The 57671-nt window shown below is 63.6% G+C and carries 50 protein-coding genes (2 of these 50 cut by a window edge); 24 read left to right on the plus strand and 26 right to left on the minus strand.

The window, feature by feature from the left end; all coding sequences use genetic code 11:
- Together Pla111_RS10750 and Pla111_RS10755 are read left to right on the plus strand one after the other, a co-directional pair.
- Positions 1 to 373 carry the end of a formylglycine-generating enzyme family protein gene (locus Pla111_RS10750; RefSeq protein WP_197524949.1) on the plus strand. 443 nt of this gene lie to the left of the window's left edge, so the window shows 373 of its 816 coding nt (coding positions 444-816); its start codon lies off the left edge, out of view; the stop codon is at positions 371 to 373.
- Positions 370 to 1182 (plus strand): formylglycine-generating enzyme family protein, encoded by an 813-nt coding sequence (locus Pla111_RS10755; protein WP_146574220.1) that lies wholly within the window; start codon positions 370 to 372, stop codon positions 1180 to 1182. Before Pla111_RS10750 ends, Pla111_RS10755 begins: the two co-directional genes overlap by 4 nt.
- Before the next feature lie 29 nt (positions 1183 to 1211).
- Here Pla111_RS10755 and Pla111_RS10760 read toward each other — a convergent pair whose 3' ends face one another.
- Positions 1212 to 2240: an ABC transporter ATP-binding protein gene (locus Pla111_RS10760; protein WP_146574222.1), complete on the minus strand. Its 1029-nt coding sequence runs from the start codon at positions 2238 to 2240 to the stop codon at positions 1212 to 1214.
- A gap of 154 nt (positions 2241 to 2394) precedes the next feature.
- Between Pla111_RS10760 and Pla111_RS10765 the strand changes: the two genes are divergently transcribed.
- Positions 2395 to 2574: a hypothetical protein gene (locus tag Pla111_RS10765; protein WP_146574224.1), complete on the plus strand. Its 180-nt coding sequence runs from the start codon at positions 2395 to 2397 to the stop codon at positions 2572 to 2574.
- Between the two features lie 54 nt (positions 2575 to 2628).
- Positions 2629 to 3429 carry a hypothetical protein gene (locus Pla111_RS10770; protein WP_146574226.1) on the plus strand — a complete coding sequence of 267 codons (801 nt, stop codon included), beginning with the start codon at positions 2629 to 2631 and terminating at the stop codon, positions 3427 to 3429.
- A 17-nt stretch (positions 3430 to 3446) separates the two neighbouring features.
- Here Pla111_RS10770 and Pla111_RS10775 read toward each other — a convergent pair whose 3' ends face one another.
- Genes Pla111_RS10775 through secA form a run of 3 tightly spaced genes read right to left on the minus strand, consistent with a single transcriptional unit; the run spans position 3447 to position 8809 of the window.
- Positions 3447 to 4796 (minus strand): 3-deoxy-D-manno-octulosonic acid transferase, encoded by a 1350-nt coding sequence (locus Pla111_RS10775; protein ID WP_146574228.1) that lies wholly within the window; start codon positions 4794 to 4796, stop codon positions 3447 to 3449.
- A gap of 41 nt (positions 4797 to 4837) precedes the next feature.
- Entirely contained in the window at positions 4838 to 5083 is a 246-nt protein-coding gene (locus Pla111_RS10780) for a hypothetical protein (protein WP_146574230.1), read from the minus strand.
- Between the two features lie 39 nt (positions 5084 to 5122).
- Positions 5123 to 8809 carry a preprotein translocase subunit SecA gene (gene secA / locus Pla111_RS10785; protein WP_146574232.1) on the minus strand — a complete coding sequence of 1229 codons (3687 nt, stop codon included), beginning with the start codon at positions 8807 to 8809 and terminating at the stop codon, positions 5123 to 5125.
- Positions 8810 to 9501: 692 nt separating this feature from the next.
- Here secA and Pla111_RS10790 point away from each other — a divergent pair.
- A complete protein-coding gene (locus tag Pla111_RS10790) occupies positions 9502 to 10863 on the plus strand; it encodes a tetratricopeptide repeat protein (protein WP_146574234.1) in 1362 nt (453 codons plus the stop codon).
- A 287-nt stretch (positions 10864 to 11150) separates the two neighbouring features.
- Here the strand turns inward: Pla111_RS10790 and Pla111_RS10795 are convergent, their stop codons facing one another.
- From Pla111_RS10795 to Pla111_RS17245, 3 genes are all read right to left on the minus strand, one after another.
- Complete coding sequence (locus Pla111_RS10795) at positions 11151 to 11678, minus strand: hypothetical protein (RefSeq protein WP_146574236.1); 528 nt, start codon at positions 11676 to 11678, stop codon at positions 11151 to 11153.
- Between the two features lie 203 nt (positions 11679 to 11881).
- Entirely contained in the window at positions 11882 to 13702 is a 1821-nt protein-coding gene (locus Pla111_RS10800) for a DEAD/DEAH box helicase (protein ID WP_197524950.1), read from the minus strand.
- A complete protein-coding gene (locus tag Pla111_RS17245; protein WP_197524951.1) occupies positions 13689 to 14150 on the minus strand; it encodes a hypothetical protein in 462 nt (153 codons plus the stop codon). The genes Pla111_RS10800 and Pla111_RS17245 overlap by 14 nt, the downstream gene beginning before the upstream one ends.
- A gap of 558 nt (positions 14151 to 14708) precedes the next feature.
- Between Pla111_RS17245 and Pla111_RS10810 the strand changes: the two genes are divergently transcribed.
- From Pla111_RS10810 to Pla111_RS10840, 7 genes are all read left to right on the plus strand, one after another.
- On the plus strand, positions 14709 to 15179 hold the full coding sequence (locus Pla111_RS10810; RefSeq protein ID WP_231930952.1) for a hypothetical protein: 471 nt from the start codon (positions 14709 to 14711) through the stop codon (positions 15177 to 15179).
- Positions 15180 to 15380: 201 nt separating this feature from the next.
- Positions 15381 to 16511 (plus strand): hypothetical protein, encoded by a 1131-nt coding sequence (locus Pla111_RS10815; protein WP_146574240.1) that lies wholly within the window; start codon positions 15381 to 15383, stop codon positions 16509 to 16511.
- 141 nt (positions 16512 to 16652) lie between these two features.
- Positions 16653 to 18074, plus strand: coding sequence for an aldehyde dehydrogenase family protein (locus tag Pla111_RS10820; RefSeq protein WP_146574242.1), 1422 nt, complete (start codon positions 16653 to 16655; stop codon positions 18072 to 18074).
- A 49-nt stretch (positions 18075 to 18123) separates the two neighbouring features.
- The gene (locus tag Pla111_RS10825; RefSeq protein ID WP_146574244.1) at positions 18124 to 19296 is read left to right on the plus strand and encodes an iron-containing alcohol dehydrogenase family protein; all 1173 of its coding nucleotides are present in this window, start codon (positions 18124 to 18126) and stop codon (positions 19294 to 19296) included.
- Positions 19297 to 19321: 25 nt separating this feature from the next.
- Positions 19322 to 20497 carry an outer membrane protein assembly factor BamB family protein gene (locus Pla111_RS10830; RefSeq protein WP_197524952.1) on the plus strand — a complete coding sequence of 392 codons (1176 nt, stop codon included), beginning with the start codon at positions 19322 to 19324 and terminating at the stop codon, positions 20495 to 20497.
- Positions 20498 to 20594: 97 nt separating this feature from the next.
- A complete protein-coding gene (locus tag Pla111_RS10835; RefSeq protein ID WP_146574248.1) occupies positions 20595 to 21890 on the plus strand; it encodes a coproporphyrinogen-III oxidase family protein in 1296 nt (431 codons plus the stop codon).
- A 55-nt stretch (positions 21891 to 21945) separates the two neighbouring features.
- On the plus strand, positions 21946 to 22812 hold the full coding sequence (locus Pla111_RS10840) for a hypothetical protein (RefSeq protein ID WP_146574250.1): 867 nt from the start codon (positions 21946 to 21948) through the stop codon (positions 22810 to 22812).
- Between the two features lie 13 nt (positions 22813 to 22825).
- Here the strand turns inward: Pla111_RS10840 and Pla111_RS10845 are convergent, their stop codons facing one another.
- Together Pla111_RS10845 and Pla111_RS10850 are read right to left on the minus strand one after the other, a co-directional pair.
- Entirely contained in the window at positions 22826 to 24472 is a 1647-nt protein-coding gene (locus Pla111_RS10845; RefSeq protein WP_146574252.1) for a sulfatase family protein, read from the minus strand.
- Between the two features lie 137 nt (positions 24473 to 24609).
- Positions 24610 to 26190, minus strand: a complete 1581-nt coding sequence (locus tag Pla111_RS10850) for an amidophosphoribosyltransferase (protein ID WP_146574254.1) — start codon at positions 26188 to 26190, stop codon at positions 24610 to 24612.
- A 336-nt stretch (positions 26191 to 26526) separates the two neighbouring features.
- Between Pla111_RS10850 and Pla111_RS10855 the strand changes: the two genes are divergently transcribed.
- Entirely contained in the window at positions 26527 to 27537 is a 1011-nt protein-coding gene (locus Pla111_RS10855; protein WP_197524953.1) for a DUF1559 domain-containing protein, read from the plus strand.
- Between the two features lie 22 nt (positions 27538 to 27559).
- Here Pla111_RS10855 and Pla111_RS10860 read toward each other — a convergent pair whose 3' ends face one another.
- From Pla111_RS10860 to Pla111_RS10885, 6 genes are all read right to left on the minus strand, one after another.
- Positions 27560 to 28048, minus strand: coding sequence for a hypothetical protein (locus Pla111_RS10860; RefSeq protein WP_146574256.1), 489 nt, complete (start codon positions 28046 to 28048; stop codon positions 27560 to 27562).
- A gap of 196 nt (positions 28049 to 28244) precedes the next feature.
- Positions 28245 to 29627, minus strand: coding sequence for a cytochrome P450 (locus Pla111_RS10865; protein ID WP_197524954.1), 1383 nt, complete (start codon positions 29625 to 29627; stop codon positions 28245 to 28247).
- Positions 29628 to 30054: 427 nt separating this feature from the next.
- On the minus strand, positions 30055 to 31236 hold the full coding sequence (gene proB / locus Pla111_RS10870; protein WP_146574261.1) for a glutamate 5-kinase: 1182 nt from the start codon (positions 31234 to 31236) through the stop codon (positions 30055 to 30057).
- 80 nt (positions 31237 to 31316) lie between these two features.
- Positions 31317 to 31625, minus strand: a complete 309-nt coding sequence (locus Pla111_RS10875) for a putative quinol monooxygenase (RefSeq protein ID WP_146574263.1) — start codon at positions 31623 to 31625, stop codon at positions 31317 to 31319.
- 142 nt (positions 31626 to 31767) lie between these two features.
- Positions 31768 to 33105: a S1C family serine protease gene (locus Pla111_RS10880; protein ID WP_146574265.1), complete on the minus strand. Its 1338-nt coding sequence runs from the start codon at positions 33103 to 33105 to the stop codon at positions 31768 to 31770.
- A complete protein-coding gene (locus Pla111_RS10885; RefSeq protein WP_197524955.1) occupies positions 33102 to 34394 on the minus strand; it encodes a S1C family serine protease in 1293 nt (430 codons plus the stop codon). Before Pla111_RS10885 ends, Pla111_RS10880 begins: the two co-directional genes overlap by 4 nt.
- 204 nt (positions 34395 to 34598) lie before the next feature.
- Between Pla111_RS10885 and lexA the strand changes: the two genes are divergently transcribed.
- Positions 34599 to 35213: a transcriptional repressor LexA gene (lexA, locus tag Pla111_RS10890; RefSeq protein ID WP_146574269.1), complete on the plus strand. Its 615-nt coding sequence runs from the start codon at positions 34599 to 34601 to the stop codon at positions 35211 to 35213.
- Between the two features lie 52 nt (positions 35214 to 35265).
- Here the strand turns inward: lexA and Pla111_RS10895 are convergent, their stop codons facing one another.
- Together Pla111_RS10895 and Pla111_RS10900 are read right to left on the minus strand one after the other, a co-directional pair.
- Positions 35266 to 35739 carry a VOC family protein gene (locus Pla111_RS10895; RefSeq protein WP_146574271.1) on the minus strand — a complete coding sequence of 158 codons (474 nt, stop codon included), beginning with the start codon at positions 35737 to 35739 and terminating at the stop codon, positions 35266 to 35268.
- A 228-nt stretch (positions 35740 to 35967) separates the two neighbouring features.
- Entirely contained in the window at positions 35968 to 36300 is a 333-nt protein-coding gene (locus Pla111_RS10900) for a hypothetical protein (protein WP_146574273.1), read from the minus strand.
- Positions 36301 to 36538: 238 nt separating this feature from the next.
- Here Pla111_RS10900 and Pla111_RS10905 point away from each other — a divergent pair, with 238 nt between their 5' ends.
- The 3 genes from Pla111_RS10905 (at position 36539) to Pla111_RS10915 (ending at position 38490) form a co-directional block, all read left to right on the plus strand.
- Positions 36539 to 36994, plus strand: coding sequence for a Dabb family protein (locus Pla111_RS10905; protein ID WP_146574275.1), 456 nt, complete (start codon positions 36539 to 36541; stop codon positions 36992 to 36994).
- Positions 36995 to 37105: 111 nt separating this feature from the next.
- Positions 37106 to 38083 (plus strand): ferredoxin--NADP reductase, encoded by a 978-nt coding sequence (locus Pla111_RS10910; RefSeq protein ID WP_146574277.1) that lies wholly within the window; start codon positions 37106 to 37108, stop codon positions 38081 to 38083.
- A 209-nt stretch (positions 38084 to 38292) separates the two neighbouring features.
- Positions 38293 to 38490 carry a cold-shock protein gene (locus Pla111_RS10915; protein WP_146574279.1) on the plus strand — a complete coding sequence of 66 codons (198 nt, stop codon included), beginning with the start codon at positions 38293 to 38295 and terminating at the stop codon, positions 38488 to 38490.
- A gap of 282 nt (positions 38491 to 38772) precedes the next feature.
- Here the strand turns inward: Pla111_RS10915 and eno are convergent, their stop codons facing one another.
- Positions 38773 to 40056 (minus strand): phosphopyruvate hydratase, encoded by a 1284-nt coding sequence (gene eno, locus Pla111_RS10920; protein WP_146574281.1) that lies wholly within the window; start codon positions 40054 to 40056, stop codon positions 38773 to 38775.
- A gap of 302 nt (positions 40057 to 40358) precedes the next feature.
- Here eno and Pla111_RS10925 point away from each other — a divergent pair, with 302 nt between their 5' ends.
- Entirely contained in the window at positions 40359 to 41057 is a 699-nt protein-coding gene (locus tag Pla111_RS10925) for an aspartyl/asparaginyl beta-hydroxylase domain-containing protein (protein ID WP_146574283.1), read from the plus strand.
- A gap of 9 nt (positions 41058 to 41066) precedes the next feature.
- On the opposite strand, the gene Pla111_RS10930 is transcribed toward Pla111_RS10925, so the two are convergent.
- The 8 genes from Pla111_RS10930 to Pla111_RS10965 form a co-directional block, all read right to left on the minus strand.
- Complete coding sequence (locus tag Pla111_RS10930) at positions 41067 to 41933, minus strand: phytanoyl-CoA dioxygenase family protein (protein ID WP_146574285.1); 867 nt, start codon at positions 41931 to 41933, stop codon at positions 41067 to 41069.
- 165 nt (positions 41934 to 42098) lie between these two features.
- A complete protein-coding gene (locus Pla111_RS10935) occupies positions 42099 to 42635 on the minus strand; it encodes a GNAT family N-acetyltransferase (RefSeq protein WP_146574287.1) in 537 nt (178 codons plus the stop codon).
- A gap of 200 nt (positions 42636 to 42835) precedes the next feature.
- Positions 42836 to 46735 carry an FtsK/SpoIIIE domain-containing protein gene (locus tag Pla111_RS10940; protein ID WP_146574290.1) on the minus strand — a complete coding sequence of 1300 codons (3900 nt, stop codon included), beginning with the start codon at positions 46733 to 46735 and terminating at the stop codon, positions 42836 to 42838.
- A gap of 84 nt (positions 46736 to 46819) precedes the next feature.
- Positions 46820 to 47044 carry a hypothetical protein gene (locus Pla111_RS10945; RefSeq protein ID WP_146574291.1) on the minus strand — a complete coding sequence of 75 codons (225 nt, stop codon included), beginning with the start codon at positions 47042 to 47044 and terminating at the stop codon, positions 46820 to 46822.
- Positions 47041 to 47619, minus strand: a complete 579-nt coding sequence (locus Pla111_RS10950; RefSeq protein ID WP_146574293.1) for a hypothetical protein — start codon at positions 47617 to 47619, stop codon at positions 47041 to 47043. Before Pla111_RS10950 ends, Pla111_RS10945 begins: the two co-directional genes overlap by 4 nt.
- Positions 47620 to 47725: 106 nt before the next feature.
- Complete coding sequence (locus Pla111_RS10955) at positions 47726 to 47998, minus strand: WXG100 family type VII secretion target (protein ID WP_146574295.1); 273 nt, start codon at positions 47996 to 47998, stop codon at positions 47726 to 47728.
- Positions 47999 to 48044: 46 nt separating this feature from the next.
- Complete coding sequence (locus Pla111_RS10960) at positions 48045 to 51530, minus strand: aminotransferase class I/II-fold pyridoxal phosphate-dependent enzyme (protein WP_146574297.1); 3486 nt, start codon at positions 51528 to 51530, stop codon at positions 48045 to 48047.
- A gap of 562 nt (positions 51531 to 52092) precedes the next feature.
- Positions 52093 to 53871: a BBP7 family outer membrane beta-barrel protein gene (locus Pla111_RS10965; protein WP_146574299.1), complete on the minus strand. Its 1779-nt coding sequence runs from the start codon at positions 53869 to 53871 to the stop codon at positions 52093 to 52095.
- Positions 53872 to 54250: 379 nt separating this feature from the next.
- Between Pla111_RS10965 and Pla111_RS10970 the strand changes: the two genes are divergently transcribed.
- The 6 genes from Pla111_RS10970 to Pla111_RS17250 all read left to right on the plus strand — a co-directional run.
- On the plus strand, positions 54251 to 55138 hold the full coding sequence (locus tag Pla111_RS10970; RefSeq protein WP_146574301.1) for a hypothetical protein: 888 nt from the start codon (positions 54251 to 54253) through the stop codon (positions 55136 to 55138).
- A gap of 168 nt (positions 55139 to 55306) precedes the next feature.
- Positions 55307 to 55405, plus strand: a complete 99-nt coding sequence (locus Pla111_RS17680; protein ID WP_391581024.1) for a 50S ribosomal protein bL37 — start codon at positions 55307 to 55309, stop codon at positions 55403 to 55405.
- A gap of 72 nt (positions 55406 to 55477) precedes the next feature.
- Positions 55478 to 55996 carry a 3-hydroxyacyl-ACP dehydratase FabZ family protein gene (locus Pla111_RS10975; RefSeq protein ID WP_146574303.1) on the plus strand — a complete coding sequence of 173 codons (519 nt, stop codon included), beginning with the start codon at positions 55478 to 55480 and terminating at the stop codon, positions 55994 to 55996.
- A 64-nt stretch (positions 55997 to 56060) separates the two neighbouring features.
- Positions 56061 to 56846 carry a rhomboid family intramembrane serine protease gene (locus tag Pla111_RS10980; protein ID WP_197524956.1) on the plus strand — a complete coding sequence of 262 codons (786 nt, stop codon included), beginning with the start codon at positions 56061 to 56063 and terminating at the stop codon, positions 56844 to 56846.
- 68 nt (positions 56847 to 56914) lie between these two features.
- Positions 56915 to 57586 carry a tRNA (guanine(46)-N(7))-methyltransferase TrmB gene (gene trmB, locus Pla111_RS10985; RefSeq protein WP_146574305.1) on the plus strand — a complete coding sequence of 224 codons (672 nt, stop codon included), beginning with the start codon at positions 56915 to 56917 and terminating at the stop codon, positions 57584 to 57586.
- Between the two features lie 24 nt (positions 57587 to 57610).
- On the plus strand, positions 57611 to 57671 hold the beginning of the coding sequence (locus tag Pla111_RS17250) for a hypothetical protein (RefSeq protein ID WP_197524957.1). Its footprint extends 110 nt past the window's final position; the window shows 61 of its 171 coding nt (coding positions 1-61); it begins with the start codon at positions 57611 to 57613; its stop codon lies off the right edge, out of view.

The following is a 57671-nucleotide window of genomic DNA, read 5'->3' on the forward strand; positions in this document are numbered from 1 at the left end:
CGCGGGGACCAAGACACGCTTTGCTTACGGCGAAGCCCCCCAGCGCTGGATGAGTTACCGCCACGCGTGGGTCAATAATAACTCTGAGGCAACAACGCATCCGGTCGCGCAGAAGCCGGCTAATCCGTGGGGCATCTACGACTTACACGGGAGCGTTTGGGAGTGGTGCAGCGACTACTACGGGCCCTACTCGGCCACCCCTGCAGCCGATCCGCACGGCCCAATCAACGGTACTAGCCGAGTTTTTCGCGGCGGCAGCTGGTTCGACCTGCCACCGAGCTGCCGATCGGCAAACCGTCATCGCCACGCTCCCAACCGACGCTACACGGCGATCGGGCTACGGCTCATCTACGAAGCTGAGGAACAACCATGATCCGCTGGATATTATTCTGGCTTAGCATGAGTGGCATCGCTGCGGCAGAACCTGACGTATTTGAGGTTGCGCTGCCCGGCGGCTTAAAAATGGAGTTTGTCGAAATTCCAGCGGGCGATTTTGTTCGGGGTAGCCCCAAAGAAGAGCTAGGACGGCAATCCGATGAGACACCCGAACACCGCGTGACTATCTCCCAGCCGTTCCGTGTTGGTAGGTACGAAGTGACACAAGCGCAGTGGGTTGCGGTGACCGGCGACAATCCATCCACTTTCGCTCGCTACACCGAATCGCCACAGCTACCGGTAGAACGCATCACTTGGGATGAAGCGGTTGCTTACGCCGAGCGCCTGACCCAGATCGCCACGGGGGCTTTCCGCTTACCCTCCGAGGCAGAGTGGGAATACGTATGCCGAGCAGGGACGACAACGCGTTTTCCGTGGGGATCTGATATTGAGCATCGTGATCTACCAAGCTATGGGTGGTACTACCCGTTGTCCGAAGGGCGTTCCCGGCCGGTTGGGACAAAGCTGCCTAACGCCTGGGGGCTGTACGACCTTCACGGCGGGGTCTGGGAATGGTGTCGCGATGGCTTTGAGCCCTACCCAGTACACGCGGTAACGGATCCCCAAGGCGCGTCCACTAATGATCTGAAAATTATCCGCGGGGGCAGCTGGTTCAATGAACCTGAGGCGTTGCGATCTGCAAACCGCCATCGGCACGCCCGCGATTCACGGCTCTCGAACCTTGGCTTCCGTTTAGTTTGGATACCGTCGTGCGAGCCCCACGGCAGTGTCTCGCAGACGCCATGAACCGCTGCAGCGCCTAACACCACGACGATTCACGGCTCAACGCTAGTAGATGGTACCAAGAGTTTGCGAGACTCCGTGACCTCTTCCGCCTCGGCGAACGCGTCGGCGATCACCTCCTCAAGCGGCGGGTCTTCAACGCTGACGTCCGCGACCGCGTAACTGCCCAGCACGCTCGAAAGCACCTTGGCGATTTCTTCACGCTGGATCTTGAGGCGGATCTTCGGTGGCTCGATCGAAAGCACCTCGCCATAGCGCGCGAGGTCGGAGGGCATCTGATCGTCGGTAAACTGGAGCGACAACACCTTGTGACCGCTAAACCGATCGACGATCCCCGCGAGCGAACCGTCGTACATCAGCCTGCCCTGCGCGATGATCACCACTCGGCGGCACAGGGCTTCGATATCTTTCATGTAGTGACTTGTCAGCAGGATCGTGGTCTTACGCTCGCGCTGGTAACGCTTGAGAAACTGCTGGATGTTGTGCTGCGCGATCACGTCTAGACCGATGGTTGGCTCGTCCAGGAAGAGCACCTCCGGCTCGTGCAGCAGCGCGGCAATCAGCTCCATCTTCATGCGCTCGCCGAGCGACAGCTCGCGCACGGGCTGGTTCAGCAACCCCTCGACATCCAGCAGCTCGGTCAGCTCGGCCATCGTTCGGTCGAACGCTGCGGGGGCCAACCGGTAGATCTGCTGGTGCAGTCGGAACGACTCGGCCGCGGGCAGGTCCCACCACAATTGATTCTTCTGACCCATCACCAGCGCAAAGCGGCGGCGGTACTCGTTCGAGCGTTCCCAGGGGACATAACCCATGACCGTCGCGCGGCCCGAGGTGGGGCTAATCACGCCCGAAAGCAGCTTGAGCGTGGTGGTCTTGCCCGCCCCGTTGGGGCCGAGGAACGCCACAAACTCGCCCTGTTCGACGGTCAGGTCGATCCCCTTCACGGCCTGAACATCGCGATACTCGCGGTGGAATAGCCCCCGGATCGAAGCGGCAAGCCCCTCCTTTTTCTGGTAAACGCGGTACGACTTGCGGAGATCGCGGATCTCGATAATGGCCATGCGACTGATTGTAGGCGGCGAGCCGCCTTTCCGCAGGACGGCGGGCGAGCTAGGCTTAAGCGTTGAGCCAACCGATGTGGTTTTTACTTTGAATCGGGTTTGCCGAATGCCGGTAACCCGACAATGCGTCTTAGCCTCTTCCCCTGCCACGACCATGCTCCCCAGCATCAAGATCTCGCTGCCGATTTTGTTTCTTCTGTGGTGTGCCGCGGGTTTTTGGAAGATGGGCGGCCCGGTGATGCTGGCCTACCCTGCAATGTGGCTCGGAGTGGCGGTGTTGTTCTTGGTGGTGACCAAGCTGTTGGGCGTTAGCTCCCCGGCCGACGCCAGCTGAGCCTCGCTCCAGCCGATCGTTCTCCCCCCTCAACGCGAGCCAACTCGGCGCCGCATGAAGCCGCTCGAATCGCTCGAACGCCGCTTCGGCCGTTACGCCGTGCCGAACCTCACGCTGCTGCTTGTTCTCGGGCAGGCGTTTATGTATCTGGCAGCAATGGGTCCCGGCGGGCAGGGACTTATCGAACGCCTCCAGCTTGTGCCGGCGCGAGTGCTTGAGGGAGAGGTCTGGCGTTTGCTGGCGTTCCCGGTCGTACCGCCGCTGCTTTCGCCGCTCTTCTTCGCGATCTATCTGCTCGCGTTCTACTACTTTGGCTCTACGGTCGAGTCGCTGTGGGGGGCGTTTCGGTACAACGTCTACCTGGCGCTTGGGTTCTTGCTCACGGCGGCGGCGGGCTTCATCGAACCCGAGTGGCCCGCTTCTGGCGCTTACGTCCAAACGAGCGTCTTCTTGGCGTTCGCGGCGTTGCTGCCCGACGCTGTGATCCGCATCTACTTCATCTTGCCGGTGAAGGCCCGCTATTTGGCGGCGTTCACCTGGGCCCTCTACGCCTTGCAAGCTGTCGCGGGTGGCTGGTCGACCAGGCTGACGATCGCGGCGGCTGTCACCAACTTTCTGCTGTTCTTCGGGCCGCAAGCCTTTAGCACTTTCAAGCAAGCCAAGCGCAAGCGTGACTTCCGCCGCAAGGTGGACGCCGCCGCCAGTGCCATCCGCCACGAGTGCCGTGTGTGCGGGCTGACCAGCGACATGGCCCCACGCACACGCTTCCGTTACTGCTCGCAGTGCGCGGGGCAGTGTTGTTACTGCCCGGATCACCTGGATAAGCACGAACACGTGCAAGCCGTCGGGCGCTAAGAGACCGGTCCCGCCGGTCAGGCGGCACGACTCGTGCGTTGCTTGCCGGTCGGATGGTCGCCCGCTCTGACGAGCGTCTCAACGAGGTCGCCGGTCCGTCGGGTTGCCCCCAGCTGCGAGAGCACGACCCCCCTGCCCCGTTGGCCGAGTTCGGCAGCCGCCGCGGGCAGCTTAAGGCAGCCGGCGACGAACGCTTCGAGTTGATCTACATCTGCCACCACCCGGGCACCATCGGCCGCGAGCAGCGTCTGGACGATATCGCGGAAGTTTCGCGTGTTGGGACCGAAGCAGGTAGCCACGCCATAGCCCGCCGGTTCGATCATGTTCTGACCACCCCGGTCGCCGAAGCTGCCGCCCACAAAGCCGATATCCGCCAGGCCCCACCAGGCGGAGAGCTCGCCAATGGTGTCAACCAGAATCACCGCGGGCGGCTTGCCGGTGGTTTGGCTTGCGTCGGTCCCGCCCAGCGCCGACCGCCGACACCAAGCCAAGCCGCAACGCCGCAGCAGCGCCGCCACTTCGTCAAACCGCTCAGGGTGCCGCGGCACGATCACCAGTCGCAGCTGGGGGTGCTCCTGCAGCAAACCGGAAAAAATGCTCAGCGCGAGCCCTTCTTCGGGGGCCTGGGTGCTGCCGAGCAGCCACACGGTTTCGCTCGCGCCCCACCCGGTCAACGCGTGAAGCGCTTGGGTGCGGGGGTTGTTACGCTCGGTTTGCGCGCCGTCGTACTTGAGTGACCCGGTAACAACGACTCTCTCACGCTCGGCGCCAAGTTCGCGAAAGCGCTCGGCAGTCGCTTCGTCTTGCGCAGCGATCTTATCGACTAGCGCCAGCACGTGTCGCGACAGCGGCCGCAGGCGTCGGTAGCCCTTGAAGCTGGATTCGCTCAGCCGGCCGTTGAAGATCGCCACGCGGGCACCTTGTCGCTGGGCCGCCGCGATCAGATTGGGCCACAGCTCCAGCTCGGCCAAGAGCAACAAGTCGGGCCGCACGCGACGCATGGCTTCCTCAACCGCCCAGGTGAAGTCGAGCGGGCAGTAGAACACGGTCTGGTCGGTGCCGTATTTCTTTATCGCCAGATCGTAGCCGGTTTTGGTCGTGGTCGAGACGCACAATTCCCACTCGGGCCGACGCTGCTTCAGCTCCGCGATGAGCACACCAATCAGATTCACTTCGCCGACACTGACCGCATGCAACCACACGCACAGGCGCTGACCCTCACGCCGCGGAACCTGGCCGCGGAGTTTCTCCGGCCAGCCGTCGCGGTATTTGCCAGTCTGCCATGCCTGCCACGCGATCCATGGCATCGCCAGAATCAACGCGCAGGCGTAAACGGCGTTCAGCAACCAGCCGAGTGGACGTGGCATGGGAATCCTTTCCCCGGGGCGATTAATAAACTTGTGGGGCTCTAGCGCCTGACAGTTCGGTTGGCATCCAGTTGCATCGCCCGATCCACCTCCATCGGGATGCCGACACTCGATAAGAAGCCTTCTGAGATTACAAGCACGCTCTCGGCTTCTAGCGCTGTCAGCCGCTCTTCAAGTCTTTCGATCCGCTGAAGTTGCCGAGCGTTGATGGTTGCCAGCGCTAGAAGGATCCCCAGGGCCGAAACGCCAAGAAGCGATGCTCTTAAGGACAATCGAAAACGAGGCATTCGGCACCGCCCGAGACATGAGAATCAAAGAACGAGCTCTTACGCCGCGGAGCCCGCGCGCATACAGCACTGTTTGTACTTCTTGCCGCTGCCGCAGGGGCACGGGTCGTTGCGGCCCACACGGTCGTCGTGATTGCGGATCGGTTCGGGTTTGCGGTCGGTGGGCTGATCCGAGCCCTCCAGCGCCGCTTCTTGCTGGGCTTGGATGCCCGACGGTGCCGATTCGTGCTTGGCCTGCGCGTCGGCCCAGGTGCTACCGACAAACTGCTCGTCGAGCTGCTCCATGCGGAACACTAAATCGGTGACGTAGCTGCCGACCGAGTCCCACATGCGGTCGAACATGCGCATCCCCTCGCGCTTGTACTCCACCTTGGGGTCCACCTGCGCGTAGCCCCGCAATCCGATGCTGCTGCGCAGGTGGTCCATCGCCAGCAGGTGTTCCTTCCACCCCTGGTCAAGAATCTGCAACAGCAGCTGCCGCTCCATGCGGCGCATCTCGGGACGGAAGCGATCCTCGATCACCTGCGAGACCTTGCGCTGCGCGGCATCGCGGTCAAGCCGCTTAAGGGCTTCGGTGTCGATCGGCGTGCCGGTCTTGTTGCTGAGCCAGCTCACAAGGTCATCAAGCTTGCCGTTCAGCCCCGCAACCGACCCCAGCGTGGCGAGTTCCGTCTCGGTATCGCTGCCCGCAAACAGCTTCTCAACGCGCGATGCGCCCTCGCCGGCGATCGCCTGTGCGTTGTGATTGCATGTGCGGCTGTGCGCGACCAGAACGCGCCAGATCTCGTCTCGCTGCTTGCTGCGGAACTCCTCGGCGGAGAGCTCGACACCGAAGCGGCGGCCTGCCCATTCGATCAGACCATCGCGATCGAGGGTTTGCGTGCGACCGCCAAAACGGTACAGCCCCACCATCACCGGGTACTCGGCTTCGCGCTGATCGTAGGCCGCCTCGGCACGCTCGAAGGCCAGCTGCTTGATCTGTGCGGTGTCCTTATCGCTAACCTCCTCGGGCGTGATCTCGATCCCAAACTTATCCCGCAGGTAGCCGCACGCTGTGCTCAAGCCGAAGTCCGACGCGAGGAAGCGGGCGGCGTCGCTCAGGTCGATCTTGGCTATCGCCTCGTGGGCCTTGGCGATCAGTTGCTCGGAGAGGTCTTCGCGTCCGATCTTTTTGAGGTCGCGGTCGCGCAGGTTCATGCCAAAGCGGGCGTCGGTCCACTTGGCCAGTGCGGCCCAATTCCACTCGCCCTCTTCGTCGGCTGGCAGATTCTCTTCGATCGCGTCGAAGATCTGCGACTCGGCCATGCGCTCGGCCTCGTCGTGAGCCAGTCGGTCGGCTTCCTCGAAGCTCAGGTTGCGATAGTCACGCGGGTCCAGGGGCACGCCCAAGGCCGAGCCGACCGCCGCGGCGAACGTCTCCACGCCGTAGCGCGGTTCGAGCAGCATATCGAGACGTTTCTCGACCTGCTCGCGGATCGCATCGAGGAGCAGCTCGCGGCAATTAACGCCGTCCAGCACGCGCTGACGGTAGCCATAAACCCGCTTCCGCTGCTCGTCCATTACCTCGTCGTACTCAAGCAGGTTCTTGCGTACCTCGAAGTTGCGCTCCTCGACCTTCTTCTGGGCTCCCTCAATGCGGCGCGTGACCATCTTTGATTCAATGGCTTCGCCCTCTTTCATTCCCAGCCGGGTCAGCATGCCCTTGACCCACTCGCCGGCGAAGATCCGCATCAGGTCGTCTTCAAGCGACAGATAGAAGCGGCTCGAACCCGGGTCGCCTTGGCGACCGCTGCGGCCGCGTAGCTGGAGGTCGATCCGACGGGCTTCGTGCCGCTCGGTACCGACGATGTAGAGCCCGCCGAGCTCCTTGACCTCTTCGCCCATCGCCTTCATATCGTAGTCGCGCTCGATGCGATCAACGAGTTCGTCCCACTCTTCGTTGGGCACGTCGAGGCGCGATTCGTACTTCTCCTGGAGCTGGGCCCAGGCCATCGTCTCGGGGTTGCCGCCCAGCACGATATCGGTGCCGCGACCGGCCATGTTCGTGGCGATGGTGACGGCGGCCTTGCGGCCCGCCTGAGCCACGATCTCCGCCTCGCGTTTGTGCTGCTTCGCGTTGAGCAGTTCGTGCTTGATGCCCCGCTGTTCGAGCAACCGCGAGAGCCGCTCCGACTTCTCGATCGACACCGTGCCGACCAGGATCGGTCGGCCCGGCTTCTGCATGTCGCGGACCTTGGCGCGGGGGATCGAGCGGCGTTCTTTCTTGCCCTCAAGCTCGATCTCGATGGCCTCGTCCGTCTCACTGGTCAGCTTGCCGATAACCCAATCGCCGCTGGTTAGCTCGACCGTGGTGTGTTTGCTTAATCGCTCGATCTCATCTGCGATCGCGACGAACTTTTCTTTCTCCGTGCAGTAGATGACGTCCGGGTGCTCGACGCGCTGCATGGCGCGGTTGGTAGGCACACCGATCACGTCCAGCTTGTAGATGCTCCAAAACTCACCGGCCTCGGTGAGCGCGGTGCCGGTCATGCCGCTGAGCTTGTCGTAGAGCTTGAAGAAGTTTTGCAGCGTGACCGTGGCGAGGGTTTGGTTCTCTTGCTTGATCGTGACGCCCTCTTTGGCCTCGACTGCTTGATGTAAGCCGTCGGACCACTGGCGCCCCTCCATTAAGCGGCCCGTGTGCTCATCAACGATCACCACACGACCGTCCTGAACCACGTAGTTCACGTCACGCTTATAAAGGTAATGTGCCTTCAGCGAGTTATCGATCAGGTGCGGCCATTGCATATTGCCGGCCGTGTAGAAGCTCTCGACACCGGCTTGGCGTTCCGCCTCGCGGACGCCTTCCTCGGTCATGTGAGCCGTGTGCTCTTTCTCCTTAACCTCGAAGTGCACGTCTTTCTTGAGCGCACGCGCAACACGGTCGGCTTTCTGATACTTGGTGATGTCGTCCTGCGCCGGACCGGAAATGATGAGCGGGGTCCGGGCCTCGTCGATGAGGATGTTGTCCACCTCGTCCACGATCGCATAGCAGAGCTTGCCCTGGGCCTGCTGCATGTGTTTGGGGAAGCGGTCGTCGTCTTGCGCCGCCAGCCGCATGTTGTCGCGCAGATAATCGAAGCCGAACTCGTTGTTGGTGCCGTACGTGATGTCGCAGGCGTAGGCCGTCTGTCGTTCATCGGGCTCCATGCCGGCATAAATGGCTCCGACGGTCAGGCCCAGGTTGGTAAACAGCGGGCCCATCCACTCCATGTCGCGGCGTGCCAGATAGTCGTTGACCGTAACCACATGGACCGAACCGGCCAGCGCGTTGAGATAGGCGGGCAGCGTGGCGGTGAGCGTCTTGCCCTCACCGGTCACCATTTCGGCGATGTTGCCATCGTGCAGAATCATGCCGCCGATCAGCTGGACGTCGTAATGGCGCATGCCCAAGTAGCGCCGGCCGGCCTCGCGACAGACCGCGAAACCTTCCACCAGCAAGTCGTTGAGCGTTTCTCCGGCGGCGAGCCGCTCGCGGAAGCGTTTGGTCTGATCGCGCAGCTCTTCGTCGCTCATCGCTTTGTACTTGGCCTCCAACGCACTAATGGCGTCCACCCGCGGCTGCTGCCGCTTGATGTAGCGAGCGTTGGCCGACCCAAAGATGCCGGTGACCGACCGCTCAAAGCGGCCCAGAAGCGCGTTGACGATCGCCCCGAGGATTTCCCAGATGCGTTCGAGGATGGCCATATCTTGGTGGGGTCTAACGTTGAGGAAGGAAAAAGAGCGGTCTAAGCGAGCCTCGGCAGGCGTCGCTATCGCCCCGGCCGGGGCAACGTCGCCCCTGGCTGCCCTTTCGGCAGCGGGTTGGCAGACCGAAGGGGCCGCACACACCGCGGCTCTCAGAGCGCGCTCCGGAAGCTTGCCGACGACGCACCGGCGTAAGGGCACCGGTCGCAGACTGCTCCATTTTTTCGTAAGTATTTGTCTAGCCAAAGCTTATAGCGGTCTCGCGAGGCGGTCAACGTCGTTGCCCGGTCACCACCAAACCGCTGCTGGCCCCTGGCAGGCTGTGCCCGCCGTGGTCGCTAGCCACGTCCGCACACAGCAATTACGCAACCTCCGTACCGCGGGACTGTGAGAACCGGCCGCATGCGGTATGCTTCGCCGCACAGGAAGAGGGAACTTCGCCCGTCGCGATCGCGACCTAGCAGTCTGCCGACGCGCGGCATAACTCCTTTTCAGACATAGACCTACACGCCAGCCGCAGGTGACCGCTGGCGGCCTGGCCCCACCATTGCGGCCGGCCGCACCCCTGCGGTGAGTCACGAGCAGGCACAAGTCGCTCCGCCCCCCGTTAGAAGCCGTCCCGCATAAAAACAAGCACTTCCCCCCCACAAACCGGCCGCGTGCCCGCGCGGATTTGCCCGAGGAACCCCTTTATGACCAGCTCGCTCGCCACTCGGCTTGCCCTTCCCGCCCTTCTACTTGGCCTTGGTTTGGTCGGTTCGGGCCCCGTCTACGGACAAGCCGAGACCAATCTCACGCCCGAGAACCTCATTGGCGATAGCGTCTCCGCACCGGGTGACAGCCGCTACAACGACATCGCCGAGGCAATCCAACGGTTCAACAACCGCGACCAGCTGAGCGCGCGCACGTTCCTCGAGCGGGCCGTCCAGAAGAACCCGAAGCTGGCCCCCGTGGGCGTGCTGATGGCCAAGATGCAGGGCCTGTCCGGCAACGGTGCCGCGGTCCGGCCGGCGCTTGAACAAGCCGTTCAAGAAGACTCGGCAAACGATCCCGAACCCTACTTGCTGCTGGCCGAAGACGCCCTGCAGGGGAGTCGCACGATTGAGGCCGAGGCCTTGTTCGACAAAGCGGCCAAGCTGATCGAAACCTACGAGAACAACGCCAAGCGGAAGCGGCTGTTCATCATCCGTGCCTATCGGGGCAGCGCCGAGATCGCATCACGCCGCGAGAAATGGGAACAAGCCGAGTCCGATCTCCGCACCTGGATTGAGCAAGACCCTGAAGACGCCGCGGCTCAGTCGCGTTTGGGACAAGCACTGTTCATGCTCGATCGTCCGCGCGAGGGCTACGAGGCCTTTGTAAAGGCCAAGCAGCTCAACGCCGATACGCCCAACGCTTTTGTTTCTGCGGCGCTCATGTACGGCCGACTCGGCAAGCAAGCCGAAGCCATGGAGGCTTTCAAGAAGGCCTTCGCCGAGGACGCCGCTAACGAGACGACCCTGGTTGCCTACGCTCAGGCGTTGATCAAGGCGGGCAACATGGCCGAAGCCGACATGGTGCTGACCAAGGCCCGCGCGTCCAACGCCGACTCGCTGAATGTTTGGCTTCTGAGCGGTGTCGCGGCTCGCATGCAGGGTGACCTCAAGACCGCCGAAACCTATCTGATGCGTTCGCTGAGCCTAGCTCCATCTAACCGCGATGTGCTGAACCAACTCGCCCAACTGCTGGTCGAGTCACCCGACCAGGCAGATCGTCAGCGTGCTTTGCAATTTGCGAACATGGGGGCGCAGCTCCACCAGAACAACCCCGACGTGAACATCACGTTAGCGTGGGTTCTGCTGCAGAACGGTCAGGGTGCGCAGGCGACCAACGCCCTCCGCAACGCGATCCAGGGTGGCTCGCTCAGCCCGGACGGCAGCTATCTGTTTGCGAAGATGCTCGCCGCGCGTAACGACAAAGCCAACGCTAAGAAGCTGCTCGAATCGGCAATGACGAACGATCAGGGAATCTTCGTGCAGAAAGAACAGGCCAAGGCTCTGCTCGAGACACTCTGATCCAAGCAGCGGGTACCGCCGATCTGCCTAATCCGCAGAGCGCTAAAATTGCGTACAGCGCATAAAAAAAGGTCATGGCAGGCCGATCCGTCGCCCTGCCATGACCTTTGTCCTGAAGCAAAACACGAGCCGTGTTTCGCCCTCCCACTTAAGGGATCGGCCAACGGTGACAGGGGAGTTCAGCCTGAGTTGCAGCCGCGAGCGGCTGGATCCAGTTTCCAGGCCCGGCGCGTCAAGCTGTAACGGTTAGCGGTGAGTGTGACGCTAGGCCGGCGGCACCGCTCTACCTACGGGGTAGGCGTTGCGACTGCCGGAGTGCCGAGCGTTTGATTTTCAAGCGATTGGTTGCCGAGCGACTGCAGCGCGTCTAGCCAAACGCTACCGGCAGGGGTTTGTGGCACCGCTGCGGTCGGTACGCTCAGCCGCGGGGTGTTGGCTTGGTCCAACGGGATCACTCCCAGCCTTTGCCCCTCGGCGGGCTCGACGGCGTCGTCCGCAGCGAATAATTCATGATTGACGACCGGGCCCGGTGCCGCTCCGTAGGGTAGGCGATAGCCGTTCTCAACCCGGCTTCCAAGCTGACGAAGTTCATTGCGACACGGTCCGTACAAGCGGCAGTCGCAGTAGCCGCGATGGCCCGGATCGCACTGCCAGTAAACGTTGTGGCTCCGCTGCGACGTGGTAGACGGCAAACGCATGCCGTTGGTGTAGGTCACGACCGGATCTTGCCAGAACGGAACCTCCGCCGCATCGATCGTGAGCCCCCCCAAGCCCATCGCTACACAGCACAGCAATCGGTTTCGGATTGAGAGCATCTTCTCACGCCTCCGCAGCGGGCATCCGTCGCACGACCGCGGGGCCGTGTCATGCGAAAGTCTTGCCGCGCAGGCGTGTCGTGCGTGGTTGGTGCGAACAATCTTGGCGATTGTTTCCGTGTTACCTGGCTCGCAACCCGCGCCAGCCGCAGCGCTTCTCACGCCTCCGCAATCCGCTTGATCCGCCCCCTTTGCTCAATCGCTCAGGCCGCGGCTCGTGCGGACTTCTTGCTCAGATTAAAGATCGAAAGCAGCTCGTTTCGTGAGAGCCCCGCCGAAGCGGGCGAGAGGTCGCCCGGGAAGACATTCCGAAACAGCTCGCGCTTCTCCCGCAGGATGGTGTCGATCCGCTCTTCGAGCGTTCCCTCGCACAGCAGCCGCGTCACGGTGACCGGTCCCGAAGCACCGATCCGATGGGCGCGGTTGATTGCTTGGTCTTCGACCGCCGGGTTCCACCAGCGGTCAAACAGAAACACATAGCCCGCAAACTGCAGGTTGAGCCCCACGCTGCCGGCACCGTAGGTCATCAGCAAGACGCTGCAGTCGGCCTGTTCGCGGAAGCGCACCAGCTCAGCCTCGCGGCGGGCGGTCGACATGCCGCCGTCGTAGCGAGCCGGATTGAACTCGGCGCAGCGCTCGGTGAGCCGATCGAGCGTGTTGACCCACTGGCTGAACACGATCGCCTTGCGTCCGCTGGCACGGCACTCCGCGAGCTCGGCCTCGAGCCGTTCGGCTTTGGAGCTCGATCCCGTGAGGGGGTCAAAGTTGCAGATCTGCTTGAGTCTCAGCACCAGTTCAAAGACATGGCGGATCGCGAGTTCGCGTTCTCCATCCAGGTGCTTCAGGCGGATGACGCCCTCGTCCTCAGCGCGGCGATACGTGCTGGATTGTTCGGGAGACAAGCTGATGACCTCGTCGCGGATCAGCTTGGGCGGCAGATCCTTCAGGACGCGTTCCTTGGTGCGCCGCAGCACGTCGTCGCGCGCCGCCGCGGCCACCTGCCGCGGACGCATCCCGGGGCGTAGCGTACCGGGCGAAACAAACTCAAAGATCCCCACAAGATCATCGATCGAGTTCTCGATCGGTGTGCCCGTCAGCGCCCAGCTGCGGTCGCGGTTTAATCCACAAACCGCGGCGTGAGTTGCGCCGCTGCGGTTCTTGATGCGCTGCGCCTCGTCGAGCAGCACGAGGTCAAAACGACGATCTGCACGGTGCGCGAGATCGCGATCACGGACCAGGGTTTCATAGCCCACCAGCTGAACGAGCGTGTCGTTCTGGTCCCACGCCCAGCGGCGGCGTTCGGGCGAACCCTCGATCGTCGTGACACGCAGCTCGGGGGCCCAGGTCGCAAGCTCACGGCGCCAGTTGGGGATCAACGGCTTAGGGCACACCAGCAGCACGCGTGAGGCCTCGCCCGACTTGGCGAGCAAGCGGATCGTCGTGATCGCCTGCATCGTTTTGCCGAGCCCCATTTCGTCGGCCACCACAGCGTGCCGCCGCGGGTACAAGAACGCCACGCCATCCATCTGATAATCGAACGGCTCGAACGGAAAGCGGAGCGATTCCGCCGCCAGCAGCGCTTCCAGCGGCGGTTGCAGCAGGCAGGCGAGCCGATCTTCCAGCCGAATCGCGTCGCGCGGCGGCCGAACACGCGTCCGCCGGCGTGCCGGGGACGCCGCGTCGTTCGCAACCGCTGCGGGATCGGCGCTGCGGCGTTGACGCACGGGCGGCGCACTGCGAGTTGCCAAGGGCTCAGCAAACATGACGCGGCGGACGCCTATTCGGGGCGTCTCGATCGCGAGCGAGACAACCGCCGGCTTCAGCGCGGCAGCCAGCGCGAGCGATTCGACCCGCGGTGCGCGGATCGGGGGTCTCTCCACGCCTTCGGCCAACGCTCCGCTCACGAGCGCTGCCGACGAGCGGAGCACCGTGGCGGCAAACGAGTGAACCCTCACCGGGTGTTCGGTCAACGGCACCGAAGTATCACACGACGAGGTCTCCAAGGAGGTATCAAGCAGCGTCACGATTCGTGCTCTCCACGGCCAGCCGGCGTGTTTCGGCGATCGCTTCTCGGATCCGCTCGAAGGGCTCGGCGAGATCGCCGCCAAGATAATTTTCGAGAGCATCGGGCAGCTCTTCGCGCGGGACGTTCGCGAGCAGAACCGCCTGGGTCTCCCCGCTGGAAGCTAGCGGCAAAGCAGCCGGCTCTTCGACGAGCAAAACAGCGGGCTTCCGCGAGGCCGCCCCGAGCAACGTCTGACCGATTACTTCCGCAACCAGGTAAGACCGCAGCGTTGGTCCAAACAAGATCTGTTGGGCGCGGGTGGCTCGGACCGGCTCGGTGCAGTGGAACTCGATCGGTCGGCCCCTTAAGCAGACCAAGAGATACCCCCCCACGAGGGTCCCCTCGGGCTCTTCGTGGACCAGCAAGTATCCCAAACACTCGGCGTTCGTTGGGGTTTCGTTCGTCAAGCAGCAACTCGTGGTGTAATCACAGAAAACGGGTAGCCATGCTGGTGCGGGCGCGCGGCCGACGATTCGCTCGTGGCGTCCGCGCCCCCCCTCTCAACCATCGGGCCGGCCGGCAAGGTCGCTTTAGCCCGCACGACCCCTCTGAGAGGGTGCCAGCGTCGCTATCGGCACCCTGATAGCGGATTTCGTTGGCCAAGAACGTTGCCCAGAAGCTGGAACCGGCCGCCGCGGGGCGATAGACTGAAGCCTTCGCTGTCGGGGCTAGCCGGCCCTTCGCGGCTTGGGATCGCCCCTCTAGTGAGGGGGTAATCCAGCGGCGTCCCACAGCGCCAGCACACCGGCACAGGGAGTTGTGCCACTTACCGATCGCTTGCACCAACAAACCGCCCTCGTATTTCCTATCCGCTTGAAGCGATCGCTTCGGCGGCCTCCCTTCCGCGACGGCAAGAGGCCCGAGCAACGCACTCACGCCGCACCGCCGCGTCCCACCGTCGATGATCATTCTTCTCCGCACAGCCGATAGCTCGCGGAGCGGTTCCTCGTAGGACTCTGTCTTCTATGTCACAAAAGCCGTCACTCACGCCGCTGTTCTCGCAGGTTGATGTCACCACGAGCAGCGCGCCGCATTCAACCGCGCCGGCCGGAGCCGATCAGGCAAACCTGCTGCGTGAGGTGCTCTCAGCACAAGATCGCACGAACGAACTGCTCGAAGAGATGGTTGGCTTGTTGACGGCTCAGCATCGCCAGCGCAACGCTGAGCTAAACCGTTGGCGTCGCGCGAATCCCGCACTGGCGGACAATTGCCGGCAAGCCGCCGAAGCGCTCAGCGAGGTTCAGGTCGACTTCCTCGAACGCCTGACTGAAGACGTTGTCGATAACCATCAAGAGATGGCCTACGGCGACTTCATGCTCTCCGAATTTGTTGATCGCTATGGCCCGCGGCTGGCCCATCTGAACGGCGTAATCCAGGCTCTCGCGCAGCTCGGCGGCGGTTCCGCTCCGGCTCAGGACGCCAGCGAAGAGGGCTGAGCCTCCCCGAGCTGGCAAACGGCGAACCCGACCAGCACGCCACAAATGCAGCTTCTCTGGCAACTCCAAGTGTGGTTGCCGTCTCGCTTGCTGGAGCGGGCCGTTTGCTGCTAGGCCGCGGGGGGAAGTTGTCGGTCGAGCGGTGGGCCTCTATCGTGCGTTTGTAGTTTTTGCCAACTCCGAATGCCCGCTCACTAACAAATGACCGCGTCTTCCACTTCCAGCCCCCCGCTTCCCGCCGCGATCGACCAAGCTCGAGCGGCGCTTGACGCCCACGCCGTGGAAACCGTGCAGTGGCACTTCCACGAGTCGACGGGGTGCCCGTTTTGGCTCGATAAGAAGAACGAGCTGAATTTCGATCCGCTGACCGAGATTCGCGGCTTCGACGATCTTAAGAAGTTTCCGGAGTTTCAAGACGAATGGCTCCGCGGCGGACCGGTGCGGCGATGGGTACCGCGTGGTCTGGGCGATAAGCCCGTCTATGTGTTCGAGACCGGTGGCACCACCGGCACGCCCAAGAGCCGCATCGCGTGCGAAGACTTCCGCACCGATTACTCGCTGTTCAGCGACACTCTGCCCGACAAACACTTTCCGCCGGGCAGCAATTGGTTGATGCTCGGGCCCAGTGGGCCGCGCCGTCTGCGGTTGGCGGTAGAACACTTAGCCCAACACCGCGGCGGGATCTGTTTCTGCATCGATCTGGACCCCCGCTGGGTCATCAAGTGCCTCAAGAAGGGCTGGATCGACCACGCGAACGAGTACAAAAAGCACTGCATCGATCAAGCGATCACAATCCTCACCTCGGGGCACGATGTTCGCTGCATGTTCGGTACGCCCAAGCTGATCGAAGCCCTTTGCTTGCAACTGGAAGAGCGTGGCACGAGTCTCGCCGAGGTTGGCATCACGGGTATTTTTTCGGGCGGGACCGAGTTCACACCCCAATGGACCAAGTTCTGTGTCGAAGAGCTGTTCGGCGGTCCGCCCGAAGAATCGGGCATCTACATGACGCCCACCTACGGCAACACGCTGATGGGGTTGGCGTGCAGCGAACCGGTCACCGCCGCCAACGCCTACAAGATCACCTACCACGCGCCGCAGCCCCGCGCGGTGGTCGAGGTCGTTGACTTTGACGACACGGACCGCGTTGTCGGCTACGGCGAAACGGGCCGCACGAAGCTGACAACGCTCACCAAAGAGTTCTTCGTGCCCGGATTCCTCGAACGCGACGAGGGGGAGCGCGAACCGCCGCACGCCCTCTATCCGTGGGACGGCGTCAGCGGCGTGCGACCGTTCAGCCGTTTAGAAGGGGGGACGACCGTCGGGGTGTATTAATTGCCCGGGTTCGGCAGCGCCTCGTAAAGCTTGCCGACGGCATCGGTCCTTCTTTAGCAACCTTCATCGAATCCGCCTGGCGTGCGGCCACCGCTGCCTGCCAGGCTGATACACACCGACACCACGCGGCTCCCAAGTCTTATGATCGAACTAAAATCTATCCGCTGGGGTGTGCCTTACGAGTCGCTCGATATCGATGAAGTAAACCACTTCTACACGGGCGAGCCGGTCGCACGCGTCCACACCGTCGGCGGCGGAATCATCCAGCGCGATGCCAAGAATGCCCGTAACGCCCGCCGAGCGCTGCAAGCGATTCCTCCCGCTGAGCTTGTGGATCGCTTGAAGAAAGCGGGCCAGTTGTTTGAATCGGCCACGCTCCCGGTCGGTGATACGCAGCAATCACCCGACGACTTCATCGCTCAGCAGTCGGCTACCACCGGCATGCCGGTCGCCATGTGTCGCGCGAATGTCGTCAAGAACGCCTTTGTTCTGAAGAACATCGATCGGATCCTCGAGTGCCTGACGCGTGGTCTGTCACTCGAAATCCTCGCGCGGGGCTACGGCGATGAGGGACGCGGAGTAACCGTAAGCTATCAAGCGCAATGCGACGCGCTAGGCGCGGTCCTGCCGAGCAATTCGCCCGGCGTACACACGCTGTGGCTGCCTGTGATCGCGTTGCAGATGGGGCTCGTGCTCAAGCCAGGCTCGAGCGAACCCTGGACCCCCTACCGCGTATTCGCCGCGATGGTCGAGGCGGGCATCCCCGCCGAGGCTTTCTGCCTCTACAACGGCGCTGGTGGCGACATCGGCGGGGCCATTCTTTCAAGCTGCCGGCGCTCGATGATCTTCGGCGGGCCGCAAACGGTCGCCCAGTACGCCGGCAATGAAAAGGTCCAAGTCCATGGACCGGGCTTCTCAAAAGTTTTGCTAGGCGACGACTGCGTCGATGACTGGGAGACGCACGTTGATCTGCTGGTCGATAGCGTCTATCGCAACGGCGGCCGTAGCTGCCTGAACGCCAGCAGCGTCTACGCATCGCGGCATACCAAAGAAATCGCGGAAGCGATGGCCGCCAAACTGGGGCCGATCGAGGTGCTGCCGCCCGATAATCCGGATGCCGGCCTCGCGGCGTTCACCATCGAGGGTGCCGCGCAAGCCATCTGGAAGTCGATCGAAAACGACGCCCGCGCGTCGGGTGTCACGCATATGACCGAACCTTACGGGGACCGTCTGGTCGATCGTCCGCCCGTGGCGTACCTACGCCCCGTTGTGCTGCACCACGCCTCGCACGAGAGCGAAACCCGCAACAAGGAACAGATGTTCCCGATGGTCAACGTTGTCGCGTGTCCGCAAGACAAGATGCTCACCGCAATCGGCCCAACGCTCATTTGCTCTGCCATCACGAACGACGAAGCGTTTCGCCGCGACCTCGTGAATTCGATTGATATCGATCGACTCAACCTGGGTCCGGTCCCCACGCCACAAGTCGATTGGCTCCAACCGCACGAAGGAAACCTGATCGAGTTTCTTTACCGCAGCCGAGCGCTGCAGGTGGCCGGTTGATGCGAGCAAGCACTGCGTCCGTCGCCTCACGGGGGCAGGACAAACCCCAATGACTCCGTTTGACTTCTGCTGTCCGACACGGATCGTCTTCGGCCCTGGCCGCGTGGCTGAGACCGGAGCGCTGACCGCTTCGCTGGCGGTGCGGCGCGCGCTGGTGGTGTCCGACCCCGGAATCGTGCGCGCCGGGCATACGGGTCGATGCGTTGCGCTTCTTCAAGCGGCGGGTCTCGAAGCGCACGTCTTCGACGCGGTGCAAGAGAACCCGACGACGCTCGAAGTCGAAGCCGGCGTTCGTGTGGCGCGCGACTTTACCCCCGACGTGCTTCTTGCCGTTGGCGGCGGCAGCAGCATGGACTGCTGCAAGGGGATCAATTTCTTGTACTCGTGCGGCGGGCAGATGCAGGACTACTGGGGCGTCGGCAAAGCGACCGGACCCCTGCTGCCGATGGTCGCTGTGCCGACCACCGCCGGCACCGGCAGCGAGGCGCAGTCGTTCGCCCTGATCTCCGACGCGACGACCCACGCCAAGATGGCTTGCGGCGATAAACGCGCCGCCTTTCGGCTGGCGATTCTCGACCCCGAACTTACCCTGACCCAACCCCCCCGTGTGACAGCGCTCACCGGCATCGATGCGGTCGCGCACACGATCGAAACGCTGGTCTGCAAGAAACGCAACCAGATCTCGATGGCGTTCAGCCGCGAAGCGTGGCGACTGCTCTCGCAGGGGTTGCCACGCGTGCTGGACGATCCGACGGACCTCATCGCACGGGCTTGGGTGCAACAAGGGGCTTGTCTGGCCGGCTTGGCGATCGAGAACTCGATGCTCGGTGCCGCCCACGCGCTGGCGAACCCGCTCACCGCGACTTACGGCGTGGTCCATGGCGAGGCTGTTGGGGTGATGCTGCCGCATGTCGTCGCGCACAACGCCAGTCGATCCAGGGGGGCCCAACGGGCGTACGAAGAGCTGAGCCAGGAAATCCTGCCGACCGATTGGGCCGATCCCGCGGCCGGATGCCTCGAACTGGAACGGTTCCTGTCCGACCTAGCCCGCAAGGCGAACCTGGCGAGTACGCTAGAAGCGTTGGGAGTCGAGCGTGACCGTTTGCCCGCCCTTGCCGCCGACGCCGCACGCCAGTGGACCGGCAGCTTCAATCCGGTCGAAATGAGCGAAGATGACTACCTGCGAATCTATCAAGCCGCTTACGCCGGCGACGCGTTGTAGAACGCGATTTCGACCGCCGCGCGTGATGCGGCGTGCTTGGCTGTTCGTGGTCGTTGGCATCTTCTTGCTAACGAGCGGGTCGACCGATGCCGCGGACTGGCCGTTCGCGCGCGGCGACGAGCAATCGACCGGCACAGCCCCGTTCGCGCTGCCCGATGATCCCGAAGTCGTCTGGAGCTACGCACCCGGGGGCGAGGTTTCGTTTGAAGGAGCGCCCGTAATCGCCGCTGGCATCGTGTACCTGGTTGACGCCGACGGCGGGGTCCACGCGCTAAAGCTGCGGGACGGAGCGGTTGTGTGGGCCACACAGCTTGCTGAGACGATCGTCTTGGCGGGGCCCGCCTTTGACGACAACCGCCTATTCATTGGCGATGCCGATGGTTTGGTCCGTGCCCTCTCGACGACCGATGGCAAAGAACTCTGGCAATTTGACGCCGAGGGAGAGGTTTACGCCGGCCCCTTGGTCTACCACCCCCCGACGAGCGATCCGCTGCTGTTGGTCACAACCGAACTGGGCCGGCTGTATGCGCTCAACCCGGTGACGGGCATCGAACAATGGCGCTACGAGATCAAAGACCCGCTCCGCTGCGCGCCGACGGTAGTGGCGGGGCACGCCCTGCTCGCCGGGTGCGACGGAAAACTGCACACCGTCGAACTGCAAAACGGCACGCAAGCGGGCTTCACCGAGATCGGCGGTCCGACCGGTTGCACGGCCGCCGTGCGCGACGGCGTCGCCTACTTCGGCACCGAAGCGGGCGTCTTCTATGCCATTGATGCAAACGACCCGCAAAAGCCTGCCGTCGCGTGGACTTTTTCCGATCCGCGGCGGCGGCAAGGAATCCGTACCGCGGCGGCAGTCGGAGTATCGACAACGGTCTTCGGCAATCAAGCCAAAGCCGTTTACGCTCTCGCATCGCGACAGGGTGAGCGATTGTGGGTCAAAACACTCAAGAGCCGGCTCGAAGCGGCTCCACTCATCGTCGGTGACCGGGTGCTCCTCGCAACCAGCCGCGGCAGGCTGCTGTTGCTTGACCTCGCGACGGGCGAGGAAGCGTGGCAGTACGAGGCCGGGGGCGGGTTCTTGGCCGATCCGGCCGCCGCTGACGGTCGGGTAATTGTCGCTAGCACCGACGGCGTGGTGTACTGTCTGGGCGAAGGGAACGACGAGCCCGCCTCCGCCCCGCACAACGCCGACCGCTGATTCGGTTAGGCTAGGGGGCGGATCCCGCACCCTACTGATTATCCGATCCCGCCGATCAAAGATCGCTGTGGGGCCACTACCAGCGGCAAGGACTGACATGGCAGAAGCCACCAAGACCGACGTCGGTTCGTACTTCATCAGCAACTACCCTCCCTTCTCCCAATGGTCGAAGGAAGCGGTGGAAGAGGCGCTCGCTGCGCTCGCCGCGCCGCCCCAGGGCGACGCCCCGTTGGGCCTCTACCTGCATCTGCCCTTCTGTCGCAAGCGATGCAAGTTCTGCTACTTCAAAGTCTTTACCGATAAGAACGGTAGCGAAGTGGAACGCTACCTCGCCGCGCTCTCGAAAGAGATCGAGTTGGTGAGCCGTCAGCCCCTGATGGGGGATCGGCCGTTCCGCTTTGTCTACTTCGGCGGCGGTACGCCCTCGTTCCTCTCCAGCCGACAGCTCACGCGACTGGTAGATCGGCTCCGCGAGAATATCGACTGGTCGCGCGCCGAAGAGGTTACCTTCGAGTGCGAGCCCGGCACGCTGAGCGAAGCCAAGGTCGGAACGCTCCGCGAGATCGGCGTGACACGGCTTTCGCTTGGCGTGGAGCACTTCGACGACGCCATCCTGCGCGATAACGGCCGTGCACACGAATCCATGGAGATCGATCGGGCCTGGCCCTGGATCACCGCTGCGGGGTTTGACAACGTCAACGTCGATCTGATCGCCGGAATGATGGGCGACACCACTGAGAAGTGGCGCGCGGCCGTCGAGCGTACGCTGGCCCTCGACCCGGACAGCGTCACGATCTATCAGATGGAACTCCCCTACAACACGGTGATCTCGCAAGGCGTATTGGCCGGCGAGGAATCGCCGATCGCCAGTTGGGAGCAGAAACGCGAATGGGTCTCTTGGGCGTTCGATCGGTTTCTGGAGAGCGGCTACGAACAGTCGAGCGCCTACACGGTCGTCAAACCGGGCGGTGTCTTCAGCTATCGCGACAACCTCTGGCGGGGCAGCGACCTGTTGGCCACCGGCATCGCCAGCTTCGGCCACGCCGCTGGCGTTCACTATCAGAACCTGCCCGAATGGGAGTCTTATCTCAGCAGCCTCGAAGCGGGAACACTGCCCGTGGGGCGTGCGCTGCGCATCACGCCCCACCAAGCGCTCGTGCGCGAGATGATCTTGCAGCTCAAAAAGGGCTGGCTCGACCCAAGCTACTTCCAGAGCAAATTCGGTGTCGATATCCGCACGCAATGGCAAGCTGAATGGGCCGAGCACGAAGCGAACGGTTACGTTCTCCAACGCGAAGATCGTATCGAACTCACCCGGGCTGGCCTGCTGCGTATCGATTCGCTCCTTCCCGTTTTCTTTGAAGAAGAACATCGCGGAGTCCGGTACACGTAAGATCTCCTCGGCTTGCGCGACGCGACCCCCTCCCCCCCTCCGGTGAGACTTCAACATGTGGCGCGGAGTCGGCTTTCGGAAGCGTTTGATCGCTTACGGTTGCGGAATGCTCTTCCCCTGCGTTGCCGCGCCGGCGCTCTTGGCCGAACCGGGGCGAGAGCTCTCGATGAGCCGCCCCGAGTGGCGGCTCTACCTGCCGCCAGGGGTGGGCGTGAACTCGGCAAAGCAGATCGACCTGCTCGTTCACTTCCACGGCGACCCGGCGACGGTGCGTGCGAACGTCGCCGCGGCCCGCCTCAACGCCGCGGTCGTAACCGCCAACTACAACGGCCTGTCGAGCGCCTACCGTGTTCCATTTGAAGATCCGCAACGCTTCCAAGCACTGCTCGACGATGCGCTGAACGGTTTACAAGACGACGCCGCACCCGGTCAACCTGTCGATTGGGGAACCGTTTGTGTTTCATCTTTCAGCGCTGGCTACGGAGCGGTGCGCGAGCTGCTCAAGGTGCCCGCCTACATTGAGCGGATCGACGGGATCCTTGCGGCAGACTCGCTCTACGCTTCGACCGACTCGGACGGTACGCCGGTCGACGAGCAGATGGCCGGCTATCTGGCTTACGCCCGACGGGCGGTAGCCGGCGGTAAAACGTTCCTGCTGACCCACACCGAGGTGCCGACGCCAACCTATGAAAGCACCCGCGACACGGCCGACGAGATCCTCGCGGCCTTGGGGCTCGAAGCAAGATCCGCCGACTCCGCAGGGCTTGGCCCGTTGACCTTCACACGCATCGCGAGCGCGGGCAACTTTAAGCTGTGGGGCTCACCCGGGGAAACGGGCGAAGCACACATGCAGCACCTGCGGTACATGGCCGAGTGGTTGGACGACCTCCCCCTCGCAAAGCTGCCCTGCGAAACTCCTTAAAAGCTGCCGACACCTACTCTCGGTAGGGTCGTGCAATCTTTGTGGGCTTCCATCCGATGCGGTGCGCGACGAACTCCAGCGGTGGTGCTGTTTGCCAGACGAATGGGACGGTATAGACCATCCATGAGCCGTCGGATCTGGTGCGATAGCCGAGGCTGGCCCCGGGTGTCGCGCACGTGATCTCGACCCGATGGGTCATGGGGTCGATCACCACTTGCGGCGCTGCCGTGGTGGGCTGCTCGCCCTTGGGCGGCCAGACGCGGGTCCGCAGGACCTCGATCTCGTCGGTCGCTAGCGGGTCGCCGGTCCGCTCGATCCAGGCGTCGAGTGCAACGCTAAGATCATGCTGCTTATCACGATAGGCCGGATCGCCGGCCAGATTAACGACCTCATCGGGGTCGGCCTGAGTGTCGTAGAGCTCATCGCGCGGCTTGGTTGAATCCGCCCACTGCCACTGCGCCGCCGTCAGTGCACCGGCGTCGCGCATGCGATAGATCTCGCCCATCGTCGCCGCCCGGTCGCGATACGAAAGGGGCTGGAGATACGGCCGCTCGGGCTGATAGTTGCGGACGTATTGAAAGCGTTCATCGCGGACAGCGCGGATCGTGTCGTGCGACGTATCGTCCATCCGATCGCGGTGCATAAAAACGTGCGCGGGTGCCGGCTCAGCCCGGCGGCCTGCGAAGACGCGGCCTACGAGGTACTCCGGGCGTTGGAGATTGGCCAGCGCCAACACGGTGGGAGCCAGATCAACAAAGCTCATCATCCGCTGGTTGGTTGTACCGGCGTCGGCACCATCGGGCCAACGCACAATAAGCGGTACGTGCGTCCCCGAGTCGTAGACCCAGCGCTTGTGCCGCGGCAGGCCGTCGCCGTGATCCGAAAAGAAGAAAACGAGGGTCGTCTCCGCGAGCCCTGCCTGCTCTAGTTCGTCCAGCTTCTCCCCAACCCACCGATCGAGCGCGGCAATATTGTCATAATGGCGGGCGATGTCTTCGCGCACGATTGGCGTATCGGGCAAGTAAGGTGGAACACGCACCGCGGCGCGATCGGTAACACGGGCAGACCTCCCCTTGCCATGCACACCCGATTCGTGGGTCACTTCGGCGTTGAAAACCGCAAAGAACGGCTGTCCCGCACGCCGATTGCGGTAATGCGCTTTCCGAGAAGAATCGTCCCAGGCGGTGACGGGGGCCTGAAACTGGTAGTCCTCCTTAGCGTTGTTCGTGCAGTAGTAGCCTCCTGCACGGAGATACTCGGTAAAGCAGCGCACGCCGGCCGGCGGCGTTGCCTCGTACAACGGTCGTGCGAGCGCCTTACGACGCAGCACAGGATCCGCTATCTCAGCGAGCGCCGAGCTGCGCGATCCTGTCCGCATGTACTGAGCACCGCTCTGCACGGGGTAGAGCCCCGTGATGAGCGTGTGGCGACACGGAGCGCACACACCCGTGGCGGTAAAGGCATGCGTATAACGCACCCCTTGGGTAGCCAGCCGATCGATCCGCGGCGTACGGGCAACCTCATCGCCATAGCAGCCCAGACGGGGCGAAAGGTCCTCGCAAGTAAGCCACAAGATGTTCGGTGGCGGTGCAGCGCGGAGAAAATCGGTGCCCAGCAGACCGAGCCCCAGCAGAAAGACTAACCGAAAGCGTGCCTTCATCGGGCTGACCTCTAAGGGGATCGATGAGCGTGTCGCGGGAGCCCGGCGAGGGAGGAGGAGCTTCACACGGGCTTGGTAAGTCAGCACCGCAAAGCGATGAGGCTCTCAGGGCTGGCGGCTTGCTCTTTCGTATTTGCTCAAGAAGCGCCGGCGCCTTCGTAGGTCCGCCGTTCGGGTTCGCCGCTGCGAACCTTGTCGAGCGCCACCTGATAAAGCTGCTGACCACAGGCCGTAGGATAGTCACCCGTGATGCACGCCTGGCAGAGTTCCTCCGCGGGGCGTTCGATCGCCCGGGCAATCGAGTCCACTGGCAGGAACCTTACGGAGTCGGCTCCCAACTCTTCGGCCATCCGTTTGTAGATGGTCTCGATATCGTCGCCGGTCGCGAGAAACGGCGGGGCAAAGAGTTCGCCAACGGTCGACATGTCGATACCGTAAAAGCAAGGCGCGACGATCGGCGGGCAGGCAACACGGACGTGGATCTCTTTGACACGACCCACCTCACGCAAGCGATCCAGCAGCACGCGCATGGTGGTCGAGCGGACGATCGAATCCTCGACCAGCAACACGCGTTTGCCCTCGAGCACTTCCCGCAGGGGCGTGTACTTGCCGGCCACTTTGGCCTGTCGTCCCGCACCGCCCTCGATAAACGTGCGTCCCGAGTAGCGGTTGCGCATGAGCCCCTCGACACTCGGCACGCCCAGCTTGTAGGCCATCGCGTCGGCGGCCGCCTTGCTCGTGTCGGGCACGGGGACCACAACCGTATCTTCAGCCGCCGGGTCGATCTTCAAGGGCTCAACGGCCGCCAGCTCTTCGCCGAGCCGCTTCCGCGCAAGGTACACGCTCCGGCCATCGAGCGAACTTGCGACGTTGGCAAAGTAGATCCACTCAAAGAAGCAATGCGCACGACGCGGCGACTCCGCAAACCGATCGACACGCAGTTCGCCCCCCGAGATTGTGATCGCTTCGCCCGGCTCCACAGGGCGGATGTTCTCGGGCGCGAAACCAAGATTCAATAACGCTACGCTCTCGCTCGCCGCGGCAAAGAGCGATCCCTCGACCGCGTACGAAACCGGCTTGATCCCCAGCGGGTCGCGCGCAATGAGCATCTCCCCTTGGGCGTTGACGAGCGCGATGCTGTACGCCCCATCCAACCGTTGACTCACGGACCGCATGAGTTCCAGCAGGGTCGGTCGACGATCGCCGGCCATCTGGCGGGCGATCTCGTGCATGAGGATCTCGGTGTCGGTTGCCAGGGCAACGTGGTGCTCGTCCTGGGCGAGGATCTCGGCACGCAGATCCGGATAGTTTGCCAGCTGGCCGTTGAAGCCAAAGGCGAACCACTTGCGCTTCTGGAGATGCCGGTGCTCGAAGGGCTGGGCGAAGTTGAGGTCTTCCTTACCACACGTGGCGTAGCGAACGTGTCCGATCGCCGCGGGGCCGGCGTAGCGCTGCATGAGCGCCTCGGCCTTGCCTTTGTGGTTCAGCCGGAACGCCTCGCTCACGCCCCCGAGTTCCTTGTAAGTCTCCAGCAGCAAGTCACGACCGGGACGCCAGGTGGTCATGCCCGCCGACAGTTGACCCCGATTCTGGATGTCCAGCAGCATGCGGGGCAGCAAACGCGACGCCTCCGACGGACCGTGCGGACACAGCGGGCTCGCAGGGCCTGGCAGGTGATAGACCGCGGCGATGCCGCACTCGTGGCGCGGTTTGCTCATAAGGAAGCCGTCTGGCGGCTTAACGGGGGGCCAGCAGAGAGACCGTGGCCTGCGTTCGGCCTCGGACAAGCCTACATTCTACGGCGGACACGCCTTCGTACCAACCGCCGCAATAAAACCTAAAGGGGTTCTTGCAACGCTGGCAGCGCGTCGCAAACATTTGCCACACCATTACTTGCGACCTCGACGGTAAACTGCTGTGACCAGATCCGCAAGCTTCCGAGCGCCCATACAGCGGCTGCCGGTTGGCAGAACCGCCTCGGTGCAGGGTAAGATCGGCAACCCCTACCTGACCCGTTCAGTCCCTCCTGCTTAATGCTTACGGGAACCGGAACCATGAAGAGATCCCCTGAAGTTCGTGGCTTTACGCTTGTCGAGCTGCTCGTGGTGGTCGCGATCATCGGCATACTGGTCGCGCTGCTGCTGCCCGCCGTCCAGGCGGCCCGCGAAGCCGCGCGCAACACCGAGTGCAAAAATCACCTGAAGAATATTGTGCTGGCCTGCTTGAACTTCGAGTCGGCGCGGCAAGTGCTCCCCCCCGCTGCGACCAACGCCTCGATGGCGCGCGACAACAGCATCGGCTGGCAGGTGCGCATCCTGCCTTACTTGGAAGAGATGGCGATCGACGCCGAAGTCCGGGCCAGCGAGGCCGAGATCGCCGAGAACCTCGAACTCGCCAACAGCGTGCAGGTCAGCACCTACCGGTGCGGAAGCGATCCCGACTTCGACGACATCCGGGGCCGCAAGTACAACTGGGCCGGCGTGATGTCCTACGGCGGGGTGCTCGGTTCTTACGCCAGCCGCAAGAACCTGCAGACCTGCTCGCAGGGCGATGACTGCGTCGGCGGGACGAACCCGAACTTCGGGCCGATCAATACGGACGGGGCCCTGGGCGTGGATTTTGCCGTTCCGACCAGGCGGATTACGGACGGACTGAGCAAGACGGCGATCGTCGGAGAGCGTTGGTACCAGCTGCGAACCTGGACCTTCGGCAGCTATTACAGCCTGCGCGACGACGGGCTCACCAGCAGCACACGGCCGCCACGCGGACCGCAAATGCAAACGGCGGTTAGCGCGGCCAAGAACTTCGATCGGTCGGTACCGCCCAACGCCGACCTCAACGCGGTGGGCTACTACAAGCTGCACCTGCCCGAGGATCGCCCGACCCTGCCAACAGGTGCCGCGCTCACGATCACCTTCAACAACCTGCCGTTCGGCAGCTTCCACCCGGGGGGGCTCAACTTCGGCCTCGTGGATGGCAGCGTGCGGTTTGTCCAAGACGACATTGACCTGGACACCTATCTGGCCCTCGCCTCGCGCAACGGCGAAGAAACCGTCGAGGAGTGAGCCAAGCCTCTATCGCGCTGCGTTAGTGGTTCACGATCTCGATCGAGCCATCGCCGGCAGGCGGCGTGGCGTGCGCAAGCCGCTGGGCGGCTTGCGACACCATCGTTGCGTGCCATCGCAATCGCGTGCTGTGCATCCGGTGCTCTTCGGACAACAAACGCCGCAGATCGGCGAGCTGCCGCTCGGCCCGCAGCAGGTCCAGTCGGTTGCGTTCCGCGGTAACCGCCAAGGGATTGCCGACACGAAACCGCGTGAACGGTTCGTACTCGCGCTGCAGGCGACGGAGCGAATCGATCCGTGCTTCAGAGAAAGCGATCTCGTCCCGGATCTCACGCAACCGAGCCGGGTGATCAAAGCGCTGGTAAAGCCGCTGTTCGAGACTCGCGAGTTCCCAAACCCGTAGCAGCTCGTCAGAGCTTTCTCCCAAACACTCACCGCAGGCACAGTTTGCCGAGGCGTAGGTTGTCGTGCCGAGCGTCAGCATCAGCACCAGAGCGAAACGGTAAAGCATGGCGGCGATCTCCTGCGAACGCGGCCCCACCTGTCGGGGCCGATCTCTTCACAGTAATCACGTTCGCGCGGGCTCCAAACAGAACCGCGGTGCCGCCGCCCTCAAGGGAGGTTGATCACGCCGAAGCCAGTACCAGCAGCCCGGATAACCGGCACAAGCGTGGGAACCCTCGACTAACGGGTCGGCTGGGTTCGGCTCAACGCGGCTTGCGAGGAAGATTGGTCGCCGGCACCTCGATCAGATCAACCAGCTCGGCGACGTTGCCCTCAATCGCGGTGGCTATAAATCTCCCCTCGCCGGTGGTTTGGGGGTGACGGTCAAACACCATCGGAACCCCACGCTTGGGGTTCAGCATGGTCGATTTAACCTCGGCATCGATCCGAGCGCCCGGCTGCACCGAAAGCCGCCAGTCTCGCAAGAAGATCGGCAGGCTCGTGCGGAGCACTTCCATCGCCAAAGGGCCACCGATGCACCGGCGTGGGCCCGCCCCAAATGGATGGTACTGGTAGGCGGTTGGCTTGAGCGTCACCCACCGATCGGGATCAAACCGCTGCGGATCGTCGCACAGCGACGCCAGCCGATGCGTGATGAGTGGCGTAAACACCAGTGGCTCGCCGCGCTGAACCTCAAACGGACCGACCCGGACCGGCTCGGCGGCGATCCGCTGCGAATACGCCGAGGCCGGCAGCACACGCATCGATTCCTTGATCACGCGTTCCAGCAGCGACGGCGCGCCTGTCGGATGCGGCTCGTCGGCCGTGCCATCGTGGATCGCTTCCCACAGTGTCTGCATGACGCTCGGGTGCTGGGCCAGCAAGAAGGCGGTCCAGCTAAAGGAATGCGCTGTTGTCATATGCGCGGCCGCGAACAGCACGCAGCACTGCCCGACCAGTTCCTCATCGCTCAACCCCCCTTGGGCGTCGAGCGATCCTACCAGGATGGAAAGCACATCATTCGCCGCGGGGTTCGGGTTGTCGCGTCGATGATGGATCAGCTTCAGCACGTTCGCTTCTAATTCCTGAGCAAACGACAGAAGCTCTTGATAGCCGGCATCGAAGTTTTCTAGCGGTGCCAGCGCGTGAACGCCGAAATCGTTGTTGAGTGCCACCCAATGGGCGATCTGCTCCCCCAACTCGTAAGCCAAAGCGGGCTCGTCCAAGCCAAATAAGATGCGGCTGGTAACCTTCAACATGTAACGGATCATCCGCTCGTTGAAGTCAACGCACTCGCCATCATGCCAAGTCGCCACTTCGTCGGCGGCCAGTTCGGCAATCGTCTGGCGATAACCCTCGATCGCTCGCGGTCCGAACGGTTCTTTGACCATCCGCCGGTTGCGTTTGTGCTGCTCGCCATTCATCGCTAGCAGACCGCAGGTCACACGGCGCTGGCTAGAACGCTTGGGCCCCCGCAGCGCGAAGAAGTGCGCATGAAACGTCTGCGCGTCGCTCAGAACCTGCCGATTGTATTCGGGGTCAAACAGAAACAGCACGCGTTGGTCGCCATCTTGAAAAGCGGCGATCGGGCCGTGCTGTGCGTGAAGACCGCGCAGCCCGCCGAGCAGATCGCGGCTTAACTCCACGAGACTGCCGTGCGTTACGGGCGGGGCGACTACGGGTGAGACAGCGGTGGGGGCCGCAGTCGCAGAGTTAGAAGCACTCTGCTTAGCTGACAGCTGCGTAACTGACGGCTGCGTAACTGACGGCTGCGTAACTGACGTCTGGGTAGCCGGCAGCTGGCCTGGAGGTGAGCTTGCGCTGATTGGTGGATCGGCTGAGCCAAGCTCTCCCAGCGGCTTCTTCATCGCCTGCGAAAACGGGCAGCTCGGTTCGCGTGACGACATCGCAAGCAAAAACCGTTCGTGAGGCAGCGGAAGCGGGGGAATCAACCGTTGGCGAGGTGCCTTCCCTGTAGCGGTCATGCGGAATGAACCGCCAAAACCACCCACCCTCCGCGGGCAGCCCGAGCTGGGCATCTCCGCCGCAATTCCCTGCACTCCTAATCTACCTCTAAGCGGTGCCCCGCACCAGCGCTAGGTGGCTCCGATGGACTGCTTCTACGTAGGGGACACGCCCCAAGATCGTCGCAACCTCTTCGGTCGTCTTGCCGGCAATTTTTCTCAAGTCCTCGGCGTCGTAGTTCGTGAGGCCGCGGGCGATCTCCTGCCCCTCGGGCGAGCGGAGCGAGACCACGTCCCCCTTGGAAAAGGTTCCGACTATCGCGGTAATGCCAACCGGCAACAGGCTGGCACCCTGGTCGTCCACAGCGCGGGTTGCCCCGGTGTCGAGCCGCAATTGTCCCTGCGGATGAGCGGCCCAGGCGATCCAGCGTTTGCGTGAAGCAACATGCCCGCCGACGCCGGGCAGCAAGGTGCCGATGGGGGCCCCCGCGAGCAGATCGATCAGCACGTTCGGACGTCGCCCGTTGGCCAGGATGACGCTCTCGCCCGCCTCGACCGCAATCTGTGCAGCGCTCAGTTTGCTGCCCATGCCCCCTTTGGACAACGCGGGCCCCGGTCGGTTGTCGCCCGCACGTACGAACGCGTTAGTGGTTTCGTCCAACTCATTGACCATGCCGATAACCTGCGACGCCGAGTCGTTGGGATCGCCATCGTAAAGCCCTTCCACGTCCGACAAGATGATCAGCAGCGGTGCGCGCAGCAGGTTCGTCAGCATCGCGGCCAGGCGATCATTATCTCCCACGTTGCGGGCCAATTCTTCTGTGCGGACCGTATCATTCTCGTTGACGATCGGGATGGCCCCAAACGCAAAGAGCGACTCGAGCGTGTTGCGAACGTTCAGGTACCGACGCCGTTCGTGAAAGTCGTCGGCGGTGAGCAGCACCTGGGCGGCGACACGCCCGTGCTTGGTAAGCGTGCGGTGATAGGCTTCGATCAGAGCCCCCTGCCCGATGGCGGCCGCCGCCTGGAGCCCTGCCAGATCGGTCGGTCGCTGCTTGAGGCCCAACCGACCGATGCCCGCCCCCACGGCGCCGCTGCTCACTAGTGCCACGCGGCGCGTTGTGCCGGCACCGATCGCAACGAGTTGCTCCGATAACGACTCGATCTGCTTCTGGTCGAGCGATCCGTCGGGATGGGTCAGCGCACGGGTGCCGACCTTCACCACCAGCGGATCGGCGTCTTCGGCGATCTGCAAGCGCGCCAGATCCGGTGGATGGAGTGAGTCTGTCATAAAGGCTGGCAAGCAACGGAATGAAAAACAGGAACGGTTCGCGAGAGCGGCACAGAACGCTCGTAGGGGCAAGATGCCCCTCAAGCCGGGCGGAGCACCAGCAGGCTCACGTCACGCAGCATGTCGGCAACACGCTCGCGATACGCTTCCATATGGGGTGCCACAAGATGAGCCTCGAGCGCGGCTAGGCTCTCCCATTTTTCGATGACCACCACCGCGTCGTCACCGGCAAGCGACTGCGCACCGATCGGTGTGGGCTCATCGATCGCGGCACCGTACTCCAGGCACCCACGCTCGGCGTGTACTAGCGGGGTCAGGTCGGCAAACGCTTGGAGGAATTCTTCACGGCGGGCAGGATCGATACGTAGCGTCGCAACGACGTGGATCACGGGCGGGCCTCGGCGGGGGAGTCGAGAAACAGAGGGCTCACGGCGGAAACCACTCAGTTTAGGCGCTCCGGGCCCGGCCGTCAGTCGCCCCCCTGACGCGCTTGAGCTTCCACGTGCAACCTCAACGTCAAACGTAAGCGGGTTATTTCGACGGCGATTCCGTTGAGAGTGGTTCCGCGAACGTCAACGGGGCGAGTTTTCCCGACATCAGATCCACCAGCCTCGAAGCGACAACTTCCGCGGGCAGCGCATAGCTCTCGGTCCGACCAGCGCGTGCGATGTTGATGCCCACAAGCCGGCCCTCCGTATCAACAACCGGTCCGCCGCAATCCTTCGGAGCCAATGCCGTGTCGTGTTGCAGCACCGTAGGGAATCCGAAGCGTCGGTCGCTGAGCTGACCCCCCAGCCGATTCTGATAAAGAGCGCGGCGCTCCGCTTGGTTCAGATCCCAGGCCGCCAGAATCGCGCGGAGCTGCAAGACCTTCTCTCCCCGCACAATCTCCAGATCGATCGCGTCGCCGGGGCTGCGCGCTGCGATCGCCTCTTTGAGGGCCTCGATGGTATTGGTCATGCGGCCGTTCACCGCTCGGATGACGTCGCCCGCCAAAACCCCCGCATCGCTGGCTCCGCCCCCCTGCACCGCGTCCTCAACGCGGACCCCCGTGCCATCGGTCGGCTGATTGCTCAAACGAACCCCCAGATAGCCCGGGCGCGCCGTGATTGGCCGGGGCGTCACGCTCACGACCCCGACTGCCAGGGGATCGCGTCCGCGTCCGACCGTGGCCACCCAGTCACCCACGCGAGGGAGTTGTTCCCGAGAAACATCAACCCGCGGGCTCTCAGCCATCGGATCGGGCTGCGATTCCGTTTTATCTCGCGCGGGCCCCTGCTCTGCCGACGTCGGTTCTCTCCCCGATGCGGTATCGGACGATGCGTCCTCGGTAGTCGAGTCTGTTCGCATGGCGACGAGGCGATCGACCCGAACCGCCGCTGAGCTCAGTTCCAGGGCAACCAGCCGCGTCGCCTCGATCTTTAGCATCGCCAGATCAAAGTCGCGATCGACCCCCACCACTCGAGCCGAGTGAACGGTTCCGTCGGCCAAGCGACAGCGGGGCGAGTCTTCCAGGCCCAGCGCGCTCGCCTTGGTCAGAATCCAACCATCGGGCCCCACCACCGTGCCGAGCGCTACCTGCCGACCGCCGACCCGCACCTGAACAATCGCGCGAGCGGCGTCGGTCACCACTTCGCGAAACAGGCTCCGCATGTGGGGGCTGTCCGCGTAGCGGCGGCGTGGGGCCCACACGCGATCGAACACGTCGCGCAGCGCATCCTGCATATCCCCCAGATCGGGAGTGATGATCTCATCGTCGTCCAGCATCTGGCCGACAACGACCGTCGGCTGCCCGAGGACCGCGCACAGCGCCGCCACCGACAACCAGCCACGCCACCATGTCGCCCACTTATTCGTGCGCAGGTTCATCGGGGGTCCTCGTCGTAGGCGTCTGATCCTGAGCCGGCTTGGCTGCCTGAGCTTTCCGACGCAAGGCCCGGAAAACGCCGATCCACCCGCGTCAGCCACACCACCAGATTAAGCCGCTGGGGAGGGCCGTTTTCAAGGCGGTTTGCCTCGTTGGGGGGGGACTCGCCGGCGCGCTCAACAAGCACCTGTACCCGCTGATAAGGCTCCGCGAGAGCGGCCAACCGAGTCAACTGAGCGAGACTCTGGATCGGTTCATCATTCCAGCCAACCACCCGATCCCCCACCTGCAATCCCGCCTCGGCGGCAGGCGACCCCGGAAAAACCTGCGACACCAGCGGACCCCGTGCGTCACTCGTCAGCGACACGCCTACCAGCGGACGATCAGCGGCCGGATCTTCCCCGTCGGGGACGCCGGTCATACGACCCTCCACCAGGCGGGGCCAATCTTCGCGATACTCCTTGATCGGCACATGAAAGTTGCTGGTAATCCGTTCGCCGATTCGGCTATGGATGCCGACGACTTCGCCCCGTAGGTTCAGCAGGGGTCCGCCTGAGTCGCCGCCCACCAGGGTTGCGTCGGTGCTGAGGGTGCAGTCCTCGAGCATCTGCACGCGGCCCAAACGAAGCGGCGGCAGTCGGCCTTTAACAAAGCCGTTGGGATGCCCCAGCGCGATAACCCAATCCCCTGCTTGCGCGGCGTTGTCGGCAACGGGGATCGAAGGCCAACCTCCTGCGGGCGGGTCCGCCGTGATCTTCACCAGCCCACTGTCCACGCGATGGTTCACGCCCAGCGAACGCCCGCGGTACCGCCGGCCATCCGGCAGCCTCACCCACAGCGGACGCTTGGGCTCAACCGTGACGTGGCCGGCCGTAAGCACCAGCCCCGACGACGAGATGATCACGCCCGACCCGAGCGAATCAGATAGCTCGACCGACACGGTGGCGGGGGTCGCCAGCTCGACCACCCGCCGCACCTGCGCTTGCACCGCGCGCAGCTCGTCGAGCGATCCCGGACGATCCAACTTCAGCTTCGCGGCGAGCGGCTCCTCGATCGCCAGCGCTGTGGCACGCGCAGTGGGGGGGTATTCGGCCGAGATCAGATACCATTCTTTGGGCAGCTTCTCCGCGGCAGCGATCCCCACTGTCCCCAGCACGCCAACGGCGAGACCCAGCACACCAGCGGCACGCCTCATCGCGCCAGCAGCGAGCCAAGCCCTGACGTGCCGAGTCACCCGGCGATGACCCGTGTGCGCACCGTCAGGTGTCGCGTTCTGCAGGAATCGGCTCAAGCCGGGCATACTGTACATCCGCTATTGACAGTAGACAGCTGTTTAGCACAATGACGGTACCGCTGGCTGTCAGTCGTTATCTCTCACTATACGCTGCCGACCGTTCCCGCAAACCGATTGGTTTGACCGTCACTAGGGCGAGTGGCCCACCCGACGGCAAACCCCTCAAATTCAAGCTCCTCCCCTCCGCAGGAAGCACCCACCGTGTCGGATTCCCACGTCTCGCTTGATTCGCTCACTGTCCGGCAACGGGAAGTTCTGGACTTCATCCGTGACAAGATCGAAGGCCGCGGTTACGGCCCCACGGTGCGGGAGATCGGCGAGTCGTTTCAAATTGCGTCGCCAAACGGCGTGATGTGCCACCTCAAAGCACTGGAAAAGAAGGGGCTCATTACACGCGAGCCCAACCGTTCACGCGCCATTCAGCTCGCCCCCGAAGCGATGAGCGACACCGGCATGCCGCTGGTCGGCTCGATCGCCGCCGGCAACCTGACCGAGGCGATCGAAGAGGCCGAGCGGTTCCACTTTGACGACTGGTTCCCCGTCAAAAAGAACCACTTCGCACTCCGCGTGAAGGGGGACTCGATGATCGAGGCCGCGATCGCTGACGGCGACATCGTCATCTGCCGCAAAACCAAGACCGCCCATAAGGGAGACATTGTCGCCGCGGTCACTGACGAAGGAGAGGCAACGCTCAAGTACTGGTATCCGGAAACCAATCGGATCCGGCTGCAACCGGCGAACAGCACGATGAAGCCCATCTTCTGCCGCCAAGTCGAGGTGCTCGGCGTGGTGACGGGCGTTGTCCGCCGGATCTGAGCGGACAGGTTCTCACTTATCCTTGGTTGGCGGTGGGCCGGCCTGCACGCCGTTATTCGCTTTCGGCAGCTTCTGACGAAAGCGCGTTGAGCCGCTGCTGGATCTCTGCCTCGGTCAGCGCCTCAGTCGTACACGTAAGGCTCCAGCGGTGGCCGTCGGGATCCCGCAGCTTGGCGGAGCGCTCGCCGTAAAACCAATCGGTCGGCGGTTGTTCGGTCGTCAGGCCAGCCGCCATCGCGCGGGCGTAAGCCGCATCGCAATCATCGACCGAAAGCATGAGCGACACCGTCGGCCAATGGTCGGTAGGCGTCACTGCTACCTTCATGTCGGGTGTCGCTTGGGCCAGCATCAGAGCTGCCTCGCCGAGGCGAAGTTCGGCATGAGCGATCTGGCCCGCGGCACCGCGAAGCCGCATGATGACCTGGGCACCAAACGCCGCCGCGTAGCGCTGGATCGCGGCGTCGCCGTCGGCAACGATCAGGTAGGGAGTCAGCGAGCGATGATCCGAGCGTTTCGAGTCCGCCATGCGAAGCGCCTCGGGAGATTAATTGGAAGCCGTCGGGGCGTGCACGATGCTAATGCATGGGGCGTGCCCTGCGGGCGTAAATGCCCTGCCAAGCCTGGAATGGCGCGTGCTGCCGGGCTCGCATGCTGCTAGGGCGGGGAGCGGCTCACCACGGCCGGCGATAACATGCCCGCTCTCAACACCAACCCTCCTGCGGCTGCGGCTACGACGGTGGCTGCCGCTGCGCAGCTACGGGCGATAGAAGTACCGCGCAAGCGGACGATCTTCTTTGCCACAATTCACACACAGGCGGTCGTAATGAGCACGCCGCAGCGTGTTGCCGTAAAAATGACCAATGCGGTTCGGACGTTCTAGAAGCGGCATGGCCTGGACCGCGGCTTCCGACTCGCGGACCGGCACGGCGGGGCTTAGCGCTGGGACAGCGGGGCCCAACGCGGGGAAATCAGTGCCGACGATCGCTCTGGGCACGCGGTTAGCCGTGGGGAACAAACCCGGCTGAGCCCACACGTTTGCCGATGCGGCTAGCGCCAACATGAATGTCCCGTAAATTAGGCCTCGCATCGAACTTTCTCCATTTGTGGTAGCAGTAAAACCTAGCATAGCTCACGTCCGCCGCGGTGCGCAACGGCGAGATTCTTTGACCGTAGCCGACCGTGCCCGGGGCGGTTAGCCTGCAAGATGTGCTAAATCGGCCGGCTAGCAGCATCCAACGCGGCCCGCAAGCATGCCGCGAGGGCGCTCGAACCTTACCGGACATGCCTTCCGATTCTTATCCCAACCTGGTCAGCAAGGTCCTTAGATGTTGATGCGCTCCCTCCTGCTGGGCCTGCTGATGGGCCTGATGTCGCCGGGTATCGCTCTGGCTGCGCCCCTGTCGCACGCTGCGCCCCTGTCGCACGCCGTGCCGCTGTCGCACGCCGTGCCGCTGTCGCACGCCGTTTTCTTCACCCTCGCCGACGACAGCGAAGCTCACCGCGAGCAGCTCATCAATCTCTGCCGCGAGCACCTCGACCATCACGAGGGTGCCCTCTGGTTCTCGGTAGGCCCGATCGCCGAGGACCTGCAACGATCCGTGAACGATCGTGATTTTCACGTCGCGCTGCATATCGTGTTCGCCGATCGCGTGGACCACGATCGGTACCAAACGCATCCTCGCCACTTGAAGTTCGTTGAGGCGATCAAACCACTGCTGGCCGGAGTCCGCGTCTTCGATGCGGACCTCGCAAGCTCGCCCAAAACGGCCGAGAATGACTAACGTCGGCCTCGAGGGACTTCCCTTCGACGTGATTCTGCTTGATCTTCCGCTCCCCCCTCCAGCGCCCACTCCGCTTTCCCTTCGACGTGCGGCAGCCGACCGCCCAGGCCGATGAATCCTCGTGAAACCCTTCTCTCACAAGCCGATGCCCAGCAGCTGCGTGAAGAGCACTACAACGCCACGATCACCTGGATGGAGAAGCCCAACGATCGGCTGATGCGCGTGCGAGTCCGCCTCGACGAGGGGGCGGCAGAAAACGGCCCGGCCCTGCACTATCAGCCGGGACAGTACACCACACTGGGGCTCGGCTACTGGGAACGGCGTCTGGAACTGGTGCAGCCGGAAACTCTCGATGAGAAGCTCGTGCGGCGTGTCGTTAAGCGCGCCTACTCGATTAGCTGTCGGATGCTCGATGACCAAGGCGTCGTCACCCCTGCGGGGGAAGAACCGGAGCCAGAGTTCTACATAGCCCTCGTGACCGAAGCGGATAAGCCGCCGGCGTTTACTCCCCGGCTGTTCGGGCTCAGCGTCGGCGACCGCCTCCAGATGGGAGTCCGCCCGAAAGGGGTGTTCACCCTGGGCGATTTCGCTCCGACCACCAATCTGCTCTTCGCCAGCACCGGCACCGGCGAAGCTCCCCACAACGCGATGATCTCGAGTCTGCTGGCGGGGGGCCACCGCGGAAAGATCGCCAACTTGTGCTGCGTACGCTACGAGTCCGATCTGGGCTATCTGGCGATCCATCGGCAGCTTGAAGCGGCTTATCCGAACTATCGCTATCTGCCCCTCACCACTCGCGAGCCGATCAACCGCAATCAGCAGCAGCCGGGATATGTCGGGGTGCGTTATGTCCAAGACCTGCTGAGCGACCCGGATGCGGCCGATGAGTTGGGCTTTGCGCTGTCGGCGGACCACACGCTGGTGTACCTGTGTGGTAACCCGGCGATGATCGGCGTGCCCAATCGGGCGGGCGACGCGGCGGGGCGTTACCCCACCCCCAGGGGGGTAGTCGAGGTCCTTGAGGGACAGGGCTTCCGGGCCCATGACGCGAAATCCCCGGGGAATATCTACTTTGAGAAGTATTGGTGAGCCCCGCAGGCGTTTCTGCAGGGGCCTTCCCTGGAGGCGTTAAGTCTCAAAAGGGGACGCCACGGGCTTCACAATTCTGAGGATTTGTAGCGGTTTTTACTCGTCAACCAGCCAAAACCGCGGTACGGTACGTTTTCGTGAAGGGGTCGGCTGACCCCGTTGGTCAGCGTAAAAAAACCCCCGTAGAAGATTCGAGCTGAGAACAAGTGATGGCTGAAGGCACGATCAAGCGGCTTACCGACAAGGGTTTTGGTTTCATTAGCGTCGATGGACAGAAGGATCTGTTCTTTCACCACTCCGCCGTTGAGGGCATCGCTTACGATGACCTCCGCGAAGGTCAGATGGTGACTTACAACGCCGGCGAAGGCCCCAAAGGTCCCCGCGCCGAGAACGTCCGCCCCGTCTAAGGCGCGACGCACAATTTAAATCACGCAGCCGCGGCAGGAACATGTTCCTGCCGCGGCTTTGCTTTTGTCCGTGTGATTAAACTTCTGTCCGTGTGATTAAACTTCGCGCTACCAATATCTCTCCGGGCGACTTAAGCCTGTCGGAAGAGCGCTGTAGCTGCGGGCCCCGCTCCGATTTCTGTCCCGACATAAAACGGGGGGCGTTTCTCCTTTGAGAAACGCCCCCGCCTGAGTCCCTATCGGGCTAGCAAAGACTTCCGACCGGCAATTGCTGCGGCGGATTTAGCCCAGCCGCGCCGCGAACGCCGGGCCACCGTACTGTGCCGTGGCACCCAGTTGCTCTTCGATCCGCAGCAGCTGGTTGTACTTCGCCATGCGATCCGAACGGCTCGCGCTGCCGGTCTTGATCTGGCCCGTTTCCAGCGCCACCGCCAAGTCGGCAATCGTGCTGTCTTCCGTTTCGCCCGAGCGGTGCGACGTAACCGACGTGTAGCCAGCGCTCGTGGCGAGCTTGATGGCGTCGATCGTCTCGGTCAGTGAGCCGATCTGGTTCACTTTGATCAGGATGCTGTTGCCGATCCCTTCGGAGATGCCGCGGCCGAGCCGCTCGACGTTGGTAACAAACAGGTCGTCGCCGACGAGTTGGCATCGGTCGCCGATCTTGTCGGTCAGCAGCTTCCAGCCGGCCCAGTCGTCTTCGCTGCAGCCGTCTTCGATGCTGCAGATGGGGTGCTTGGCGACCCAACTAGCGAGCAGATCGACCATCCCCGCCGAGTCAATCTCCTTGCCGTCGATCGTGTAAACGCCCTTCTTGGTGTCATAGAACTCCGTGGCGGCGCAGTCCATCGCGAACCACACCTGCTCACCCGGCTTGTAGCCCGCCTTCTCGATCGCGGTCAGGATCACGTCGAAGGCCTCGGCGTTGGCACCCAGGTTGGGAGCGAAGCCCCCCTCGTCGCCGACACTGGTGCTGAGGCCCTTGTCGCTGAGGACCTTCTTCAGGTGATGGAAGATCTCGCAACCGCAGCGCAAGGCTTCGGCAAAATTGTCGAAACCCAACGGCATGACCATGAACTCTTGGATATCAACCGAGTTATCCGCGTGCTCGCCGCCGTTGAGGATGTTCATCATCGGTGCCGGCAGCAACCGGGCGCTGGCCCCGCCGAGGTAGCGGAACAACGGCAGGTCGCAGTAGCTGGCGGCCGCCCGAGCCGTAGCGAGCGAGACGCCCAGAATGGCGTTGGCACCCAGGTTGGCCTTGTTCGGCGTGCCGTCCACCTCGAGCATCCGATGATCGACCGCGGCTTGGTCCAAGGCGTCCATGCCGATCAATTCGTCGGCGATCCGCTCGTTGACGTTCTCGACCGCCTTGAGGACGCCCTTGCCCAGAAACCGGGTCATGTCGCCGTCGCGCATCTCGAGCGCTTCGTGGGCACCGGTGCTGGCACCGGACGGAACCGCGGCCGTGCCGACCGAACCATCAGCGAGCGTCACATCGACCTCAACGGTGGGGTTGCCGCGGCTGTCGAGGATCTGGCGGCCGTGGATATCGACGATTGTGCTCATAGGTACGCTTAAGGCTGAGGGCGGCGGAGAAAGGGAGGGATCGTTTGGTGACGCCGCACAGGCGTCAAGGGAGGGAAACTGCGGCCGGAAAAGCCGCCGCACCGGCAAGGGGAAGCAGACCCCCACCGCGCGGAGCGTCATTTTGTGGGCCGGGCGGCCCCGTGTCGAGCGGTGGGCACCCGGGCTTACCGCGATCCGGCACCGGTTACTTCACCGCCTAAGGGGTGATTGGCTGGCGTTGGCGGTTAGAATCGGGGGCCGGAACGCCCCCGCACCCGATCCTTCGGCCCCGGAGCCTTTCCATGCCCGCGCTGCGTGAGCTGGCAAATCGTTGGTATCGCCGGGGAGTCGGCGACGCCGCTCGACCGGTTGTGCACCGCATCGAGGCCGTGTGTCCCGCACTCCGTACGCTCGAAACGCCGGAAAATTTTGACGCTATCCGGAGCGAGCTGCTGGCGCTGCTTCCCCATCGGAAGGGGATCCCCAAGTACCACGACCTGGATCCCGGACGGGGTCACCTCTCGAGTGAGGCCGATGGCGATGCCAGCTGGCGCGTCTTCATGCTGTACGCAATGGGTGCCAAGCCGGCGGAGAATCGTGCCCGCTGTCCACGCACCTGCGAATTGGTGGAGGCCATCCCCGACCTGTTTCAGGCGTTCTTCTCGATCCTCGAACCGCACAAGTCCGTGCCGCCGCACGAGGGGCCCTATGCGGGCTACCTGCGTTACCACCTGCCGCTGGTGGTGCCAACCGACAAGCCGCCCCGCATGCGCATCCGCGATCACTGGCACACGTGGCGCGAAGGCGAGGGACTGCTGTTCGACGACCACTGGGAGCACGAAGTGGAGAACCATTCGGACCAGGTCCGGGTGGTGCTGATCGTCGACATCTTACGCCCCCTGCCATGGTTGCGCGATCGGGTCAATCGGCTGGTGACACGCACCCTGCTCCGCCGCCGCTATGGCCAGCGCATCGCCCAGGGTAAACAGCCCGACCTGTGAGTCGGCCCTCTAGGGATCTACCGCATCGAGCAACAGCGGATGGAACTGCCCGACCATTGGCGTGCCGGGCGCGACAGGTGTCGTCCCGGCCAGCAGGGGTTCGGCCTGATCCGAGCGGGTTCCGTCGGCAAAGAAGTTGAGCACCACGGCCCTTCGCGGCCGCTCACTGTGGTTGGCGTAGCTACCGTGTAGCGTGAGCGGATGATGGAACGAAGCGTAGCCCGCCGGCATCTCGATTGGCACGGGCCGAAACGCCGCGAGCTGGTCCGGGCTGAGCACGTTGCGAATCGCCTCCATGTCGTTGGCGAGTTGGGTAGTGGGCAGCAGCGGCCACTGGTGTGAGCCCGGCACGTAATGCACGCAACCGTTCTCGGTGGTTGATTCGTCCAAGCCGATCCAGCAGGTGAGGTGGTTCATCGGCTTGGTGCGGGTCCAGTAGCTGTAGTCTTGATGCCAAGCGACCACGCCTCCGTGGCGAGCCGGCTTGCAGAAGAGCTGGTCGTGCCAAAAACGCACTCCGCCCGCCAGCAGTTGGCGCGCCGGCACGGTGATGGCGGCGTGCCACAGCAAATCGTGCAGTGCGGGCCGCAACCGCCAGGCACCCAGCGCATGAAAAAGCACCGCATCTGGATCGTCGGACTCGTTCGAGTGGTACTCGTACCAAAGCTCGGCACCCTCATGCCCGGGCCGCGTCAACTCGGCAAGCTCGTCGCGGAGAACGGCAAGCTGCGCGGCATCAAGCACCGGCACGACGGCGACGTAGCCGTTCTGCCGATAGAAAGCGAGTTGCTCGCTGCTGAGGGTAAATGCGTCGTGATCCGCTGAGGCAAACACATCGGTGAGCGGATGGTGCGCTGTTGATAAGTCGAACGACATCGAAGGGGGCTCCGCGAAGGGGCTGGTTCATCGAACAGGCTTCCCTGCCGACAAGCCTGAACGACAACCACGCTTGCTGAGTCGTAAAATAACGGGCCGTGCGGCAGAAAGAATTTTACCGTTGAGGCACCTGCCCTGCCGGCGAATCATCTTCAAGCTTTGTCACTACGCATTGTCAAATCGGAAAGCAACCTTGCGCCCCCACGCATGGTCCAGTTCTTGCTCCGAGAACCGCATTGATGTGTATCTGCCGATTATTATTCGCCAGAATGTGATTGCACGCGAATGCGTCGGATAGGTCACGACCTCCCAGACCCCCTTGTGCCGCTCAAACCCTTCGACCGCGGCTTTCTCCGCCACGGAACGTCCACGCCAGGCGTGAACGACAAAGAACTCGTGCACAACAAAGTCGGCCCGGATGCTCGCGGGCAACGAGGCTGATGCGGCGATCAGATTGAACCCCACGGGAGAACTATCAACGCGCATCAAATAGGGGAATAGCGACCCTGGCGAGTCCCACCACGAACCGAGTGTTTCCCCGCACTCGGAGAGCGTCGTCATTTTTTCATCATCACTAAAAACCCCCTGCTTTTTCGGTGCCGCTCCATCGAATCGCGACACATCATGCTGGTAGAGAGGCCACAGATTCTTGATGACATACGATTCATCAGGAGTGGACAGACACAGTTCGATTTCGGGCATTGCATCACTCGCTTGCCGAGGGTTGCCGGGTATCGCTAACTGATGCTTGGGTTGAGACCGATGACGAGCGTAAAAATCAACACGCGGGTGCCAAACAGCAAGCCGTCGGCGCGCAACCAACCTAAGTCAATTGAAAAGCGATTTCGCACAACGTTTTCAACGCCGAGAGAGCGGAGCGGGTAAGCGGCGTCCACGCTTGTTCAGGTCGATAACCGGCGGCTAGCTTGGACACGCTCCAGCCAGCGCTCGCTCGGCGGTCCGTAGGGGCGGAACTTTTCGGTTTGGCCCGTCTCGTCGTTGTACAGCAGCGCGCGGTGCAAGCGCAGATCGCTCGCTGCGGGGGTGTCGATCAGGTTGCTCGAATCGGCTGCCGACAGTTGCAGCGCCACGCGCAACGCAAACTCGCGCAGCGTTTGCCGATCGAACAGCCGTGTGACCGCCTTGTACGAATCGCACCAAACGAGTGTGTGCAGCCCGACTGCCGGGCCGTTGCGCAACAGATCGCCCAGCAACTTGTCGGGCGTAGGGGGCGTCTCCGATGAGGAACCGTAACCGCCGAAGCCGTAATCGTCGTCGCTCCGCCGCAGCTCACGCAGTCGGCCAGCGTTGTACAGCACAACATAGTGCGGCACCGCAGCGACGCTCGGTTCCGCTTCACGCCGCTTCATTTCCTCGACCAGCTCGGCGAGCGTCGCAGCCAGTTCCGCTTCTTCCTGCCGCTGCGCGTTCTCACCACCCGCCGCGACCACCTTCTGCCAAACTCCGTGGCCCGCTTCTCCGGGCCGCGCCGTATCGATGATCGTCACCAGCGCGGCAGGGTCAGAGGCGTGCAGCGAAACAACCGCCGCGGCCAAGGTTCCGAGGGCGTCGGGCTCATCGGAGCCGACTACCAGCAGATTGGTACCCGCCCGACGCGTGAAATCGACGTGTGTCGCCGGCTTGATCGCCACCGCCGCGCCCAACCACGCCCGCCCAGGACACCGCGCCGGTTGGCGATCCTCCTCGGGCAAGTCGTCGAGCGCCGCCGCGAGCTGGCGATTGGTCTGCGGGTCGGCAGGAGCGTTCCCCTCGAACACCACCTGCTCCGGCAGCGGAAGTTCGAGGCGGTGGCGGCGCTCGTCGAGCGCGTCGAGCCACACGCTCCGTTCGCGATCCGGCAGCCACACCACCTGAAACGGTTCATTGGCGGTGATGAGACCGTTCTGAGCGTTGTAGATCGCTTCGCCCGGTCGGCTGAGGAAGCGGGCCGCGGTGTTGCGTTCGTCGCTGAGGATCAGATGGGCGTCGGCCTCGCTGGACTCGAGCGCCACCCGCACGGCGATCTGCCCCAACGTGCTCCGCGCCAGGGTATAAGCACCGGACAGCGTCTGGGTGCCGAGCAGCACATGCATGCCAAACGCACGCCCCTGCCGCACCAACCGGTCTAACAACAGCGATGACTCAGAGGCCAGCTTGTCGTCTTCGACAAAGAGCTCCTGAAACTCATCGATGATCAGCAGCAAGCGCGGAGTGGGGTTGGTTGGATTGGCGGCACGGAAGTCGGCGAGATTCTGCACCCCAGCCGCACGGAATCGCTCACCGCGCCGCTTCAGCTCTTCGTCGAGCCGCTCCAAAACGCTCAGCCCGAACTCCCGCTCGCTCTCGATCGCGATAACACGGGCGTGTGGCAAACGGTGCGTGGCGTACGACTTGAACTCGACCCCCTTCTTGAAGTCGATCAAGTAGAACTCGACCTCATCCGGTCCATAGTGCAGCGCCGCGCTGGTGACCAGCGCGTGCAGGAAGGTCGATTTGCCACTCCCCGTTTTGCCCGCCACGAGCAGGTGCTGTGAGGTCCCCTTGCCGAGGCGCACGTTCTGCAAGCGGTTCGCGCCCGCGCGGCCGACGGGCACCAACAATTCGTCGGCGCAGGTCTTGTCCCAGTAGCAGCCATCCGGCGGGGCCACCACCGAAAAGGGCACCTCCACCTTCACCGCCGCCTTTGCCGCGGCCCCCGCCTTCTTGAGCGTGTCGATCATCCGTTCGGCCGCCGGCTCTTCGTCGAGCACGAGCGGCAGCTGCTCGAAGGCCGGGTACCGCCACACGAACGCCGAACGACTGGCTTCCCAGTCGAGCCAGGCAGCCTGGGTTTTCAGGTCGTCCAGGTGGAAATCAGCCGGCAAACGTCGCCCCGCATCGACACCCAGCAGCGTGAACACACCGCACCTCGGACCCCCGGTCACGAGGCTCACCAGCCGGCGCGCAGCCGACTCCGTAAAGTTCGTGGGAAACCCTGCGATGACGAGCACCTGAAACGGCTCGGCTACTTCGCCGGCCATCGCGTTGTACTCGTGGATCGTCTCGTACTCGCTACGCAGGTACTTCTGAAGGACGGTCTCCAGGTGGCTCGTCAGCCGGGTGAGCTGCTCCTCGATATCGCGCGACTCGCTCCAGATGCGTCCGGCGATCAACTGCTCGTCGGCGTCGGCCAGGTGCATGAACGACTGAAAGTTGTCGCCCAACCCCACCGGATCAAGAATCGTGAAGCGTACCTTTCCCGGTGGCATCGCGGTCAGAAAGCGGAGCATCATCAGACGCAGCAACTCCACGCCCCGCGCACGGCCCTCGCCTTCGGCAGTAATGAGCAGCGTGGGATGCTCAGCGAGCGTCATCAGCACCGGCGCGGCAAGGCGGGTTTCCGGAGGGGTAAGCTGCGCGTCGGCGGCGAGTCCGTGCTTGATCTTCGCCAGATCGATCTCAGTGGACCCCAACGCGATCGACGGCGTCGCGACAAGCGGCTTGGGCCAGGCATCGAAGTCGGTCACGCCGAAGTTGGGGAACAGGCGTTGCGCCTCCGCCCGCATGTCGCGCAGTGCTGCCCGCACGTCGTCGTACTCGATAAACCAACGCTCGACGAGCTGTTGCCAGGCCTCTTCGCGGCGGGATTCCAGCGCCTCGACGGCGGCAACATGCTCGGCTTCGATCTGGGCAAGCGATGTCTCGCGGCGCTGCGTGAGCATCGCGATCCGCGCGTGGTGCTCAGCTTCAAGACGAGCAACGGCTTGTTCATGGGCGGTCCGCATCTCGGCGAGCATCGCCGGGAAAAGTTTACCGGCCTCTTCCAGCTGGTCTGACGATTGGGCCGCGGCTTGGCCCACGAGCTGCTCCAGCCGAAACCCCAGTTCGGCCAGTTCGCGATCGCGGCGTTCTCGTAAGGCGGCAGTTTCTTGCCGTGCCACCTCGACCGCCGCGCGATCGGCAGCATTCAGCCGTAACTCGGCTTCCAGCCGCGCGCTATCGATCTCGCTCAAAGCGTTGCGGGTGCGGGTACGGGCGCGGGGGATCAGCACCGCAGCGGTCACCGCGGCGGCGGCGAGGCCGACAAGCACGGCACCGATCGCATGCGCGGCGATCCAGCCTGCCGCTGCTCCGACTACCGCCGCCAGCAACGGGGCCGGTCCCAGCGCCCACCACGCTACCGGATCGCTGACCAGCGCTTGCGCCGCCGATCGATAGCGATCAAGGCCTTCATCGACCGCAGCAAGGTTGGCTGCGGTTTCAGTGGTTGTCAGCTTCGTGGAATCGGGCGTAGCGTTGCGGGCTTCGCCTTTCGGAGCGGTTGCTGACACACCCCGCCCCGCGGCAATGGCGACCACATCGGCCCCGATCGCCCCGATCGCCTTGGCTCGGGCCGTGAGCTCTGCGCGTGTGGCCTCAAGCTGCTGGCGTGGCGTGTGCTTGTTGGCATCAAAGAGCGTGAGGATCTGCCAGGCGGCTTCCTTCCGCTCGCGATCGGCCTCAGCAGCCGTCTTGGCGGCATGGGTTTGGGCACCCGTGCGAACCTGCCGGTACTCTCCTTGCGCCGCCGCCCGATCCGCTTCGTAGCGCTGCATCAACTCTTGGCGACGACTGGTGAACTCGCCGTCGGCGTCCGCGCGTAGCGATTGATGATCGGCCTCGACCGCGCTGCGGAGGCGGGCATGCTCTTCATCGGCCGCTTCCCGCGCCGCCGCGGCCTCTCCGGCGATGCGCCGCTCTTCATCGTGTCGCGCGGTAGCAGAACGCTGCAGCTGACGCATCAGCTCTAGTTGGCGACGCGAGGAGAACCATTCGTTGCTCAAAACGGGCGTCCCGGTGGCTGCGGTGCGTCGGCCGGCGACGCAAGAACAAAAGTGCTGGCAAGTGTAACCCGACGCCGCGCCGTGCTACGAGTCCAGCTCACGCTGTGCCTCGTGCAAAAGCAGCCGCATCCGCCCAACAGCGTCGAGCGTGTTTTTGACGATCGGGGTGAGCGGCTCCAGGTGTTCCGCGAAGAACGCCTCGGCAACCGAGTCGTTCCACACCTCAGAGGTCTCACCCCAGACCCGCTGAAGGTCTTTCAACGCCAAACGGAGGCGGGTAGCACCCGTGTCCAGGTCGCACGGCTTCATCGGCGCGGCTCCTCGGCAACCGGCTCGTCCGACGCCGGGGCTTCGACCTCAGCGGACGTTTCCGCTGGGGGAGATGCCGACGAGCCGCTGGTGCTAGCAGGGCCCGTGCGAGCGTACGATTCGAGCACTTCGACCATCCGGGCCAACGACGCGGCGGTCCGCGGCGTGTCGATATCGATCGCTTCGCGCAGCGCGGCGGTGCGGCCTTGATACTCGTGCAACTCGTGCCGGAGCTTGTGCGCTAAGCGGCTAACGAGCTCTTGCTTCTCTCGGCAGTATGCCAACTTGCCTTCCGCCCTTTTCAGCGCGGCCCGCTGCTCGGCACACGAGGGCTGCTCGTCGTTGATCGGATACATCAGGCAGCGATGGAGCTCGGCCTTGGCCGTTCCGACCTCGTCGTAAGCGCGGCGTGTGCGTTCTTTCCAGTAGCCCGGGCGATCGTGCTCCACCCAATCGATGACTCGCCGGATCTCTGCTTCGAGTTCAATCAGGCCATCGCTTACCCGTAGGCCAAACCGTTGCACCTCTTCTCGGACTCGCCGAATGGCGTCAAACGAGCGGACCGAGGCGGGCATAGGAACGCGGGGGGCAGACGTGGGTGAGCTGAGGAGCGGCCGGTGCGGGGCAGGCGGTCTGTTGAAGAGGAGGACCCGATCATCGGGCACCACGTCTGCCGGATGCTTAACGCTGCTGCAAGTACTCCTCGATGCGTTCGGCCTTTCGGATCAGGAACGGGGCGTGCTCGTTCGTGGCGTCGATGAAGCGGCGGATGCTCTTCATCTGCTGGTCAAAGTCCTCGACGAATTTCTTGTGCTCTTGGTCACGCCAGGATGTGCCCAACCCGGCTAGCTGCGCCGTCAGAGCGGTCATCCGCTCGTCGAGATCGGTGTTGAACCGGCGGAGGCTGTTGGCAAACCGCCGCAACTCCAGAGGGTCGACAATCGCTTGCGACACGGCCCGATCCGGGAACGAGGAAAGTGGGGTAACAGGTGGCTGGCGATCAGTGCGCGACGGCGGTGTCGCTCGGGACCACGCCCAGGTCCGACGATTCTGGTTCGACCAACACGCTGGAGCTTATTCCCGGCTCACCGGTCGCGCGGCGCACCGCTTCGCTGAGCGCTTTAACGGTGCGCTCAACCTGATCCGGCGTGTGCGTGCTGGTGATGAAGAACCGCAGCCGCGCTGCCTCTTCCTCCACCGCCGGGTGGAGGATCGGCTGAACATTGATCCCTTGGTCGAACAGGTCTTGGGACAGCCGCAGCGCGAGGAGCGAATTGCCCGTGATGATGGGAATGATCGCGGTGCCGTTGCTGGTGCCGGTGTTGAGGCCCGCCTCTTTCGCCAGCCGCAAGAACAGCGACGCATTCTCGTGCAAGCGCGTGACCCGCTGCGGCTCTTTGTTGAGCTGCTGGACCGCCGCCAACGCCGCGGCGGCGCTGACCGGTGCGAGGCCGCATGCAAACACAAAGCCCGGAGCCGTGTACTTCAAGTACTGGATCAATTCGTGCGAGCCGGCGATGTAGCCGCCCGAGCTGCCCAGCGCTTTGCTGATGGTTCCCATCCAGATGTCAACGGCATCGGGAGTCACGCCGGACAGCTCTCGCATGCCATGCCCCGTGGCACCCATCGTGCCGATCGAGTGCGCCTCATCGACCATCAGGTAGCACTTGTGCTTGGCACGGAGTTCCGCGAAGCGGGCCAGATCGCAGTAGTCGCCATCCATGCTGTAGACGCCCTCGATCGCTATCAGCACCCGCCGGTGCTCGTGGCGATAACGTTCGAGCAAGTCGCCGCAGGTGCGCCAGTCGTTGTGCGGGAAAGCCCGGCGCAACGCGCCGGAAAGCTTGCACCCTTGCAAGATACTGTTGTGCGCGAGCGAATCGTGCAGGATCAGGTCACCGGGACCCAGCAAGTGGCCCACCACGGTCTCGTTCGTGGCGTGGCCACCGACCATGGTAATCGCGTCTTCAACACCGTGCAGTTCTGCTAGCGCCTGCTCGAGCTCACGGTGGACGGTCTTCTCGCCCGACACGACACGGCTGGCCGAGGTACTGGTGCCAAAGCGCTTGATGGCTTCCAGTGCGGCCTGTTGGACGACCGGGTCGCCTGACATGCCGATGTAGTTGTAGCTGCACCAGTTGATGTACGTCTTGCCACCGATGACGGTCGTGTCTTGAGTGATCCCCTCGTGGCGTGTGAAGAAGGGGTTGCGCAGGCCCGCGTCGTCAGTCTGTTTGATCGTTGCGGCGAGTCGCTTGAACTCGAGGGACTCGCCAAAGCGGTAGTCGCCGGGCTCCGGACCCGCGGGCCCCACCGGTGCCGCCACGGTCTCGCCCGCCTCGTCTTGCAACGAAAGCAGATTGACCCGCACCTGCTGGACCACATCGCGACAGGTCTCCATCGAGAGGATCGCCTCTTCGGTGAAGCGTCCGCCGAACTCTCTTTCGAGCTCAGCGACGATCTCCATGCGCTCCAGCGAGTCGAGCCCCATGCCCGCGATATCGGTGTCGAGCGTTAGCGCGTCGGCGCGTTCCTGGGCGATGCTGCGGATGATCTGCATCACCTGCTCGATGATGACTTCTTCGGGTGCCGGATCGGCTTTTTGGGCGAAGACCGGCGGCCGCGAACGGGGCTTCGGCGGAGCCCCCGCAAGGGCGATCCCCGATGCATCGCTCAGCACCTCGATCGCCGAATCGCTGGGGGTCGGCTTGCTGCGGCGGGCGTAGACCACCGGGGCCGAGCCCGCCTTGAGTTCCGCAACCACCCGCAACGAGCCCGCAGCATACGCATCGCGACAAGCGTGCCGCTGGATCTTCCCGCTCGAGGTCTTGGGGATCGAGTGCGGGCGGATCAGCACGATCGCTTGCGGGCTCACCTCGTGCAGGCGGCCCAGAGCGCTACGGATCGCGGTCAGAACCGCGTCGTAGTCGATGTCGTTCTTACGGGCCACCTCATGAATAACCACCAGCCGCTCGGCCCCGTCGGTACCAACGGCAAAGGCCGCTCCGGCGGCCGGTCGCAGGTCGGGGTGGGATTGCTCGACCGTGATCTCCAGGTCTTGGGGGTAGTGATTCACTCCCCGCAAGATGATCAAGTCTTTCAGACGACCGTTGATGAACAGTTCGCCCTCGACCATGCACCCCAGGTCGCCGGTGCGAAGGAACGGTCCGCGACCGTCATCGGTGCGGGCGTCAAAGGTCTCGCTAGAAACCTCCGGACGCCGCCAGTAGCCCTGCGCCACGCTGGGCCCCTTCACCCAGATCTCGCCCACGCCGCCCGCCGGCTTCTCGGCCTTGGTCTCGGGGTCGACGATGAGGATCTCTTGCTCGAGGAGGCTTGTGCCCGAGCTAACGAGCCGAATGGCCCCCTCTGCGGCGGGATCGAGCTGCTGGGCCTGCCCCGCTTGGAGCGCCTCGGCATTGAACGAGCGGATCGAGGCCGGCTTGGTCTTGTCGCCCCCTGAAACGAGCAGCGTCGCCTCGGCGAGTCCGTAGCACGGGTAGAACGCCTCGCGGCGGAATCCGCACGAGGCAAACGCCGCGCAAAAGCGGTCGATCGTCTCGGCCCGGACCGGCTCGGCACCGTTGAACGCGAGTTCCCACTGGCTCAGGTCCAGGCGCCGCTTTTCTTGCTCGGTCACCCGTTCGACGCACAGCTCGTACGCGAAGTTGGGCCCGCCGCTGATCAGCGCCCCGGTGTCAGAAATCGTCTGTAACCAGCGGAGCGGCTTCTGCAAGAAGTGGGTGGGCGTCAGCACCGTGATGGGCCGCGCGAAGTACACCGGCTGGATCACGCCGCCGATGAGCCCCATGTCGTGGTACAGCGGCAGCCACGTGACGGCCGAACTGGCGTACGACGGTCGGAACGCCGCGCTGATGATCGCCGTGTTGTTCAGCAGGTTGCCGTGGCTAAGCATCACGCCCTTGGGCGATCCGGTGCTGCCCGACGTGTACTGCAAGAAGGCGAGGTCCGAGGGATCGATCGGCGGCAGCTTCCACCGCGCGCCATCGGTGGTGGGGATATCTCGGGTGCATTTCCAGTCGATCGCCGCCAAATCGGGGAGCTCGGACAGGACCGGCTCGATCCGTTCGAAAACATCCTGAGTGGTCAGCGCCACACGCGGCTGAGCGTCGCCCACGATGGCCTGAATCCGCTGCATGTTGGCATTACGCCGCGGCGGATACGCGGGCACGGCAACCACGCCCGCGTACAAGCAGCCAAAGAACGCCGCGATGTACTCCAGCCCCGAGGGAAAGAGCAGCAGGGCCCGCTCGCCCGCGAGCCCTTGGCTCTGCAGGTACGACGCAATCGCCCGGGCCCGAGCGTCGAGCTGGGCGTAGGTAAAGTGAACGCGATCCGCGTCGCCATCAACCACGTAGGTAAAGGCCCGCTGATTGCCTAAGTCGGTGGCTCTTAGCCGTAACAGGCCGACAAGGTCGACAATGTCATCGGTCAAGCCGTAGAGATTCGCCTGGCCCACATGCACGCTCGCTTGGTTGCTGATCGACTCCGCACGCCCTTACCGCGGGGCGGCCCCGTATTAAACTGGACAAACGGGGCGATTGCTAGCGATTCGGATGGCTGATCTGGCCTGGGAAGCCAGCAACAAGTTGCGCCGGTACCAAGCCCTGGTCGTGAGATCGACACCCAGCGGCAAGCATCTCGCCCCGCCCAGCGGTAGCACGGGTTATGCCGTGTAGGCACCTTGAGACGGCCCCTTTGGGGCCCCGCACGGCCCCCGTCGGGGGGCCTCTCTCGCCAGAAACGGTGCCAGAAACAGAGGAGGCGGCGAGGGGCCGCTTCGAGCCCCACCCCGCCGAACACAACACTCTACAAAAAAAGACCGAGGCGCGGGGCGGGGGCAAAATCGCCCCGCCCCACGCCTCGGTTATTAGCGCGGGCAGCCGGCGGCAGCTCGAAAGCCGCCTCCCCCCCACCGGTTGCGCCCCGCATCGTTTCTGGTAGCTACTTGCGGCCGTGAAAGCCGCAGTCATCGGCGGTTTGCCGTCAATCTTCTGGCCCTTGAGGGCCGCCGTCGGCACCCCGGCTTAGTGCCGGAACTCGATACCGAAGTTGACACCGTTAGCGAGGATGTCGGTCCGGGCGTCTTTCACGCCGAAGTCAGGAGCCCGATAGATGACCGACTGCGAGGCCCGCTGGATGTTATCTACATACTGAGCCGTGTAGCCGATCTTCAGGGCGAGTGCCCGGGTGAGCTTGTAGCGAGCCTCGAGCCGCAACTCCGCCAGCGGCGAGAAGTCGTCTTCAAACTTCCCGTACACCGATGTTGTCGTACGAGCCGAAGCCGAGCGGTTCAGGGCACCGGGGATCGCTTCTTCGCCGAACACGCCGTACTGATCGATGTCGGCTCGGTTGTAGGCGAACATCACGCGGCCATCGACACTGAAGTCCCACTTGCCGCGATCACGTGTCCAGCGGAGGCCGAGCTGCGGGCCAACCAGTTGGTTGTCGATCTCAGCCGACACGCTTGTGCGACCAAGGATGCTGCCCAAGCCGACCATCGAGAACCGGTCTTGGAGCCGCAGGAATCGCACACCGTAAGAAAACTGCAGCCGATCGCTGCGGCCCTGCTCTAGGCGGTGGCTCTGGTCGATCTGGTGCGTGAGCATCCACTCGACACCGTTCATCTCCGTCACGTTACGCGTTGTGACCGTGTCGAAGAAGACGTTGAAGGTGTAGAGGTCGTCGAAGTCGGTGATCTGGGCGATCCGCTCGTCGTCGTCAATCGTGCCGTCACCGTTGAGGTCCGCCAGGATGAAGAACGAACCGCCGAAGAGGTCACCGTCCAGGTCGTCGGCGGCAGCACCTTCGTAGGTGTCGTCGTCTCCAGCCGAGTCTTCTTGCTCGGCACCGTAGTTACCGACGTAGTAGACCGGCCCGTAGACGGTGCCCGCTTGAGCGCCGGCGAGGTTGTTCAGGTAGTCGCGGAAACCGTTGAGGAAGTTCGGGTCGGGCAGCTCGAAGTTGACCGCCACGCTGCCGAAGCCGAGGAAGTGGCCGTCGCCAAACTGCGGTCCGTCGCCGTCGAGCACGCCGTCGCCATCGCCATCGATATCGTTGTCTTCGTAGGCCGGATCAACGCCGGGCTGATCGCTGTCGGTTTGGCTTGTGTACGGCGTATCAGGTACGCCATAGGTGGCGTTGCTCTTGGCCTCGGGGCCGTCGAGGATGCCGATGGTCCAGCCGCGCTCACCGTCGGAGTAGCCGAACTCGTAACGGTCGCCCCAGGCAAACTCGGCGTCGGGCGTGGCGTCGAGGATGCCGTTCTTCACCTGGTACTGCGAGAGCGCCGCATCGAGTCGGTCGGAGTCGCCATCCAGCTGCGGCACCTCGACATCACGCGTGGTATCGTCATCCACGGGGACCGTGACCGTGACGGTCACAAAATCGCTCATGGGATCGTTTGGATCGACACGCTGAAGCGGGAAGAACGCGCTGATGGTTTCGGGAGTGATGCCGTTGACGGCGAGGTCCTGGATGTTGACCTGCAGCAGCACGTTGCGGGCGTTCTCTTCATCCGGCGTCAGGATGCCGTTGAAGATATCCTCCGAGGCGACCGTCAGACCGGGCGAACCGATCTCGATCCGTTCGCCGGTGATCGCCCAGACCGTTTTGTCGTAGCGGAAGAAGAACCCCGCTTGCGAGTCGATCCGACCGTCGAGGTCGAGCTCGGCTGGCTCGAACCAGCGCAGGTCGTTGTTGGCAACCACATCCTCAAGCCCATAGGCTTGAGCGTGGCAGAGTGACGCCGGTGCCAGCAGGCAACCAAGGGCGGCGGTAAGCAGTCTATGACGCGGAGCGAACATCGGCTTCCCCAGCACAGGTCAATCGTGGACGTACGGCTCGCGGCGACGCTTATCGCCGCTGCGCACGAACCGAGGGGGGGGTTGGTCTGTGACATTCGTATCGGTGGGTCGGGACGCCCTAGTTGAGGAACTCTGGTAAACCGTGCCGGTTTTTCCATCAAAGCCGGTCATGCGGATCAGCCGGGGCCCCGATTCGCTAGCACTTCGGCCCCAATCGCGGGTGCGTTAGGTGGTTGCCGCGGGCTTGGTTCGTGTTAGAAGTGGTGTGCCGCCACCGCCCGCGTCCGGCGAATCGGGCCCGGTACGTACTCTCGCCCCCCCGAAACTGAGCTTGTTGATGCTTGCTATGCGTGCTCCCTGCCGCTTTCCCGCCGCGGCCATGCGAAACCCCTTGGGCCCGTGCTGGCTGCTAGCAGCCGCTCTTGCGCTGACGGCTTCGGGGCCGATCGCGGCGGCCGCCGAGAGCCCGCCCGATGAGGACTGGATCCGCCTCACCGAGGGGCCCGACGGCAAGCCGCAAGCGCTGCAGACGGGCGTCGGACGCTACCAACGCACCGAAGCGGGGGGGCAGACGATCACGGTCGATCTGGTGGGCGCTGTCCACGTGGGCGATCGGGCGTACTACCGCAACCTCAACGAACGTTTCGAGGGCTACGAGGTTGTTCTCTATGAGCTGGTGGCACCGCCCGGCACGCGGGTCCGGCCTGGCCAGCAGGTTGGTAGCGATAACGCTTTGGGGGCCATGCAGAACGGCATGAAGTCGCTGCTCGGGCTGGAGCACCAACTGGAATGGGTCGACTACTCGCCCGCCAACTTCGTCCACGCCGACATGTCGCCCGACCAGCTGTTCGCGTCGATGGGCGAGCGCGGCGAGGGCTTTCTTGAGATGTACTTCCGGCTGCTCGGGCAATCGATCGCCGAACAGACCAAGCAGTCGGCCGCCGGCGAATCGACCGAGTTTGACCTCCTCCGGGCATTTTTTGCCGCGGATCGCTCGCAGCAGATGCGGATCGCGATGGCCAAGCAGATGGCCTCGATGGAAGGCGTTCTGTCGGGGTTTGGCGGCGAAAAGGGCTCGACGATCATCCATGAACGCAACGCGATCGCCCTGCGGGTGCTGGAGCAGCAGCTGGAGCAGGGGCGGCGGAGCATCGCCGTCTTTTATGGCGCAGGCCACTTAGCGGACATGGACGCCCGCCTGCGCCGCGATTTCGGTCTGGAACAAACCGATAAACAGTGGCTCGATGCCTGGCGTCTGGGCGATTAAAACGGACCGGCCTGCTGCAAGCTGCCGCTGTGCCCGGGGCAAAAGGCGTCCCCCGCGCAGAACGGCTTGAGCGCGCCCCGGTGGTTCGGTTACGCTACGGGGCTCGATGACCGCATAAGTCGTCACGAGACCCCCTTAAATATTAGCTGCTCACCCCTGGTTACCGTCATGGCCAAGCCCTGTCGCAAAGTAAAGAAAGCCAATCACGGCGCTCGCCCGGCGTGCAGCCGGCCCCGCAAGTCGCGTCGTCATAAGGTAAAGACCTGATCCACGGCAGTCGCTTGGTGCCGTTTGGCACCGCGCCGCTTGAACCGCCGCCCGCTGCAGGAAGGCTTACCGTTGCCCGCTAGCGACTGGATCCTTGACCCCTCGACGCTGGACCTCGAGTCGCCGCTGGTGACGATCGAGGAGATCCGCGCATTGATCCCCCAACGCGGGATGATCGAGCAGCTGACGGCGATCGTCCATTACGACGTCGAGGCGGGCACGGTCGCGGGCTACAAGGATGTGACCGATGAGGAGTTCTGGGTCCCCGGGCACATGCCCGGCATGCCGCTCATGCCCGGCGTGATGATGTGCGAGGCCGCGGCCCAAATCTGCAGCTACTTCGTTGCCAAGTTCGACCTCCTGGGCTGCGAGATGCTGGGCTTCGGCGGGCTGGACAATGTCCGGTTCCGGGGTGCCGTGGTGCCGGGAGACCGCCTGGTGGTGGTTGCCCAGCAGCTGGCTGTCCGCCGCGGAGCCATGATTCGCTGCCGCTTCCAGTGCTTCGTGAAGGACTCGATGGTCTGCGAAGGAGAGCTACGCGGCATTCCGATTCCGGTGGAAGCGCTCCGCGAAGCCCGCCAGTCGAGCTAGCCTAGCGCTAATCACCGCTCGCACGGGGTGCCCGTCCGATTTCACCCTTCGGCCCGCGGTCGCTATGCTGCTGCCCCTCTACGACCGAAACCCGCACCACCGCTTTCCGGTGGTCACGGTGCTGCTCATTCTGCTGAACGTGTTTTTCTTCTGGCGGTCCGTGGACGGAGGCGTCCAGAACTATGTCGGCACGATTTTCGAGCACGGGTTTATCCCCGCACGGCTGACGAACATCGACTCGGGTCAGCCCGTGCTGGTGCAGCAACAGCTGCCCGAGGGGGGTGCCTTTCGCGCGAGCCTCTCGACCGACTCGAACGCCGTTTATGCGACCCTGGTGAGCATGATGTTCCTGCACGGGGGCCTGCTGCATCTGGTCTCGAACGTGTGGATGCTGTGGGTCTTTGGCGACAACGTCGAGGACCGCCTCGGACGCTTGGTTTACCCCTTCTTCTATCTGTTGGGCGGGGTGGTTGCGGGGCTCACGCAATGGGCCGCCAGCCCCGACAGCACCACGCCGGTTATCGGTGCCAGCGGCGCGATCGCGGCCGTGCTGGGGGCCTACGTCGTGACGTTCCCCCGGGCCAAGGTGAAGACCCTCATCTTTGTCGGCTTGCCGCTGATCTTTGATCTGCCCTCGTACCTCGTGCTTGGCGCTTGGTTCGTGCTGCAGACGATTGGCGGCATCCAGGGCATCGGCGCGCCGGTCGAGATGGGGGTGAACGTCGCCTACTGGACCCACATCGGCGGCTTCGTGGCGGGCGTGATCCTGATGCCGCTCTTGACGATCGGCGTGGCGCCGCCGGGGGCCGAAGACTGGCGCACCGAGAGCCGCAAGGCTTTCGAGTTCTAGCTACCCTGTGAGGCGGCTGCGTACCGCTTGTTCCTTCCGTCGGCACTCTTTCTCGTAAGCACTGCGCCATGGGCCGCCGCGCTATTCCCAGCATCCATCGCCAGCTCGATCTGTCGGGCGTTCTGGTGACGATCGACGACCTGCCGCGGCCCTGGGACAACGGCGCACGGCTGTTCGGCCCCGCGCGCGCCGGGCTGCCGCTGGAGGTGGAGATCGGCAGCGGCAAGGGAATGTTCCTCCGCCGCGCCACGGGCGAGCGGCCCAACCACAACTTTTTGGGCGTCGAGATCGCCCACAAGTACGCCCGCTACTGCGCGGCGTTGCTCACGCGCGAGCAACGCGAGAACGGCGTGGTGCTCTCCGGCGATGGCGCCCGGCTGATGAGCGAAGTGCTCCCCACCGGCGGGCTCGAAGCGGTGCACGTTTACTTCCCCGACCCGTGGTGGAAAAAACGGCACCACAAGCGTCGGCTGATGAACAACGCCGACTTTCTCACCGACGTGGCGCGCACGCTGCGACCCGGCGGCGCGTTGCACTTTTGGACCGACGTGCCCGAGTACTTCGAGGCGGCGGTCGAGTTCCTTGCCGCTATGCGAGCCGAGAGGGGGCTACCGCTCGAGGGCCCCCACCCGGTGCCCGAGCCCCCTTCGCTGCACGAGCTGGACTTCCACACCCACTTCGAGCGGCGCACACGGCTGAACGATCAGCCGGTCTTTCGGAGTCGGTTTGTGCGGAGCTGAGCTTCGCGGCGCGGGCTGGGCGAGATGAATGCGGTCTTCGGCGACTTCAACGGTGACGGGACGGTCGACAACGGCGGGCTGAACG

The organism is Botrimarina hoheduenensis, assembly GCF_007859815.1.
GTDB lineage: Bacteria > Planctomycetota > Planctomycetia > Pirellulales > Lacipirellulaceae > Botrimarina > Botrimarina hoheduenensis.

Bases quoted from the DNA above. Each gene is read 5' to 3' on its own strand.
- Pla111_RS10840 (WP_146574250.1), top strand. From the start codon at position 21,946: ATGTGGCGCGGAGTCGGCTTTCGGAAGCGTTTGATCGCTTACGGTTGC.
- Pla111_RS10770 (WP_146574226.1), top strand. From the start codon at position 2,629: ATGAAGCCGCTCGAATCGCTCGAACGCCGCTTCGGCCGTTACGCCGTG.
- Pla111_RS10895 (WP_146574271.1), bottom strand. From the start codon at position 35,739: ATGGCGGACTCGAAACGCTCGGATCATCGCTCGCTGACTCCCTACCTG.
- eno (WP_146574281.1), bottom strand. From the start codon at position 40,056: ATGAGCACAATCGTCGATATCCACGGCCGCCAGATCCTCGACAGCCGC.
- Pla111_RS10765 (WP_146574224.1), top strand. From the start codon at position 2,395: ATGCTCCCCAGCATCAAGATCTCGCTGCCGATTTTGTTTCTTCTGTGG.
- Pla111_RS10810 (WP_231930952.1), top strand. From the start codon at position 14,709: ATGTCACAAAAGCCGTCACTCACGCCGCTGTTCTCGCAGGTTGATGTC.
- Pla111_RS10760 (WP_146574222.1), bottom strand. From the start codon at position 2,240: ATGGCCATTATCGAGATCCGCGATCTCCGCAAGTCGTACCGCGTTTAC.
- Pla111_RS10980 (WP_197524956.1), top strand. From the start codon at position 56,061: ATGCTGCTGCCCCTCTACGACCGAAACCCGCACCACCGCTTTCCGGTG.
- Pla111_RS17680 (WP_391581024.1), top strand. From the start codon at position 55,307: ATGGCCAAGCCCTGTCGCAAAGTAAAGAAAGCCAATCACGGCGCTCGC.
- Pla111_RS10815 (WP_146574240.1), top strand. From the start codon at position 15,381: ATGACCGCGTCTTCCACTTCCAGCCCCCCGCTTCCCGCCGCGATCGAC.
- Pla111_RS10900 (WP_146574273.1), bottom strand. From the start codon at position 36,300: ATGCGAGGCCTAATTTACGGGACATTCATGTTGGCGCTAGCCGCATCG.
- Pla111_RS10915 (WP_146574279.1), top strand. From the start codon at position 38,293: ATGGCTGAAGGCACGATCAAGCGGCTTACCGACAAGGGTTTTGGTTTC.
- Pla111_RS10950 (WP_146574293.1), bottom strand. From the start codon at position 47,619: ATGCCCGCCTCGGTCCGCTCGTTTGACGCCATTCGGCGAGTCCGAGAA.
- Pla111_RS10820 (WP_146574242.1), top strand. From the start codon at position 16,653: ATGATCGAACTAAAATCTATCCGCTGGGGTGTGCCTTACGAGTCGCTC.
- Pla111_RS10910 (WP_146574277.1), top strand. From the start codon at position 37,106: ATGAATCCTCGTGAAACCCTTCTCTCACAAGCCGATGCCCAGCAGCTG.
- Pla111_RS10775 (WP_146574228.1), bottom strand. From the start codon at position 4,796: ATGCCACGTCCACTCGGCTGGTTGCTGAACGCCGTTTACGCCTGCGCG.
- Pla111_RS10830 (WP_197524952.1), top strand. From the start codon at position 19,322: ATGCGGCGTGCTTGGCTGTTCGTGGTCGTTGGCATCTTCTTGCTAACG.
- Pla111_RS10905 (WP_146574275.1), top strand. From the start codon at position 36,539: ATGTTGATGCGCTCCCTCCTGCTGGGCCTGCTGATGGGCCTGATGTCG.
- Pla111_RS10835 (WP_146574248.1), top strand. From the start codon at position 20,595: ATGGCAGAAGCCACCAAGACCGACGTCGGTTCGTACTTCATCAGCAAC.
- Pla111_RS10795 (WP_146574236.1), bottom strand. From the start codon at position 11,678: ATGCTCTCAATCCGAAACCGATTGCTGTGCTGTGTAGCGATGGGCTTG.
- proB (WP_146574261.1), bottom strand. From the start codon at position 31,236: ATGACAGACTCACTCCATCCACCGGATCTGGCGCGCTTGCAGATCGCC.
- Pla111_RS10755 (WP_146574220.1), top strand. From the start codon at position 370: ATGATCCGCTGGATATTATTCTGGCTTAGCATGAGTGGCATCGCTGCG.
- Pla111_RS10935 (WP_146574287.1), bottom strand. From the start codon at position 42,635: ATGCCCGAAATCGAACTGTGTCTGTCCACTCCTGATGAATCGTATGTC.
- secA (WP_146574232.1), bottom strand. From the start codon at position 8,809: ATGGCCATCCTCGAACGCATCTGGGAAATCCTCGGGGCGATCGTCAAC.
- trmB (WP_146574305.1), top strand. From the start codon at position 56,915: ATGGGCCGCCGCGCTATTCCCAGCATCCATCGCCAGCTCGATCTGTCG.
- Pla111_RS10925 (WP_146574283.1), top strand. From the start codon at position 40,359: ATGCCCGCGCTGCGTGAGCTGGCAAATCGTTGGTATCGCCGGGGAGTC.
- Pla111_RS10860 (WP_146574256.1), bottom strand. From the start codon at position 28,048: ATGCTTTACCGTTTCGCTCTGGTGCTGATGCTGACGCTCGGCACGACA.
- Pla111_RS10880 (WP_146574265.1), bottom strand. From the start codon at position 33,105: ATGAACCTGCGCACGAATAAGTGGGCGACATGGTGGCGTGGCTGGTTG.
- Pla111_RS10790 (WP_146574234.1), top strand. From the start codon at position 9,502: ATGACCAGCTCGCTCGCCACTCGGCTTGCCCTTCCCGCCCTTCTACTT.
- Pla111_RS10930 (WP_146574285.1), bottom strand. From the start codon at position 41,933: ATGTCGTTCGACTTATCAACAGCGCACCATCCGCTCACCGATGTGTTT.
- Pla111_RS10945 (WP_146574291.1), bottom strand. From the start codon at position 47,044: ATGAAGCCGTGCGACCTGGACACGGGTGCTACCCGCCTCCGTTTGGCG.
- Pla111_RS10855 (WP_197524953.1), top strand. From the start codon at position 26,527: ATGAAGAGATCCCCTGAAGTTCGTGGCTTTACGCTTGTCGAGCTGCTC.
- Pla111_RS10780 (WP_146574230.1), bottom strand. From the start codon at position 5,083: ATGCCTCGTTTTCGATTGTCCTTAAGAGCATCGCTTCTTGGCGTTTCG.
- Pla111_RS10850 (WP_146574254.1), bottom strand. From the start codon at position 26,190: ATGAGCAAACCGCGCCACGAGTGCGGCATCGCCGCGGTCTATCACCTG.
- Pla111_RS10825 (WP_146574244.1), top strand. From the start codon at position 18,124: ATGACTCCGTTTGACTTCTGCTGTCCGACACGGATCGTCTTCGGCCCT.
- Pla111_RS10970 (WP_146574301.1), top strand. From the start codon at position 54,251: ATGCGAAACCCCTTGGGCCCGTGCTGGCTGCTAGCAGCCGCTCTTGCG.
- Pla111_RS10965 (WP_146574299.1), bottom strand. From the start codon at position 53,871: ATGTTCGCTCCGCGTCATAGACTGCTTACCGCCGCCCTTGGTTGCCTG.
- Pla111_RS10845 (WP_146574252.1), bottom strand. From the start codon at position 24,472: ATGAAGGCACGCTTTCGGTTAGTCTTTCTGCTGGGGCTCGGTCTGCTG.